Source organism: Neobacillus terrae (genome assembly GCF_011393025.1).
Lineage (GTDB): Bacteria > Bacillota > Bacilli > Bacillales > Cytobacillaceae > Neobacillus_A > Neobacillus_A terrae.
Genome location: NZ_JAAOEO010000008.1, coordinates 1 through 57671, shown reverse-complemented (window position 1 = coordinate 57671; position 57671 = coordinate 1). Strand labels below are relative to the sequence as shown.

The window sequence follows — 57671 nt, the reverse complement described above, 5'->3', positions numbered from 1 at the left end:
AATCGATTCATTATTTGGGTGAAGGCAGGATTGCCCTTGGGAAAGCAATCCAAGCAAATAAGCCGTATATGGGCCTGCGTTATGCACTGGCTGATCTGGACGGACATATCCTGACAGGGTTCCTTTATAATTCAATCGACCAATTTGAAAAGGGAATGGCATCTGCATCCAATAATTTATATACCTTTTTTATTGACCGAAATGGTAAAAGAATTGAAGGATTTCCTGCGCAAAGCGGAAATGGGGCCCTATATCAGGATAAAACACTAATTCGCGGGGAAATGGATTTAAGATTGTTTTATTTTGATAAAAGCGGAAAACTAATCTGGAGGCAGAATAAGAAAATTCCTTTGAATAATACTTATTCAATAGTTGAAAAGAAATATAAGCCTAACAAGGATTACTTAGTTTATTATCCGCAGCTTGAGGGGATCGAAAGCGAAAAAGTCCAGCATTCGGTAAATGAAAGATTAAAAGAGCTATCAGGATTAAAACAAATTTCTCAAAACGAGCAGCTTGAGTCCAATTATTCAGGGGACTTTGAAGTGACTTTTTATCAAAAGAAATTGGTAGTGATTGAAGTAAATGGATATGATTATCACTTTGGTGCTGCTCATGGAATGCCAGTTAAAAAGTACGCCCATGTGAACCTGGATACCGGGGAGTTCTTTCAGCTTAGAGACCTGTTTAAGAAAGATAGCAGCTATATAAAAACATTAAATGGTATTATCGAGGACCAAATAAAAAATGATGAGAAATATTCGTATGTTTTCCAGGGGCGCTTTAAAGGCATAAGACCAGCACAGCCATTCTTTATTTCGGAAGATACGCTTAACATTTACTTTGATCCTTATGAGATTGCTCCCTACGCCGCAGGGTTTCCAACATTCCAAATACCATTCGAGGAGATAGACAGCATAATAGATAAAAAAGCGCCTTTTTGGCAGTCATTTAATTGATTAGAAGCAGCGGGATTTCCCGCTGTTTTTTTCTTTTATCCAGATTGACAGATAATGTCCCATAAAGCTATTTTTGAAATAGACGTAATTTTCTAACAGGAGGTGCGCAATGTTAACTCATTTAAGGAAATACGCAATAGAGAAGGATAGTCAGGATCCACTGCAATCCTTTCGCAATGAGTTTTATATAAAAGAAGGAGAAATATATCTTGATGGAAATTCATTGGGGCTGATATCCAAAAGGGCCGAGTTAAGTCTTGAAAAGACGATACAAGCATGGAAGGAGCATGGGATTGACGGATGGATGACAGGTGAACAGCCATGGTTTTATATTTCTGAAAAACTTGGAGAAATGTCTGCCCCGTTGGTAGGGGCTGAGCCTGCTGAAGTACTTGCTGCAGGTTCTACCACAATGAACCTTCATCAGCTTGTGGCCACCTTTTATTCGCCGCAAGGAAACAGGACCAAGATTCTGGCTGATGAATTGAACTTTCCTTCAGATATCTATGCTTTAAAAAGCCAGATAAGTTTGAGGGGATTAAACCCTGAGGAACACCTGATTAGGGTGAAGAGCAGAGATGGAAGACTCCTAGAGGAAGAAGATATTATTGAAGCGATGACGGAAGAGGTAGCTTTAATTGTCCTTCCGACAGTACTTTATCGAAGCGGCCAGCTTCTGGATATTAAGAGACTGACAGAGGAAGCTCATAAACGAAATATTTTAATAGGATTTGATGGCTGCCATTCAGTTGGAGCTATCCCCCATAAATTTAGCGAATGGGGCGTTGATTTTGCTTTTTGGTGTAACTATAAGTATTTAAATGCGGGGCCAGGCAGTATAGCCTCCCTCTATGTCAATAAACGCCACTTTGGAAGGATTCCTGGGCTTGCAGGCTGGTTCGGTTCAGATAAAACCAAGCAATTTGATATGGAGCATACATTTTCTTCAGCTGCAGAAGCAGGTGCATATCAAATTGGTACACCGCATATTATGAGTGCGGCACCATTAATCGGCTCCCTGGAGATGTTTGCGGAAGCAGGAATTGATCGAATTCGTGAAAAGTCTTTAGATTTAACCCATTATTTAATGGATTTGATAATTGAAGAGCTCAGCGGATTTGGCTTTGAAATAGCTAATCCTATTGACCCTGTAAGGCTTGGCGGCCATGTTTCTCTTGAACATCCAGAGGCTGCTAGAATTTGTAAAGCCTTAAAAGAAAATGGAGTTGTTCCAGATTTCAGGCAGCCAAATGTAATCCGGCTTGCTCCTGTAGCATTGTATACCTCTTATTCAGAAGTTTGGGAAGCTGTCCAAAGGCTGAAAAAAATCATGGAAAATAAAGATTATGAAAAATATGAAAATAAGCGGGAAATTATCGCTTAAATGGAGGAAAGCATGCAGATCATTAATATTTCCCGAAGGCTGGAAAAAGGAACCCCCACCTGGCCGGGTGATACTCCCTTCTCTTATGAAGTTTCCTGGCCCAAAGAATTAAGCGGGTCAGTTAATGTTGGCAAGCTTACAATGAGTATTCATACAGGCACTCATGTCGATGCTCCCTTTCATTTTGACAGTGAGGGAAAAAGGATAAATGACCTGGATTTAAATATTTATATTGGAAGGGCAATGGTTATTGATTTGCCGGATAAAAAAAGCATCGGGACAGAGGAACTTGCCGCTTTTGATTTTAAAGGTTGCGAAAGGCTTCTGCTGAGGACTGGTTCCTGGAAGGACCCCTCCGTATTTCCTGATCTAATAACTATTTTAAATCCAGACCTGGGTCCATTTTTAGAAGAGAAGGGGGTCAGGCTTATAGGCGTTGATGTGCCTTCAGTTGATCCGCTTGAGAGCAAAGAGCTATCTGCGCACCACAGCTTAAACAGGCACGGTATTCATATTTTAGAAGGGCTGGATCTTAGCATGGTTTTGCAGGGAGAATACGAATTAGTTGCTCTTCCTCTACCGCTTGCTGAAGCAGATGGAAGCCCTGTGAGAGCAATACTGCGTAAATATGAGTAAGTTTATAAAACTATAATACAGAGGGAGATTTTATGGAAAGAAAATTAACCGATTATGAGAAATACATTCGAACTGAAGAGCTCCTGAGCCTGCAGAAAAACGAAGAGGAGTTATGCTGCGAAGACGAACTTACTTTTCAAATGGTTCACCAGATTGCCGAGCTCCACTTTAAGCTTGTTATTCAATACATTCATCTTGCTGAAAAAGCTATGGAAGAAAGCAATATTTTGAAAGCGGTTTCCCGAATAAAACGCGTTAATATCCATGTAAAACATCTACCGGAGGTTTTTAATATGGTAAAAGTCATTGCTCCTATTGACTACCATACTATTAGACTTGCCCTCGGGCAGGGAAGCGGCCAGGACTCTCCTGGATTCAACGAAATTCTAAAGCTGGGGCCAAAGCTGTGGGGACCATTTGAACAGTTAATGAAAGATAGGTGTTTAACCCCTATCGAACTGCAAAAAAATCCCTCCACAGATTTAGCACTCTTTGACCTCATGCAGGAAATGATTCAGTTTGATGAAAACTTTCAAAGTTTCCGCCATCATCATTTGCAATTAGTAAAAAGAATGATTGGTCTTGATACAAACAGTTTAAAAGGAGTTCCGGCAAAAGCACTTCAAAGAAGAATCAGCTTCGAGTTTTATCCGGAATTATGGAAAACAATCAGTGAATTAACCGATTTTACAGGCTCCAGTTATAACGCAAAACCGCTGGGAGAATAACAATAGAGGCTGTATCCAAATGGATGCAGCCTCTATTTTGTGCTATTTCACTAAATGTTTCTTTCTAAAAACAACCCAGTAGCTTCCAAGCCCAATAAATATCAGCAAACCGATTATGCCAGGAATTGCATAGGATTGTAATGACGCATTGCTGTTTGCTGATAGTTCCGCTGCAGCAGTTGTCTTTGCATGGACTGTAAAAGGAAGATTTCCTTCGAGTGTGTCTCCATCAATGCTTATGGCCTTCCAATGAATCGTATATGTCCCGTTTTCAAGAGCATTTTTAAAAGTCCCAACAAGGTTATTTTCAGCTGTTTTAATGTTGTCTGATTGAATAATATTTCCAGATTCATTCTTAATTGTAAAGGAACTTGCTGATTTAAGTTTTGTGTCAAAATCAAGCTTGATTTCGTGAAGCGGCTGCGTAACTGCCTCTCCTTTTTTCGGAGTGGAGTTTTCCAAAGAAGAATGGGCAAATGCCTGGCGTCCCATAGGAACAAACAGAAGCAATAAAGCCAACAGAATTTTCTTAAACATTATTTTCAACTCCGAAATAGTAGTAAAGTATATCGATGTATCACATTTTACACGAAAAAAATTGACTATAGACCGAAGATAGGAAAGGTTCACAATAAGTTCAAAAAACTTATCCAATACATTCACACAATTGTCAAGAAGTATGGAAGGAATTTTTTAAATAAAAGAGGGAATAAAAAATGCAATAATTTACACCTGCTTAACAAATACTTGTAATGAAAGGAAGGGAATTCAAAAAATGGATAAACAGCTGGATAATAAATTTGAGGATTCTTTTTTACCGATGACTTCTTTGGGGAGTGGGCTTGGCATCAGTGTTCTTCCGGACATCTTTTGTTATACAAATAAAATAGTCAATCTATGTTTTGTAGGAGATCCCGAAAAGCAGGAGGGCTTTTTTTTAATTGATGCAGGCATGCCGAAAAATGCCGACGAAATTATGGAGGCAGCAGCAGAAAGGTATGGAAAGGGCAAAGCCCCAAAAGCCATTATTTTAACACATGGACATTTTGACCATGTAGGCTCGCTTGTTGAATTGCTTGATCATTGGAATGTTCCTGTGTATGCACACAGTCTTGAAATGCCATATCTAACGGGAAAAGCAAATTATCCTCCTGGAGATTCAACAATAGATGAGGGATTGGTTGGTGAAATGTCACCTTTATTTCCTAACCATGGAATTGATTTGGGAGAAAAAGTACAGGCTCTTCCGGAGGATGGTTCCATACCGGGTATGACTGGATGGAAGTGGATTCACACTCCTGGCCATTCTTCGGGTCATATCTCCTTATTCCGTGAGTCTGACAGAGCTCTTATTGCAGGGGATGCTTTTGTAACCGTTAAGCAGGAGTCACTTTACAAGGTTCTTACACAGAAGAAAGAGATAAGCGGACCGCCAAAGTATTTTACACCTGACTGGCGTTCAGCCTATGAGTCAGTGGAAAAATTAAAATCGCTTAATCCATCTGTTGCCGCTACTGGCCATGGACAGCCCATGGCAGGAGAGGAATTGTCCGAGGCATTGAACTATTTAGTTAATAATTGGAGTGAAATAGGCTTGCCTGAACACGGAAAATATTTGGATTGATTAAAACTGTCTCCGAAATAGGAGACAGTTTTTTGCTGTAAATTAATGGGTATAAAGAACCGATATGGAATTTACCAGTTTACTAGATAAAAAGAAGTCGAATTTTCTGATTATTAGGTAAATTTACTTATTTTTCCTGGTTTTACTGTTAAAAAATTTACAATTTTCAAAATAGCTGATAACATTTGACTCAGTTTCAAAAGCAAGTATTCTACTAACTTTATTAAATGAGGGGGTATTTTTTTGGGGAAAAAGCAAACCAAAGCATTAAAAGTTTTTTCTAGCGTAACTGCAAGCACCATCATGGCTTCCACTTTGTTTGCAGGAGCATTCGCAACTTCAACAGTTGCACCAAAACCAGCCGCAGCAGCGCCAACAGTTGAATCGGCACCTTTTGACCTAAATATCGTCAACGAGGACCGCTTAGCAAAAGCTCTTCAGCAGCGTGGACTTATTTCCAAGGATGCAACTCCTGAACAAGTTCAAAAAGCGGTGAAGGATTACATACAAAAGAAAGGCCAGAAACCTGGTAAACAAGCAGGAGAAAAAGCCCAGGTGACTGAGTTTGATAAAAAGACAAAAGACTTTCTCACTAAGCAAAAAGATAAGCTGAAAAAGCAGCTTGATAAAGGTCACGAGAATTTTAAAAAAGGCAAGCCGACAGGTGCGGTTAAAGTAGATTCTGCTAAGCAGGCAGCCTATAATGGTGCCGTTCGTGAAGATAAGGTTTTAGTACTTCTAGTTGAATATGCTGATTTTGCTCACAATAATATAGAGCAAGAAAAAGGTTATATGTGGTCTGATGACTTTAGTCCAGAACACTATCAAAAAATGTTGTTCGGAAACGAAGATTTCACCTTATTTAATGGTGAAAAAGTTAAAACGTTTAAACAATATTATGAAGAGCAATCAGGTGGAAGTTACACTGTATCAGGACAGGTTTCAAACTGGTTAAAGGTTCCTGGTAATGCAAAAGATTATGGAAGTGATGATCCTGCAGGTGGACACGACAATTTGAAGGGCAGTAAGGGGCCACGCGGACTTGTAAAGGACGCCTTAAATGCAGCCGTTGCATCCGGTATAAATTTAGCAGATTATGATAAATTTGATCAGTACGATCTAGATGGTGACGGAAATCAATACGAGCCGGACGGCCTTGTTGACCATTTAATGGTACTGCATGCTGGTGTCGGCCAGGAAGCTGGCGGCGGTGCACTTGGTGATGATGCAATCTGGTCACATCGCTGGGCTTTAAATGGAGTTTATCCTGTTGCTGGTACTCAAGCATCGGTTCCTTATTGGGGAGGACAAATGGCCGCTTACGACTATACAATCGAACCTGAAGACGGAGCGGTTGGTGTATTTGCACATGAATATGGTCATGATTTAGGTTTACCAGACGAATATGATACTCAGTACTCAGGACAAGGTGAACCAATTGCATCATGGTCTATTATGTCCGGCGGAAGCTGGAACGGTGATATCGCAGGAACAGAAGCACCAAGCTTCTCCCCGCAAAATAAAGAATTCTTCCAAAAGACAATTGGCGGCAACTGGGCTAATATTACAGAAGTAAATTATGAAGACATCAATAAAAATGGTGTTACTTCATTTATTGACCAAAGTGTAACCAAGTCTAAAAACCCTGGCATCGTAAAGGTTAACCTGCCGGATAAGAAAATTCCTGGTATTGCTCCTAAATTTGGTGAAAAGTACTATTACAGTACAAAAGGTGATGACCTCGATACAGTAATGGAAACACCGGAATTTGATTTAACAAATGCGAGTAGTGCAAAGTTTGATTTCAAATCTTATTATGAAGTTGAAACAGACTATGATTATGTAAAAGTAACAGCAGTAGCCAATGATGGAACAACGAAAGATATAGATGTAATTGGTGACGAGTCAGACGTAGTTCGTGGAGGATCAGCTTTTGAATCTTCACAAGGTCAATGGGTAGATAAGTCTTACGATTTAAGCCAATTTGCAGGCAAAAAGGTAAAGCTTAAATTTGAATACGTTACAGATGGCGGACTTGCTCCAGATGGTTTTGCATTGGATAATCTTCAACTAACAGTTGACGGTAATGTAACGTTCGCTGACGATGTAGAAGGAACTCCACAAGTTACATTAAAAGGTTTTGAAGTGGCGGATGGATGGATTAGCAAGCCACAATATTATTACCTTGAGTGGAGAAACTGGGCTGGTGCTGACAAAGCCCTTGAATTCTCACGTGGCGTAAAATACAGCCCTGGTTTAGTGGTTTGGTATGCGGATGATACTTACCTAGACAACTGGACTGGAATCCACCCAGGAGAAGGGTTCCTTGGTGTAGTTGATGCTCATCCAGAAGCGATCGTTGGTACATTAAATGGTAAACCTTCGATCAGCCAAAGCACCCGCTATCAGGTGGCAGATGCAGCTTTCACATACGATAATTCACAAGCATGGTATATCGAATCACCATCTCGCGGAATCTATGACTACAAAGGCCTTCCAGGAGTAACAACATTTGATGATTCTAAGAAATACATTAATGATTTAATTCCTGACGCAGGACGTGAAGTTCCAAACTTTGGATTGAAGTTCCAGGTAATTGGTGAAGCAAAAGACAATACTGCAGGAGCCGTTTGGATTCACAAATAATAGAATGATAGAAGCATCGGGCTGATTTCAGCCCGATGTTTTATTTCTTAATGTGGAAAAAGTTAAAACTAAACTTTTGTTGGGAAATCCAAAGTTTTTGTAAAGAACCCTCAATCCTGTTTAGTGAAAAAATCAAAATGTAGAACAGCCATAACTTATTGTAGATCAGACAGCCATTTTTGTAGAATACCCATAAACTTTTGCAGAACTGTCGCCCATTTTTGTAGATATTCGGAAAAGTTTTGAAGAACACCACCAATTTTAAAGAAAAACAGCCTCTAGACACCAGCTCCCATCTGCGTTAGTATCAAAAGCATGCTGATTCGCCTAATATTGGATTTGAAAAGGTGTAAATACTTATAATAGAAACAAGACGATTTTTTAATTAAAGGAGTTTTTTATGATAAATGTTCAGGAGTTAAAACCTTTTTTAAAAGAGGCGTGGGAGAAATCAGGCTTTGAAAAGCCTACTTCTATCCAAAACGCTGCGCTTCCTGTTGCAATGGAAGGAAAGGATATAATTGCAGAATCTCCAACAGGGACAGGAAAGACTTTAGCCTATTTATTTCCTGTTCTCCAATCGGTCGACGCGGAGAATCAGAGTTTGCAGGCTGTTGTATTGGCTTCCTCCCAGGAGCTGGTTATGCAGGTATACCAGGAGTTTCAAAAGTGGTCGGAGGGAAGCGGCCTAAGAGGAGCTACTCTTATTGGAGGAGCGAATCTGAAGAGGCAGCTGGAAAAGATTAAAAAGCGGCCACAGGTTATTTTTGGCACGCCAGGAAGAGTAAATGAATTAATTAAACAAAAAAAGCTTAAGATGCATGAAGTTAAAACGCTTGTCCTTGATGAGGGTGATCAGCTTTTAACTAAGGAACACACTGGCACAACTCAAAGCATTTTAAAAAGTACCCAGGCGAGCCGTCAGGTCTTAATTTTTTCAGCGACATTAAAAAAGGATACTGAAAAATTAGCCCGTGAATTAACAAATGAACCGGAAGTCATACGGATTAACCGTGAAGAGGAAATCCCTACAGGTGAAGTAGAGCATATTTATTTTTCCTGTGAACCGCGGGAAAAAGTTAAACTTCTCGAAAAAATTGCGCGTCTTGAAAACATTAAGACATTGGCATTTGTTAATGATATTTCGGAAATCACGGTTGCTGGAGCAAAATTGCAATTTAAAGAATTATCGGTTGGACTTCTTCATAGCGAACTGGACAAAATGGAACGGCAATCGGCTTTAAGGAATTTTCGTGATGGTAAGCTGAAGATGCTTATTGCTACCGATGTGGCGGCAAGAGGCCTTGATATTCAGGGAATTACGCATGTTGTCCATATAGATATGCCTAAGGATATTAACCAATATGTCCACCGTTCTGGACGTACGGGACGTATGGGGGCAAATGGTACAGTTATCTCTCTAGTCACAGAACGTGAAGAGAGAGAGTTAAAGCAATATTGCCGGAACCTCGAGATTCCTGTAAGCAAACGAATCTTCTTTAAGGGCCAAATTGCAAACGAGAACCCAAATAAACGATAAATTGAAAAGCCATGCAGGTTGCATGGCTTTATTAAAATGGTAAATAAAATATAAAGCTTTTTTAAATTGTATAGCTCCAGCTTTAAGCAGCCATGAAACGGAAAAAGCCGGCCTTCAGCATGGAATAACCTATACTGATTTAAAACATACTACCCTTAAAAGGAGGGGTATGTATGGGGCGCGTTAAGCTTGGAAATAGAAATGCGCAAATAAATAACAGTAAGAAAAAAGGAAGAACTAGTTCAGAGCTGGTAGAGTTTTCAACCGGTGATGACCAGAAAAGACCTCGTCCAAACGGAAATAGCCGATAAAAACCAGCCTCCCATTTTATTGGGAGGCTATATTTTTTTGGGAATTTAATCTTGTGGATACTCTCCGAACAAAGTTAGTGGAATCCAGCTTCAGCGCCCAGCCCCTCGGGGTCATAAGCCAACTCACTCCAGAAATCAGGATTTCCTGCGTGATTCGTCTTATGCCTGTCGGAGGCCCACAGGATGTGGGTCAGGAAGGCGTTGCCACAGGACGTGGCGATTTTAGCCTTTCATCATCTGACCAGGGCGCTTGCGCCTTTTGTTCTTGTCCAAAATTTAAAAATTCTTCTTTTTAATCCAAATATCGACAATTATAGGTATTTTAGCTTATTCATGTGTAAATATCTAGGAATTATAATGTCAATAAGACGAAAAAGGCAAACCTGCTGAAAAGCTGGGACGCAAAGTTATGGGCCTACTCATTCCTTGAAGGAATGTATGGCAGCCGGCTGCCGGGCTCCTCCTTGGGGATGTCCAAAAAAACCCAATTAGGAGTGGAGAATATGAAAAGTATTAAGAAAGTGCTAGGGTTATTTGCTATAGTTATGATTATTTTTGGATTTGATTTTTCCTCATTTCATTCTAAGGCATCTGCCATGCAGGAAGTGCCCCGGTCTACATGGCTTTGGAATACCTCACTAATTAAAACACAGCCTGACGCTATTCTTTTATTTTTGCAGCAAAAAGGTGTTAAACAGGTTTATCTCCAGGTTGACCAAAGTATGCCGTTTAGCTATTACCAGTCTTTTATCGGGAAAGCTTCGGCTAATAATATTCAGGTTCATGCACTTGATGGAGCACCTGATTGGGCCTCATCAGCTGGGATGACGAAGATGGATACATTTTTAAACTGGGTGCAAAATTATCAGCGCCAGACGTCGTCATCACAAAGGTTTACTGGAATTCATCTAGATGTTGAACCATATTTGTACAAAGGCTGGAACTCTAACTATAAAGGTACTGTTTTGGATTATCAGACAGCATTAACTAAAGCAAAGAACTTCGCAAAACAACAAGGGATAGTTATAGGTGCAGATATCCCATTCTGGTTTGATGAACAGAGCTATTCCAATAAATATGGAAAAGGCTCCCTTGCGAAATGGGTTATCCAAAATACAGATATACCAACAGTCATGGCTTACCGTGATTTCGCTGAAGGTACGAATGGAATTATAGCACTCGTTAAAAATGAGATGCAAATCGCCTCTACCCTTGGAAAAACCATTGCTATCGGTGTGGAAACAGGACAAACTTCAGAGGGCAGCCAGGTAACCTTTTATGAAGAAGGTGAAGCATTTATGAATACGGAATTAGGTAAGGTCCAAAATGCTTATTCCGGTTATAATTATCTCTTTGCTATTCATCACTATCAAAGTTGGGTTGATATAAAGCAATAATTAAAAAAACAGCCAGAGCATATTTTGGCTGTTTTTTTATTCATTAATCCTCTTCTAAAGGATTTTTTAATGACACGAGCGCCGGGCCTTCGACTACTTCTCCGGAGTAAGCGAAACGCGAGCCATGGCAAGGGCAGTCCCATGTCTTTTCCGCATGGTTCCATTCGCATTCACAGCCCAAATGAGTACAGGTTGTATCCACAAGATATAGTTTTCCGTTTTCATCTCTATACCCGCCGGCTCTTTTTCCGTTATGCATGACAACGGAGCCTTCGCCATTTTTTAAATCCCCCGGATCCTTTGGCACAAGCTCAAGCTTTCCTTTTAATAAATGTCCCGCTACAGTGGCATTATAGGATACTGCTTTTTGCAGGCTTGGGTCGGCTTTAAACCTTGATGGAGTGTATAGTTCTTTATAGGGATTTTCACGGTCCATGGCAAAGTCTGATAAAATTTGGCCTGCCAGAATTCCTGTTGTCATTCCCCATTTCTTATAACCAGTTGCAACAAGAATATTTTCTTTATTGTCAGTGATATGGCCTATATATGGTACTTTATCCAGTGTTTTTAGATCCTGGGCTGACCATCTGTAGGAATAGCTGTCTATTCCAAAAGTATCTTTGGTAAACTGCTGTAAAGCATTATAGTGAGTAAGAGTGTCCTGTCCTGTACCAGTTCTATGGTTTTCGCCACCAATAATCAGTAATTTCTCCCCATTTTGCCCGTATGGTGTATAACGGAAGGAGCGGGAAGGATCGTCTGCGCTGATATACATTCCGCCGGGGTATTCCTGGTCAGTTTTAACACCAATCGCATATGACCTTTCCGCATACATCCGGGCAAAATACATCCCCATTCCATCAAAGAAAGGGAAGTGGGAGGCAATGATGACTTTCCTTGCTGACACCCTATGGCCATCCTTTGTAACGACCATTGGCCGGCTGCTTTCAATATCCCCAATTTCCATGGCAGTAGTGTTTTCATAAACCTGACAGCCCATTTTAACGGCCTCGTTTAAAAGGCCCTTCATAAACTTTAAAGGATGGTATTGTCCTTGATTCCTCATATAAAGAGCATTTTTGATTTCAATGGGAAATGGAATGGTTTCAGCCATATAGCCATCTATGCCAAGCGTTTTATAGGCATTCCATTCTTTATCAATTTTTTCAGCATATTGGTCTGTTGTAGAGTAGATACAGGCATCCTGCTGGCTAAAATCACAATCAATGTCCAGCTCTTTGGAGGTTTGCTGGATAAACTCAAGGGCACTAATATTTGATTCATAATACTGCCAGGCTTTGTCCTCTCCGAAGTGACTTATAAGCTCATCATAAAACAGGCCATGCTGGGCAGTTATTTTTGCAGTTGTATGGCCGGTTGTACCGTTAAGAACCCCTCCGGCCTCTATAATAGAGACCTTTACTCCTTCCTTTGCAAGTAAATAAGCTGCAGTGATCCCGGTAATACCAGCACCAACAATTGCAATGTCTACAGTTATATCTTCAGAAAGCTTTCCGAAGGATGGAAAACCTATTTCTCTCCAGTAAGTTCTTGGGAATTTTTGATGTTGGTCAGATGTACTCAAAACGAATCCTCCTTATAAATGCTGTATCTTCCCCAGTTTAAACCCAGAATATTTGTTAATATTCCCTTCTTTGGTAAAATAAATCACACAAAACTGATTCTTATTTGGGGGTATTCGATTGGCAGAAATATGGGCACCTGAACGCATTATGACCAATGAAGAGGCGGCTTTTTTAATTTCAAAACAATTTCCTGAACTTTCTCATGTAGAAATTACCAAATTGGGAGAAGGTTTCGATAACACGGTTTTTATGGTAAATAAACAATACGTTTTCCGTTTTCCTCGAAGGACGATTGCAGTTAAACTGCTTGAAACAGAGAGCAAGCTATTGCCTATGTTGGCGGAAGCCGTCGATACCCCAATTCCTGTTCCTATTTTTATAGGAAAACCGGGAAAAGACTTTCCTTGGATGTTTATCGGTTATAGTTTGGTAAATGGTATCACCCCAGCTGCTCTATCCCCAGAAAAGCGTATGCAGTCGATTGAACCGCTTGCCACTTTTCTGAAAAACCTGCATGCTTTTCCACTTGAAAATGCAAAAGCGGCTGGTGTTCCATATGATGAGCTAGGACGTCTCAGTATTGCCGGAAGAAAAAACAGGCTGCAGGAAAATATTAAAAAAGCAGTAGATGGAGGGCTAACCAATGACCATGCCCGATTAATAGAGTATGCAGAATCGCTTAAAGATATTGAAATTGCTCCTATTTATAAACTGGTACATGGAGATATGCACTTCAGGAACCTCATATTGGATAGTAAAGGGGAAATGTCTGGAGTAATAGATTGGGGAGATACTCATATTGGCCACCCCGCTGTAGATTTATCAATTGTGTATAGCTTTTTCCCTGTTGAGGGGCGAAGACAATTTTTTAATATATACGGATCTGTTGACTTTGAAACACAGGAGCTTGCCAGATTTAAGGCTATTTATACCTCGCTGCTTTTACTTTTATACGGTGCTGATCTCAATGACACTGAACTAGTGAAAGGAGCACAGGAAGCTTTAAATCTTGCTCTTTTATAAAGGGAGGATAACCAATGGTTCAGAATGTACAAGAGTCTAAGAAATTTGACCGTCAAAGAGAAAAATCCGAAAGATTTGAAATTGCATTTAATCAGATCCACGAAGAACTAAAAAAAGTAGTTAAAAATACTGACAACGATCATTTTTTGGATCTTCTTCATAAAGCGAGGAACGAGCATACATCCATACGACGTTATTTTGATGATTTAAAAAGCTACGCCCGCCTTCGAAATGCTTTGGTACACGAAAAAAGCAGAGAGAATTTTTATATTGCTGAACCGCATACGGAAGTGGTCGAACAAATAGAAACGATTGCTAGATTTTTATCCACTCCTCCATCTGTTGTTTCGATTGCTTCTGATAAGGTTAAAAGCTATCAGGCTGAGGAGGAACTCAAAGATGTCTTAATGGATATGGAGAAACATCCCTTTACTCAGTTTCCAATCTATAATGGGGAACAGTTTTCGTTTTTAATGACTGAAAGCGGTATAAGAAGCTATTTTACAAACCGCCTTAAAGGAAATACAATTTATTTAAAAGGCCAAAAGATTAAGGATGTCAGGCCTTATGAGAACACTAATACAGTTAAATTTGTCTCGAAAAAAATGACTATATTTGAACTTGAGGATTTATTTGAGGAACGAATGGAAAAAGGGGCCAAGCTTGAAGCAGTTATTATCACCCCGCAAGGATCGGAAAAGGAAAAACCAATAGGTATTATCAGTCCATGGGATTTAATCAAGACAGAAAGCAATAGGGATTAAAAATAAAAGCACGCTTCGCGCGTGCTTTTATTTTTCTTTATGATTAATCTGATGGGAATAATAATCGACCTTCTTAATGTTAACTCCTACAAAGGTTTCAAGAATCGATTGTCCGCCCGCGATTGATAGGATAAGTATAAGGATGAAAGCGGCTTTTGGAAAAAGGAGGTATAAACCACCAAGAAATGTGGCGCTCCAAATTCCGGCACACCAATAACATTTTAATAGGTAACCAAACATGGATGCAGGAACTTCTTTTGACTTGGTCCCATTTTCTGTTTGAACCTGTATTTTTTTCATAAAAGGCCTTCGGATAAACTCTGTAATTTTATCAAAAACAATTAGATGTGTTAATCGATAGCTTGCTAAGATTAGCATAATATAAGTCATCCATGAAACGTGCTCCATCATATATCCTCCAACTTTTTTTTCGGCGGGGCCTTACAGGACCCTCCGCCATCTTCTTTACAGTTTCCCGCCCAGATGTAGGCTTAACCCTTCTTTTTCAATATTTTTGTGAAGTTTTATTGCCAAAGCAAAAAATAATAGGAGAATGTATATTTTTCACCTTTAAGCAAAAATATATATTCGGAGGTGCGTAAAAGTGAAAAAATCTTACCTGTTTAGTTTCTTATTCCTGCTGTCACTATTTTGTATGCCTGGAATCTCATTTGCCCAGCAAATCTATACTGTACAGCAAGGGGACTCATTGTGGAAAATCGCTGTCAGATTTCAGGTTGGGATTACGGAAATTATTCAGGCAAACCCGCAGTTTAAGAATCCAAACTTGATTTATCCCGGTGAAAAGGTAAACATTCCAAACTTTGACGCAGTGAAAAGTGTGGAACAACAGGTCATTCAACTAACCAACCAGGAGCGGGCTAAAAATGGCCTTCCGGCGCTTACAGCTGATTGGGAACTTTCAAGGGTAGCCCGCTATAAGGCTAATGATATGAGGGATAAAAACTATTTCTCTCATACCAGCCCTACATATGGCGATCCGTTTGCTATGATGCGGAATTTCGGAATTGTCTACAAAGCGGCCGGCGAAAATATTGCCGCAGGTCAATCAACCCCGCAACAGGTAGTACAAGCGTGGATGAACAGTCCTGGCCACAGAGCTAATATTTTAAGCCGAAGCTATACCAGGATTGGTGTCGGTTATGCAAAAGGCGGATCACAAAGATACTACTGGTCACAAATGTTTATTTCCAAATAAATGAGGAATAAGGTCATTTCTTGCTTCATAATCAGGGGTCAGTCCATAAAGGGCTGACCTTTTCTACGTCTCAGGTCCTATTTGAAAATCTGGCTGGAGCACGTTATAGGAGAAATGAAATAAAGGTAAGATGAAATCAAGATAACGAAAGGAGATAAGAAAACATGAAAAAATTTGGTTTGCTTGTTGCCGGAGGTATAGCTGCAATGGTTTTATTATCAACCATTGGGCCAATGATAGGGCTCGCAGTCAGCCTTGTCATCCTGTACTTTATTTTGAAGCAGTTCTTAAAGGCAGAAACAAAAAAAGGAAAAGTTGGAATGGGGATTCTTGGTTTTATAGTTCTGATGGCATCATTGCACAATGCACCAGCTATAATTGGTGCCATTGCAGCTTATGTTCTCTACCTTGTTTATAAGAAATGGAATGAGAAGTCCTACAGAGTAAAGGGAGAAAATGATCCATTTATGAACTTTGAAAAGCAATGGAATGAATTGAAAAATCATTAATCAAAAATGAATTAAGAGGAGAGATAATCATGACAAACTTATTTACACGAATCAAAAATTCAATTACTGCTGATTTGCATGAAGCGCTGGACCAAAAGGAAAAGAAAAATCCTATTACACTGCTAAATCAATATCTTCGCCAATGTGAACAGGAAACAGAGAAGGTCAGAAAGCTGGTTGAACGACAGCATTCATTAATCGAAGAATTTAGTAAAGAGAACCGCCAAGCTGCAGAGCTGGCAGAAAAGCGCAAGCACCAAAGTGAAATTGCTTCACAGGCTGGTGAAACAGGTCTTTATGAATTTGCTTTAAGTGAATACCAGCAATACACGGACCGGGCCAGCCATTTAAGTAAGGCGGTGCAGCAGGCGAAAGAACAGCTTACAGGGCTTGAAAGAAAATACGGTGAGATGGCACATAAATTAAAGGATATGCAAATCCGCCGTATGGAACTCATGGGCCGAGAAAATGTTTCCAATGCCTATAATCGTATTAATAAAGTGCTTGACCAAAATTCCTATTCCGAAAAGTCCTTTTCAAGGTTTGAAGAAATTGAAAGCTACCTGGAACGTCTTGAAAAACAAGTGACCCGCTCGCATTACCGAGACACCATTGATGAACGGATTGCACAGCTGGAAAAAGAGTTGAAATTTGAAGAAAGCAAGTCCATTTCATAAACAAAACATGGTATGCTAAAAAGGTGTGGACAGCTGCGCCTTTTTAGCATAAATGGCAGCTGCAAACTGTATAACAATTTTTCTATTAAAAATTAATTATTTTAGGGGGAGGGAATGGCCAATGCTGAATAAATTAAAGAATGATTATCCAAGCTGGATTGTGATAGCCGGCATTCTTCTTTTATTCTTGGAAGTTTTCTTTTTTAACAGCGGGCTTATCTTTTCCCTGTTAATTTCCGGATTTATGATTTATTTAGGAATGAAAAGGGCTCCAAAAAGAAAAGGAAAGTTACTATTTTGGGGCGGCATCATTATAACGGGTATTAGTGTTTTTAATATGATTACCTTTAAGTTCTTTTTGGCAGCTATATTAATTCACTTTTTCATCCAGTATTTTCAAACAAAAAAGAATCCTAAAATAGTTGTACCTGAGATTCTTTCGAAAGACAATTATTCATCAGATGAACCAATCCTTAGAAGCAAGCCTCTTTTTGAGAATATATTTTTTGGACAGCAAAAAACACCGCAGCATGCTTATGAATGGAACGATATCAACATTCAGGCTGGTGTAGGTGATACTATAGTAGATTTCAGCTATACTGTTTTGCCAAAGGGTGAAACGGTCGTTTTTATTCGTAATTTAATAGGAAATATAAAGATCCTGGTACCTTATGAAACAGAAGTCAGTATTCATCATTCCGTTATTGCTGGCTCTACATCAATCTTTGGAATTCAGGAAAACAAAACGTTTAATCAAGTCTATCAAATCCAGACACCAGGTTTTGAGAAGGCCGAGCAGAAAATTAAAATTATGACATTAATGGCGGCCGGAAACCTTGAGGTAACCCGAATATGAGTACAGTTCAGCGTCAAATTATCTGGGCTGCCAGCTTTGCGTTCGTGCTTGCCCTTGTTTTTTCTGCTGCTTATATTATGGTATTTCCTTTACAGGATTGGGCAGATTTATGGGACCGGCATTTGATGAACATACCTTTTGTTATTTTTGTACCGGTTGCGAGTGTTGGGATTGGAATTCTTTTTGGAATTGCTTCAGGTTTATATTGGAGAAAGCAGCTTCAGCTCACTGACCATTCACTTCATTTGTTAGAGGAAGGCCGTCATTCTGAATTGAAAGAATTACCAGCACTTACCGAAATGCAGTCTATCACATCCCGAATTGAAAAAATAGGAAGGCAGATAGCCGAGCAAACGATTCTTTCCCAGCGGCTTGCGACACAAAAGGCAGAGGATACAGAAAGCAGAATTCAGGAAATTGTCTCGCAGGAGCGAAATCGGCTTGCTCGGGAACTCCATGATTCCGTCAGCCAGCAGCTGTTTGCAGCCAGCATGATGATCTCGGCTATCAATGATTCAAAATCATCTTCAGACAATAAAGAGACAAGGCAAATGAAAATGGTGGAGGAAATGATCAACCAGTCGCAGCTGGAAATGCGGGCACTGCTTCTTCATCTTCGTCCAGTTGCCTTAAAAGACAAAACGCTTCAGGAAGGAATTGAAGAACTGCTTATCGAATTATCCCAAAAGGTTAGCATGAATATCCAGTGGAAAGTTGAAACGTTCTCCCTCGATAAAGGAATAGAGGATCATCTATTCCGTATTTTGCAGGAGTCTGTTTCCAATACATTAAGGCATGCCAAGGCTCAAAAACTAGAGGTTTTATTAATTAAGCGGGATGACCTTATTATTATGCGCATTGTTGATGATGGAATAGGATTTGAAGCAGAAGAGGGAAAAGCAGGCTCCTACGGCATGCAAAATATGCATGAACGGGCAGTGGAAGTAGGCGGAACTCTTAAGGTTGTAAGCGTGAAAAATAAAGGAACAAGGCTTGAGGTAAAGGTTCCGTCAATAGAAAACGGGGGGAATGCGAATGATTAGAGTGCTATTTGTGGATGACCATGAAATGGTGAGAATCGGGGTATCAGCCTATTTATCGGCTCAGCCTGATATCGAAGTCGTAGGCGAAGCCGACAATGGACAGCGAGGTGCAGAGCTGGCACTGGAACTTCGCCCGGATATCATATTAATGGATTTGGTTATGAAAGAGATGGATGGTATAGAAGCCACTAGAAAAATAATCGATCAATGGCCAGAAGCAAAGATTATTATTGTGACAAGCTTTCTTGACGATGAAAAGGTTTATCCTGCTCTAGAAGCCGGAGCGACCAGCTATATGCTAAAAACCTCAAAGGCAGGTGAAATAGCCAATGCGGTGCGCTCAACATACCATGGGCAATCCGTATTGGAACCTGAGGTAACTGGCAAAATGATGATGAAGATGCGGCAAAAAAATCAGCACCTGCCACACGAAGAACTAACCAGCAGGGAATTAGAAATCTTGCTTTTATTGGCACAGGGAAAAACTAATCAGGAAATAGCAGACCAACTCTTCATTGCTCTAAAAACCGTAAAGACTCACGTGAGCAATATCCTCAGCAAACTTCAGGTTCAGGACCGGACACAGGCAGTGATATATGCTTTTAAAAATTCGTTAATAGAATAAAGAAAGCTCCCGGACTGCCCGGGAGCTTATTCAATAGTGGGATGACCACTTTATAAATGTCCAGTTTTAATATTTTCAGCATTTGTGATTTTTTTTTCCTTTGCCTCAATTTCTTTTTCAAAGGCCTGTTTTAAAATGGTTTTATCTCCATAAATAATCAGCTGGTCACCTTCAACCAGTTTCGTATCCAGTTTTTCTTTTCGAATGACGACATCCTCCCCGCGCTTGATAAAAATTATATTCATATCTTCTGTAGCAAACTTTTTTATTGAGTCTCTTAAGGTTTTTCCGATATAGGAAGAATCATGATGGATGGGGATTTCCACAAATAAGTCATCTTCTCCTGTAAGGAAGACATCACTAACAGGCAGGTCCTCGAGATTATATTTTTTCTCCATTTCTTCCTGCAGTTTCTTTGAGAGAATTTTTTGAAGGGCTGGAATTCTTAAGAAAAGGGAGATAAATATCAGCACCCCGGCGCCATAGGCAATCTCTTTTGTCAAAAAGTTTTTTGCCAGAATATTGCTAATTGCTGAGATGATAACTGCCAAGGAAAAGGCTCCAAATAGAATTAAGAAAGCTCCCAATTTTCTTCTGACCGGATGGGAGATAATCAATTCTGATTCGCCGGTTGTAAAGCCTGTGCCGGTTAGCATGGAAATAACCTGAAACCTTGAAATATGTCTTTCAAGGCCAGTAAGAGTAAAAATAATTACATTGATTTCAATAACGGCTAAAATAATGACAATATATATGAGAATAAACAAATAATCCATATAGGTCCTCCATTGGCATCCAACGCCAATTTATCGCTTTAAACAATAAAAACCTAAGGAAAAGAACTCCTTAGGCATCATCTTGTTCTTTTTGATTGTAATAGTGGACCCCATATTGTGATCCTTCACTGACCATTTTATTATCATCTATATCCATTGGGTCGGAAAGCCCGGCTTTTTCAACCGGAAGACTATAGGCTTTGGAAGGAGAGAACTTATTTTTAACCGTTTGCACCATTCCTTGTAGGTCTACCTTATTTTGTCTCCGTGCAAGCATGATTAATGCTCCAATTCCTGCTCCGGCCAATACATAGGTTACGGTCTTTGAATACTTCATAAATTTATCCTTCCTCCTTCATTTTTATAGTATGGTTGTCTCTATCTTTTATATGTACCCTTAATAGCGTGAAAAAAAACCCGCAAGCCAATTTCTTCATTTTTAATTCATCAACATTCTGGAAAAGTACATTTATAGTCCCGTGGAAGATAGATCAGGATGTAACACAACAAAAAGAACAAGAGAAAAAACTGATAAGATTAAGTTATTTTGATGGATTGAAAGGGACTTTAAATAGAAATTACCTCGAATAATTTTTCCAGGCAGTAATTGATTTAATTCTGCCCTTGGGAGTCATTATTGAAATCAGCATCTGAATGGAATGAAAAAGTAATAGAGGCAGACCGGAATATGTATAAGGTGAAGAAAGTATATAAAGAAAGGGAAGTGCAATACAACTAATAAAACGGACAGCTGGAGCTGTCCGTTTTAAAAAATGAGGAAAGTATAATAGACAAATTATCGAGCTTCAGCCCAATCTATTTAAAGCAGAAATAATAACGATGTTTACAGAAGCAGCTGCTTTGCTAACGGGCGCTTCCGCTTTTCTTAATCTTTGCTTGAAAAAATCCCGAAAATACGAAGCAGGCTGATAAACAGGTTGACAAAGTCCAAGTAAAGGCTTAATGCCATTAAGGGAACTTCTTCAGCTCTTATTCCATAATGCTTCATTCGGCTGATATCAAATAAAACATAGCCGCTGAATACCAAAACTCCTATAAAGGAGTAGGCCAGCATCCCAGTAGAACTTAGAGGCCAAAAGATTGAGAAAATCGATATAGCAATTAGTGCAAGCAGGGCTGCCATCAGCATGCCGCCAAGGAAAGAAAAATTCCTTTTGGATTTAGTAGCGTAAATAGCCAGACCAGAGAAAACAGTCAATGTTGTGGCAAGAGCCAGAAAGACGGTGTTAGCCCCAGAAGCTGCAATATAATGGCTCACAATTGGATAGGTTGTAACCCCTGAAAGAAAAGTAAAGCTATATACAAAAGTGTAGGAAACAGCTTTCCTGCGCCGTAAAAAGAAGGCGAAAATAAGAAGCACAGTTTCCAGAATGGCAAGCGGCAAGAATAACCCCGCCGGAACATAAACACCTGCTGCAGTACCAAGAATAGCAAAGGCAAGAGACAAGGAAAAGGTCCTTAAAACCGAAGGCATGTATTGATTGGATGTTTGTGTTGCGTACATTTTTTCCACCTCGTGTTAATTTATAAGGCTGCAGACCAGCAAAACATCAGCTGCTGCATCCTACTCTTTATCATACGGATAAGATGGACGGGAGGTTTCATTTTCTTTTTGTTTTAAAAGATCTCTTATTTCCATTAATAGCTCTTCTTTTTTATCAATAACGATTAAATCCTTCTTTTCTTCTTCTTTTCTTTTAAAATGCTGCAGGAACCTTACCATAACAAAAACAGAAAAGGAAATAATGAAAAAGTTGACTACAGTCTGAAAAAAGTTGCCGTAAGCTACCACTGCCTTACCAACTTTAAATGACTTATCAGATAAATCTATTCCTCCCATTAATAATCCTATTATCGGCAAAAGCATATCATTCACAAGAGAAGTAACAATTTTTCCGAAAGCACCGCCAATAATAACTCCGACAGCCAGGTCGATAACATTCCCTTTGACGGCAAACTTTTTAAATTCATTCCACATTTGCATTTGATAAATCCTCCTAACCACAAGCAAAAAAGACTCTAAAAGAAAATTCTAACCTTGAATAGACGCTTTTTGCAAGCAGGGTTTAGCTGGGAATTCCAGAATTGGGATGTTGACACCTATCCTTTTTTTCACTATATTTACTATGACATAAAATTTCATTATACCGTACAGACAAGAGGTTCATAGCTGATACCCTCTATAAAAAACTATGGAATGGAAAATAACAGCCATGTCCTTAGGGTATGGCTGCTTTATTCTTTAACAGGAATTAATTCTTGTTTGGAATGCCTGTTCCTTTTGTTCATGCGGTTTTACTATAAGGAGGCAATTATAATGGCAGGAAGAACAGATGAAGAACTGGAAGGCGTTACGCTTCTAGGGAATCAGGGCACTAAATACTTATTCGATTACACACCTGATGTACTCGAAGCATTTGAAAATAAGCATGGAAACCGGGATTATTTTGTTAAAATGAACTTTCCGGAATTTACAAGCCTTTGCCCAAAAACAGGACAGCCTGATTTTGCCACCATTTACATCAGCTATATCCCTGATAAAAAAATGGTAGAAAGCAAATCATTAAAATTATATCTTTTCAGCTTTAGGAATCACGGTGATTTCCACGAAGACTGCATGAATATCATCATGAACGACTTAATCAAGCTAATGGATCCTAGATATATTGAAGTATGGGGGAAATTTACGCCAAGAGGCGGTATTTCCATCGACCCTTACACAAACCACGGTAAGCCTGGCACGAAATATGAACAAATGGCTGAATACCGTTTAATGAACCACGACTTGTATCCTGAAAAAGTAGATAATAGATAAAAACAAAAGCAGCTTCCCAAATGGGCAGCTGCTTTATTTAATGGATAAGATACTTTGCTCCTGGGCCCCAAGTCTATTCAAAGAAGCTAGTGTACGGCGTGTCGCAAAGATGCGTGGTGTTTATTCAAAGAAGGTTCTCCAGGAAGTTTATTTAGAGCATTTTCTTCACTGAACGGGCGCTTGCGATTTTCTATGAAATTAGCTTCATTTTTAAGGCTTTAACTGCAGCGTCGGTTCGATTTTTTGCATCGAGTTTTTGAATAATAGAAGATACATAATCGCGGACCGTATAGCTGCTTAGATGAAGCTGTTTTGCAGCTTCATTGATTGATAGCCCTTCGGCCATCAGTTTCAAAACTTCTTTTTCTCTTTCTGATAAAAGGCCCTTTTGCTTACCAAACAAATGAAGAGCTTCTCTCCAATAGGGATAGAGAGTTTCACCAGCAAACTGGCCAAATTTTATTAGTCCGGTTAACGTTTGGTGGCTTACCCCAAATTCCGAAGCTTCACCCTGATCGAGAAGAGCCAGCCCGAGCAGCTGGTTTTTTGATTGGAAAAATAGCGGGAGAATAACAAGTGATTTCATTCTATGTTCCTGTATATATGTTTCAGGCAAGGCTGCGGAAGCATTCGAAAAATAAAGTGGCTGAGCATGGGTCAAAGCATCCAGATAATCTTTTGATAGAGGAAGAGAAAAGCCATCTTCGTTTACGTACTGCCCCTTTTTCTTCCGTTCATCCGGTGAGTATAAATAGAGGGAGCAGCGTTTAAAGGGCATATAATCTGTGAGCCCTTCAGTTATGGCTTCTAATACAGATTCTGCATCCTGCACACCTACTAACCGCTGTAAAAATAGAAGAGCGGCATCTTTCCATTCCATTTTTGCTTCAAGCTGATGAAGTTTTCTCTGTCGAAGATACATTCTACTGACGAATTCCATTTGCTGGCTGGAAACCTCTGTGGCAGAATCCTGTACACACATAAGAAGAGTGTCATTCAAGCAAGGTATCTTAATAACATTAGAATCTCCCGCTAGTGGGTCAAGAAGTCTGGAAACAGCAACCGTAAGGACGTTCATTTCACCAGCTTTAAGACCAGTACACATATCAATTAATGGTTGAGGAACAGGATAATCATTTGAACAAACGACCTTTTCTACTCTTATATCACTTCGATCTTCCTTTACTACTGCAAGCCACTTCATAGGGATGATATTTGTTGCTATGATCATCTTTGCCCATTTTTCTATATGATCCTCCGTGTCCTGTTCTAATAATACCTGATCGAGAGTACGAGAAAAAAAGGACTGAATAGCCTGATGCTGAAGAAAAGTTGTACCTGGTCTGTCAGCCAGACATTTATGGAATAGGTTTTCAATTAAGGTTACGAGAAAAAAAGCTTCAACATCCTGAGAATGAATCGAAAAGTTCTTTCTCCATTCTGCCATTAAAGAAAAAATAAAGGAGTCAGCGTTCTCTGGCGGCTTTTTTGAAAGCTGTTGAAATCCAAAACGAAGGAGCATGTTTAATTCACTTACTAAGGAATAATTGCGTTTTTTCAAGGTGGAAAAGATTAAATTCCAATCTTTCATAAAGGGTTTTTCTAATGTTGCTAATATAGAAATTCCCTGCATGACCAGCTGTTCAACTTTCCGTTCCATTTCCTTCCTCCTTATTTACCTTTTGACTGTTATCAAAAGATACGATTACCTTTTTCTGGATATGAGTGTAGCAGTAATTTTATTTACCCGACAAGTGACGGGGGGTAAACTATTTTCACGATATTTTCCGTAGTAGTAGTTTTAAAGAAAGCAGGGTAATGTTAATAAAAAGGTAATTTTCAAAAAATTTAAAATAGTAAAAGGAGGACAAAAATGGAAAATGTGATTCAGTTGGTTGAGGGTTCAACAAATAAGAAGGTGTTTTGGTCATCGCTGGCAAGTGGTGTGCTCCTGCTTGGGCTTCTTTTAGTAACATTTGGCCTTTCCGGGGTAGCGTATGCAGTTCCAATTGCAGGAGTAGGGGACTTCTATGTTGAGTTTGATAAATTGGTAGGAACCGGTTATAAATTTTATCCTAAAATGGGAGAAACAAGCCGTGAAACTTCTGCTCCCCAAGGAACAAATTTAATTGATAATCTCACAATTAATAATTTGCACTTATACAAAGATTTTCAGGTAGGCGGACAATGGATTCGAGTAAATATAGTGTCATCACAGCCAGTACAAATCACGGGACTCCAGCAGGATGCCGGGCTTATTGAAGCGAATGCCAAATTCCAAAACCTAACTTTGCAGGAAAAGAAAAATGACGATTGGACAAAACAATTCCAGCAAACATCTTCAAATATTACTTTAGAAAAGGCCAAGCTCAAAACACATTATTTATTTCAAAAAACTATGAGTATGAACGGAATGAAACTGACAGTCGAACGGATTAAAAAATAGAAGGGAAGAACTAATAGATGGGAAAGAAAAAATGGAGGAAAACCCGGCCATTATGGGGAGCGTTAATTACTATTATTAGTGGCCTGATGATTCTCTGGGTTCCAACGAACCTTTACCTAAGCGCGTTCCTGCCCGGTTCAATGGCAGTGATTGGCCTTCTGTTTGGAGGGCTGATTACCTTAATTGGAATCCTGGCACTCTTTTTTCCCAATTCTTCAAAGCTGCTTGGGATTTTTACTATCTTTTTATCTGTTCTATCGGTTATTGGAGCACTGGGAGGATTTCTCTTTGGTACTCTCTTTGGAATTATAGGCGGTTCACTGCTGATTGCCTGGAGGCTGGTGCCTGCGGCTGAAGCAGTTCCAGAGAAGCAGCCGTCTGCCAAAATCTCTAAGACTACGGCTCACACTGGTTAAAGGAGATAGGTATATGTGGAGGCAAATAATAAAAAACAAAGGGTTTCTGTTCGGCATTTGTGTCCAGCTATTATTCCTCACCGCTTTTTCAATGGGCACTTCCGTGAAGGCGGCTGTCCAGGCATCAGATGGGTTTATCATCCAGGCGGACAGGGTGGTCGGAAGTGGAATGAGTGCCACCATTATAAGACAGGAAACATCTTCTTCGAGCGGAAAACCTATGCTTCGATTCCAATATAAATCTGCAACTATCTATGGAATGAGGCTGACCAAGAAAATCCAAACTGAAAACGGACCTATTAGTATTAGCTTAAAAGCTTCGGGTCCGGTTACCGTAAAGGGGATGACTGTGGACACCTCTGCAATCACTTTTCAGGGAGCTTGTATAAAGGCGTTGATGCCTGAGCCGGAAGCGGGCATGAATAATGTAGTTATGGTTGCCCACTATATGAACTCGGTGGATAGTAATATCGATCAACTAAAATTGGAAACGGTATCAGGAAGTGTTGGCCCTGATAAACCGGACACCGTTAAAATTCTAAAGGAACTTGCCGGTCTGCCTGCTAATCAAATAGACAGCGAGATTAAGAATATAAACAGCAGCCATCTCCCACTAACTTGTGATGATCCTGCAAAAGAAGGTTCTATTGGAGATACTGCTAAACTGGACCAGGATCTTAAAAAAGCGATTGATATAGCAGATGTTATAACCAATCCTGTCCAAGGAACAATCGGAGCGATAACCCAGCCACTTGTACCAGTTACTGATTTTATTGGAGAGGTGACCAAACCGCTGGAGCCAGTAACAGATACCATCGGAGAAGTTACGAAGCCATTGAAACCAGTGACAGATACTATCGGAGAAGTTACGAAGCCATTGAAACCAGTGACAGATACTATCGGAGAAGTTACGAAGCCATTGAAGCCCGTAACAGATACCATTGGAGAGGTTACGAAACCACTTGACCCTGTTAAAGATAAGGTAAATGACACAGTCAAAAAGCTTGATCCTGTCGTTAAACCTGTTACAGACAAAGTTGGAGAGACTGCAGCTAAGCTCGACCCTGTAACCAAACCAATTTCTAAGACTGCTGAAAAAGTTACTCTGCCTGTCCAGGAGACAGTAAAGCCAGTGGTTCAAACGACGACACAAACGACTCAGAAGGTCGTCACCACTACTGTTCAGACAGCCCAGCAAAAAATTGACGCAACCTGCAGCCAAATCAGCAGCTCGGGCGGACAAATCACCAAGGAAAATGCTCTAACGTTAATTAATGGTGCAATCGCCAACAAAAAAACACTTGAGGATATGTGCAGCACAACTAGCCTGAAGGATACCATTAAAAAATGGGACGATTCATTGCTGAAATCGCTGGGCCTGTTAAACATATTCGGCAAAAAGCTGCTCAGTGATCCAATGAAAGAACTAGAAAAAATGCGTGAACAAATTTCAAGCCAGAAAGACGGTACTATCATTTATAAGCCATAGAAAAAGAGGCTTCCCCATGGCGGGAAGCCTTTTTTTTGATGTGAATGGTGTATACCCATTTAGGTATCTTTAATTAATTTTTATAAGAATCAGCCATGAAATTCAAGATTTTCTAAGAAAAGTTTGTATTTTACCTTAAAAGAGTCATCTTTTTTATAAAAAATAACGATTCTATACGGAGATATTGTCTCTAAACAGGGAATATACCCTATAGTTTTCATGCAAATGCACGGGTTTCTATGGGGAATGCACGAATTTACAAAGAGAATGCACGAATCTTCGAAGGAAATGCACAAATTTACAAAGAGAATGCACGTTTTCACAAAGGAAATGCCCGAGTTAATCCTTAAATGCACAACTTACCAGAGCAATAACCGCTTAATAAAGTGTTTGCCCGAGTTGAGGTGGATATGCCCAAACGCCAGGCAAAGCCGCTTTAAAAAATTAATCAAACGTTTGATTAATTTTTAGAATGCCCAGCTTCCATTACGGAAAATGGCTTCAGATGTACCGTCTTCAGTCACTCCGTCAATGTCCATTTCAGCAGAGCCAATCATGAAGTCCACATGTGTAAGACTTTGATTTAAGCCAGCTTTTTCTAGTTCCACAGAGGACATTTTTTTGCCGCCTTCCACACAAAAAGCATACGCGCTTCCAATTGCCAGGTGGTTCGAAGCGTTTTCATCAAATAATGTATTAAAGAATAATACATTCGATTGAGAAATGGGAGAATTATAAGGGACTAATGCAACTTCTCCAAGATAATGAGACCCCTCATCTGTTTCAACAAGTCTTTTAAGAATTTCTTCTCCTGCTTCTGCTTTTACATCTACAATACGGCCATTCTCAAAAGTAACGGAAAACTTATCGATGATATTACCACCGTAGCTGAGTGGCTTGGTGCTTGAAACAACTCCATTTACACCAGTTTTTAAAGGAACTGTAAATACTTCCTCGGTTGGCATGTTTGCCATAAATTCATGGCCGCTTTCATTTATGCTTCCTGCACCAACCCAGATATGTCCTTTGGGAAGTTCAATGGTCAAATCAGTACCTGGAGCTTTGTAAACAAGCTTCTGGTAACGTTTATCGTTAAGGTAGGTAGCTTTTTCATGAAGAGTTTTATCATGATTTTTCCATGCTTCTACAGGATCCTCATGATAAACACGAGTTGCTGTAAAAATGGCATCCCAAAGCTTGCTGACTTGTTCTTCTTGATTAGCTTCAGGAAAAACCTTTGCAGCCCAGTCTGATGAAGGAGCAGCTATAACGGTCCAGCTAACCTTATCTGACTGTATGTATTGACGATATTTAGACAGTGCTTTTCCAGCCGCTTTTTGGAAAGTTGCGATTCTTTCTGGGTTTACCCCTTTGAGAAGGTCGGGACTTGAAGAAACAATGGACATAAACGCTGCACCTTTTTCAGCGAGTTCTTCCGTTTCTTTTGCACGCCAAACTGGGTACTCAGTAAATGCTTCCTCTGGAGCAAGATCATATTTTGTACGATTGACGGTATCGTCATTCCAGTTCACAACCACATTTTGTGCACCAGCTTCATATGCCTTTTTTACGACTAAACGAACAAATTCAGCTGCATCAAGTGTGGTATTTACTACTAATGTTTGTCCTTTTTGAACATTAACGCCAACCTTAACGGCAAGCTCAGCGTATTTTTCCAGGTTCTTTTGAAAGTCACTCATTGTTTTGTCTCCTTTAACGGAATTTTCATATTTAATTGTATCTTTTTTATCTGTAAAAAGAAACCTATTCAACCGCGGAAGCTATGTAATAAAAAAAGGGCTTATTGCAGCCCCATTGCTTTTTTTCTATTCTTTTCAAAAATCATAAACATGAACCAATAAATTCCCGCACTGGCCAGTGACAATAAAAATAGTGCAAAGAATGTCCAGTGGTATCCAACCCAGGTGGTCATTGGAATGGATAGGGGAGCGATGGTCCTTCCCATTGTATACCTAAGGCTCGCAGCAGCAAAGTATTGGCCTCTCATATGCTTGGGCGCCAACTTTGAAACAAAGCTTTGCTGGAGACCAGCGGTCATTAATTCTCCGAAAGTGAACAATGCCATTGCAAAAATAAGTCCCCAAATCCATTTGGTTTGGCCGAAATAAAGGATAGCCGCAGCATAGAAAAGAGAGGCTGCAACAAAAACATTTCGTTCTTTGTATTTTAACATCCATTTGGTTACATAGACTGTTAGTAATGCGACCAACAATCCATTTTCTGAAAGAACGATACCAAATGCCTGTGCCCCTTTTACTTCAAATGACCAGCGTCCCAAAGATAACAATGTCTGAGTTCCTACGGTGTCTTTTATATAAACAGGCAGAAGCAAATCCAGCTGCATAAAGGTTTGGCCTGCAATTACGCCTGCAATAATGAACAATAGGAATGTTTTATCTTTAATAATAACAGCATAGTCACGTATTTGATTTCGTAAAAAGTAATACCACTTTCCTTCATTGTCCCATTCCTTTTTTATGGCTGGGACGGTTTCCCGTGTCCACTTCGTCAGAACGAAACCTAGGAGGATACAAACAACTCCGGCAATGAGCATTACTTGAAAAGGGTAGCGGACATAAAAGATGGCACCCAAAATCGGACCGCAGACAACAGCAATATTGATTGAAGTATAAAATATGGCAAAAACAGAGCTTCTGTCCTTTTCCTCAACTACATCCGCAACCATTGCCTGGCTTGCTGGCCAATAGATGGATCCAAAAACTCCCGCAACTGCGAAGCAGATAAAGCTGATCCAGGGGGCATGAAGCCAAGGGGAATTCGCCAAGCCAAATCCAGCGAAAGCTAACCCTTGACCAATAGAGGAGATAACCATCATTCTTTTTCGTCCAAAGCGGTCAGCGCAATATCCCCCAAGCAGATTGGCAAAAACGGAAAAGATCTGCGAAAAAATAAGCAATAAACCGGCTTTGTTTTTTCCAAACTCATCGGAAAAATAAATCGTCAAAAACGGAAAAAACATCCAAAAGGTTATATTCATTAACGCTTCGCCAAAAAGGCGAACCTTTAAATTTGAATCCCAATCTCTAATTCTCATCAAAAATCCTCATTTCATACAGCTAACTTGAAACTTAAATAACGCCTAACTATCATACTATCGGACATCAAGAACTTACAAGAGAAAACAGGCTGGCTAGAAGGAGTTCTGAAAGGGAACGGGATAGGAAAAAGTGAAGTTTCACAAAATGAGGTAGATGTTTTTTTCTAGCGAAATTGTGGGGTACCGGCCAGAAACTGGTCCTTTTTAATGGTAATTAAAAGTTTTCGAATTTTGTGAGTAGCTTGTAAGGGGAAGCTTCTTTAACAAACAAAATCTCACATTCTTTATGTTTTTTTGAAATTTATTTATGTAAAAACGTCTAGCTACTCATTAAATGAAGATAGTTTTACAGGAAAAACACTAAAAATAGACTGTGAGAAAGATATTTTTAAAATTTAAATGGGAAATTCATCATTTTAGGAAAAGAATGCACGATTTCGAGGAAGAAATGCACGAAATCGAGGAAAGAATGCACGATTTCAGAAAGGAAATGCACGGAGTTGAAAAAGGAATGCACGATTTCAAGGAGGAAATGCACGTATTTATATCGGAATGCACACCAAAACGGGGACGAAGTTCAATTGGAATCCAATTAAAAAAACCGGGCAATATGCCCGGTTCACAACATTTTAGTCTTCTTTATTTAATGCTTGTTTCAGCAAATCGCCAAGGCTTGTTCCAAAGTCCTCTTTTTGTGTGTACTTATGGACAAGCTTCCGTTCTTCGCGCTTGTTGACCGCCTTCTTCTTTTCCTCCGCTTTTTCCACAATGTTACAGCGGCGGCATTGGAAGTAAACTCCTGCTTTTCCTTCGTGAAGCTCCATTTTCTTATGGCATTGCGGACATCTGCGGTTGGACAGCTTTGGATCCTTCCGTCTGCGATAGGAACATTCAAGGTTCGAACAGACTAGAATTTTTCCATCCTTTGTATTTCTCTCTTTTAGGAAGGAGTCGCATTCCGGACATTTAGAGCCAGTGAGATTATGTGCACGATAGGACTTATCACTGATTTTAACTTCAGATACAAGCTGTTCTGTCTGCTTCCTGATTTTTTTAGAAAATGCTTTAGGATCAGCTTTACCCTTTGAAATTAACTCAAGCTCCTTTTCCCATTTAGCTGTAAGTTCAGGTGATGTTAGCTCATCATTTACCAATTCAATAAGCTGCTGTCCTTTTTTAGTAGGATGGAAACGCCCGTTTTTGCGCTCGACCACTTCGGTTTCAACTAGGCGTTCAATAATCTCTGCTCTAGTTGCCGGTGTTCCGAGCCCGAACTTTTCCATTTGTCCCAATATATCAGCTTCAGAATAACGGGTCGGAGGTTCGGTCCATTTTTGCTGGAGAGAAGGCTCTTTTATATTGAAAGACTGTCCCTGGGAAAGCTTTTGCATGGATTGCTTTTCAAGAGGAGCATCCTCTTTGCCCAATATCTGTTTAAAGCCTGGATTAATAATAACTGTTTCAATTGCTTTAAATGTTTCGCCCTCTGCCTTAAATACGGTCTGTATAGTTTCATACTCATAGGCTGGCAAAAATAAAGTCAGAAATCTGCGGGCAATCATGTCATATAGCTTTCGTTCATCATTATCCAAATCACTAAGCACCAGACGTTCTTCAGTAGGAATAATCGCGTGGTGATCTGTTACTTTTTCATTATTAAATACGCGCTTACCTAGTACCTTCCCTTTATTAGCAATAAGCGGACGGATTTCCTCTTTATAACCTGAACTCATTCCTTGAAGCCGGTCGAGCATAGTTGATTCCATGTCAGAGGTTAAATATCGGGAATCGGTCCGAGGATAGGTAACAATTTTATATTGTTCATAGAGCCTCTGCAGGGTGGATAAAGTCTTTTTAGCTGAAAATCCGAATCGTTTATTTGCATCTCTTTGCAATTCGGTTAAATCGTAAGGCAGTGGCTGCGGCTCACTCTTTTTCTTTCGGTCGATCTTCTCGATAACAGCCTTAGCACCTTGCAAATTCCCAACAATTTTTTCTGCAGCTTCTTTATCGAAAATTCGTTTCTCATTATTTTTTTCCCAATCAGCTGTAAATGGACCAATATCTGCTTTGATTGTCCAATATTCTTTAGGTGTAAATTTCTGTATTTGCGCTTCACGCTCCATAACCATAGCAAGAGTTGGTGTCTGGACACGGCCTGCAGAAAGAGGATCTTTGTATTTCGTGGTTAAAGCCCTTGTAATATTCAATCCAATCAGCCAGTCAGCCTCTGCCCGGCACACGGCTGAATGGTAAAGATTATCAAACTCTTTCCCCGGTTTTAGATTCCGGAAGCCGTCTTTAATAGCCCGATCGGTTTGGGAGGAAATCCACAGGCGCTTAATAGGCTTGTTCCAATTCGCTTTTTCAAGAATCCAGCGTGCTACAAGCTCCCCCTCACGGCCAGCATCGGTGGCAATAATGCACTCCTTAATGTCTTTCCGTTTCATCAAACTTTCTATCGCTCTGTATTGGTGATTTGTCTGCTTGATCACCTGCAGCCCCATTTTAGGAGGAATGATCGGAAGGTCCTCCAGATTCCAGGTTTTATATTTATTATCATAATGCTCCGGCATTTTAAGCTCGATCAAATGTCCAAGCGCCCAAGTCACAATATACTGGTCGCCTTCTAAATAACTTTTATGTGTTTGTCTGCAACCGAGAACACGTGCCAGTTCCCGGGCAACACTCGGTTTTTCTGCAAGTACAAGAGATTTCATAATGACTCCTTTCCAAATAGGCAAATTAACCTCCCTACAGTATAACGGATATTTTGTGATTTTTGTAATCGGGCAGTTTAAAAGGTTATAAAGGAAAAGTCTTTATTGACAAAAAGAATTTGCTAAACATACAATAAAGATAATTACTTGTAAATTCAGAAATTTACAGGTGGATAGGGATGATGGAGATGAAAGGTTCAATAGGGGTACTTTTCATAAAAGAGGCTGGGATTCAAATCTAAACGATTTGAAACCCAGCCTCTTTCTTTATTTTACTAATGCGTTAGAGGTGAGAAATATGGTTATTCTGACTGGAAATACATTGTCACTTGAACAGGTTAAGGAAATCCTTTTTCAAAATAAACCAGTTGCTGCTTCACAGGATAGTATGGATGATGTTCAAAAGAGCAGGGATGCAGTGGAACGGATTGTTCAAGAGAAAAAAGTAGTATATGGAATCAATACGGGTTTTGGCAAATTTAGTGATGTTCTTATTGAACAGGAAAATGTTCGTGATTTACAGCTGAACCTAATCAGGTCACATGCCTGTGGAGTAGGGGAGCCGTTCCCTGAAGTGGTTTCCAAGGCCATGTTATTACTTAGGGCAAATGCACTGCTCAAGGGGTATTCCGGAGTGCGTCCTGTTATTATTGAAAGACTCCTTGATATGGTTAATAAAAACATCATCCCAATAATTCCACAGCAGGGATCACTTGGAGCAAGCGGTGATCTTGCGCCTCTTTCGCACTTGGCGCTGACTTTGATTGGTGAGGGAAAAGTTTTTTACAAAGGGGAAAAAATAAATTCCGAGGAAGCTTTTAGGCAGGAAGGTATATTCCCGGTTACACTCGAAGCAAAAGAAGGGCTTGCTTTAATCAACGGGACCCAAGCTATGACAGCAATGGGAGTGATAGGTTATCTTGAGGCAGAACAGGCAGCCAGACAAAGTGAAATCATTGCAGCTATTACTATTGAAGGCCTTAAAGGCATCATTGATGCCTTTGATGAGGACATCCACATTGCAAGGGGATACCGGCAGCAAATTGAAACAGCTGAACGGATTCGCCATTATTTAAGAGGCAGTCAATTAACAACAAAGCAAGGGGAAATAAGAGTTCAGGATGCTTATTCCTTAAGATGTATTCCACAGGTTCATGGGGCCTCGTGGCAGGCTCTTGACTATGTAAAAGAAAAACTTGAAATTGAAATGAATGCGGCAACAGATAATCCGCTTATTTTTGATAATGGGGAAAAGGTCATTTCAGGTGGGAATTTTCATGGCCAGCCGATAGCCTTTGCTATGGATTTTATGAAAATTGCTGCGGCAGAGCTTGCAAATATTTCAGAACGGCGCATTGAACGGCTTGTAAATCCTCAGCTTAATGACTTGCCTCCATTTCTTAGCCCCGAGCCGGGACTGCAATCTGGAGCAATGATTATGCAATATGCGGCTGCTTCGCTCGTTTCGGAAAATAAGACACTAGCACATCCTGCAAGTGTGGATTCAATCCCGTCCTCGGCAAACCAGGAAGACCATGTAAGCATGGGGACCATTGCGGCAAGGCATGCTTATATGATTATTCAAAACATGAGAAGAGTTTTGGCAATTGAATTGATTTGTGCTTTGGAGGCAGTGGAATTTAGAGGGATTGAAAAAATGGCTGAACTGACCAAAAGCTTTTATGAAAGAGGCAGATTGGTTGTACCAAAAATCTTGAAAGACAGGATCTTTGCAAATGATATTGAAGCCGTTTCTGAATGGCTCAAAAATATGGAGTGGAACAACCTAACGGAACCTGTCAGTTAATAAAATGAGGCGTGAATATCACGCCTCTGTTTCATCTTCTACTCTGTTTTTAAAGGCTTCTTGAGTAACGATAAATTCCTCGTCATGGACTGCCTCTTTGGTATGTTTTTCTGTTAAGACATCTGACGGAAAATCTCCAGGATGATGCTTCTTTTTATGATTGAAACTTACTCCTCGTGACATGAGGCCCCTCCTTTCTTGTCGTTTAGGAAATTATAGATTTTTTTCCGAGTGGATAACTCCGAACAAGGTTATTGTAATCTAGCTCCAGCACCCAGCCCGTCGGGGTCATAAGCCAAATCACTTCAGAAATCAGGACAAGAAACGCTTCGGAAGCATCCGCATCGCACGAAGGAAAAGCTTTAAGCTTTTCCGAGGATGACTGCGTGATTCGTCTTATGCCTGTTGGAGACCCACAGGAAGTGGGTCAGGAAGGCGCGTTGCCACAGGACGTGGCGATTTTAGCCTTTCATTATCTGATCAGGGCGCTTGCGCCTTTTCTTCCTCACCTTTAGCTTTCCCAATGCTTAGCGAAATATGACGGTCCTTTTATAGGGCAAATGCATATCTATATAAAAGATATAACCAGGGGAAAGGAGTGCAGTTATGCCGGATGAATTATATGCCAGTGACCTGGCGGCGGGACCATCCTTTTTTTATGCCACCAGAGATGATAAAGCCCCATTATTTACAGCAGATGGTGTACTGGAAGGCCAGATAAAAAAGTACAGCCTTGCTGATTATAGAGGAAAATGGGTTTTGCTTTTCTTTTATCCCTCTGATTTTACATTTGTTTGACCAACGGAATTAGCGGCGGTCGCTGTTGTTCATAACAGGTTAAAAGCATTGAATACCGAAGTGTTTGCTATAAGTACAGATAGTGTATTCTCTCATAAAGTATTTTTGGAGACCTCACCTTCCCTGAAGGATGTTCATTATCCCATTCTAAGTGACAGGAATCAGGAAATCAGCAAAGCATACCGGGTGCTGGATGAAACGTCTGGGGCTGCTTTTCGTGGATCCTTTTTTATTAATCCTGATTTAATTATTACAGCAAAGTTTATTTATCCGAGGGAAGTTGGCCGTAATCTCGAAGAACATATAAGGCTATTGGAAGGACTGCAATATGCTATTAAAACAGGGGAAGGGGTGCCTGCAAATTGGCAGCCCGGCCAGCCGGGTTTGAAAAGGGATCCAAAGATGATAGGGAAGATCTGAACTTTTTATTGGACGAATCCTCTCAGGGATATACAGCTTGGGAAACTGGTAAATAGCTGGTATAATTAAAATAGATACCAATGGTGTTTAAGCTGAAATCGCGGGGAGGAATGGCAATGGATTTTACACATATCATTGAGGATAAAATTCGCAGGGCTTACGACGACGGAGAGTTTGAAAATCTTCCTGGTTTCGGCAAACCCCTAATTCTTGAAGATGTTTCCGGAATTCCCGAAGAGCTAAGAATGGCATACAAATTATTGAAAAATGCAGGATATAGCGAGGAAGAGAAACAGGTTAGAAAAGAAATGATGACTATTGAAGATTTAATTAGAAAGTGCCAGGATCCCGAAGAAAAGCAGAATCTCCAAAAAAGGCTGAACCAGAAACTACATCGCTACAATGGTATGATGTCCAAAAAAGGTGCACAAACGAATTCTTCCCTATTTAAAAATTACGAGCAAAAAATCCATAAGAAATTAGGTCTTTAAATGAAGAGCTAAGGCAATCAATGATTGCTTTGGCTCTTTTTGCTTACATATGAAAAATTTGAATCGGAAGATAGCTGCACTGCTCCCTTGTTCATAATTAATGATAGCTAAAAAATTCCGCAGTAAAAGAAAATTTAATTTATAGAAACACTTAAAAAATCAGGAAATATGTCGAAATAAAAAGAAAAGGAAACTTTTAAAAGGCATTATTTAATGGCAGATGAGATAGGTGAGGACGCATGGATAAAACATCAATAATAGGTATCATACTTGCTTTTTTAGCGGTAGGGGTGGGAATGGTTTTTAAAGGAGTTCCCCTTATTGCTTTGGCTAATCCAGCCGCTTTTTTAATCATTATAGCGGGAACAATTGCAGCTGTTACCATTGCATTTCCAACAAATGAACTTAAAAAAGTTCCAAAGCTTTTTGGAATCCTTTTTAAGGAGCAGAAACTGCTTAAACCAACCGACCTGATAAGAATGTTTTCAGAATGGGCCCAGCTTGCCAGGAAGGAAGGCTTGCTTGCTTTAGAGGCAAAAACTGGGGAAGTAGATGATCCATTTTTAAGAAATGGTTTATCGCTTGCAGTTGATGGACAAAGTGCAGAATACATACGGGATGTGCTGTCTGAAGAAATAGAGGCAATGGAAGAGAGGCATTTATCTGGAGCCGGGATTTTTACGCAGGCTGGAACATATGCACCTACACTTGGAGTTCTGGGTGCTGTGCTTGGTTTGATTGCTGCTTTAACTCACATGAATGACCAGGAAGAACTGGGCAGGGCCATATCTGCTGCATTCGTTGCTACATTGCTTGGAATTTTTACCGGATACGTTTTATGGCATCCTTTTGCAAATAAATTAAAACGCAAGTCACAGCAGGAAGCAAAACAAAAACAAATGATGGTTGAAGGTATTCTCTCAATACTCGAAGGAGAAGCACCAAGGGTAATAGAGCAAAAACTAGCTTCTTATCTTCCCGCAGGTGAGCGCAGAAAGTTTCTTGAAGAAAGCGTTGTGACCCAGAATGAGTAGACGCAGGAAAAAGAAACATCATGAAGACCATATGGATGAATCATGGTTAATTCCTTATGCAGACCTTCTCACTCTTCTTCTTGCTTTATTCATTGTTCTTTTCGCTATGAGTTCCATAGATGCACAGAAGTTTCAACTTATGTCGAAAGCATTTAACGAGATGTTTACCGGTGGTACGGGCCTAATGGATTTTTCAAGTGCTGCGGATGATGGGGCCTTGGATAAACCTAATGTAAAAAAGCAGGAAACTCACAACTCAGTATCCAACAAAGAGCAGGAGAATGCTGCAAAATTGAGGGATCAGGAAGAGCTTAAAGGACTGCAGGGAAAAGTCCAGGCCTATATTAATCAAAAAGGTCTCACAGATAAGCTTCAGACTTCTCTGACAGATGAAGGTCTCCTAATTTCGATAAGAGACAATGTTTTATTCAATTCAGGAAGTGCGGACATCCGAGGCGAGGATATTAAAACAGCAGGGGAAATTGCAGACCTGCTCATTATGGATCCGCCAAGGAATATTATTATCAGCGGGCATACAGATAATGTGCCTATTAAAAACTCGCGGTATCAATCAAACTGGGAGTTAAGCGTAATGCGGGCCGTTAGCTTTATGAAAATTATTCTGCAGAACGAAAAGCTGGACCCTCGCTGGTTTAGTGCTAAAGGTTTTGGAGAGTATCAGCCGGTTGCACCAAATAATACTCCTGATGGCAAGGCAAGAAATAGAAGGGTGGAAATTTTAATTCTGCCTCGCAGCAAAGGCTAAATCAAATATTGGTTTAGCTTTTTATTTTATATTTTTTTCTTTTTAAGCCTTCGAAATTTCGGTTTTCTTTTACCTCTATATTAAGAAATTAATATTACGGAGTGAATTCTTAAAGGATTTCCTCGAGGTATTAACGAATATATATATTAAAGAAGGAAAGCGTTTGCGCAGTCGAGTGAGTGCAGAAATGAGAAACATCCTGCCTGCGATAACGGGAGATGAGATAAGCGATGGATCAAGTTGAGAAAAAAGCTTTATTAGACATCCTTGGAAAAGACCCGCATTTTTCAGCATCACACGAAATGAATGAATCAAAAAGAAAGCCTGATATTTTGTGCATCGGAGGAGCCAATGTCGATCGAAAAATTCAATCGATAAATGATCTCATATTGGGTAACTCGAATCCGGCTAAAAGTGTTGTTTCATGCGGAGGAGTAGCCAGGAATATCGCTGAGAACCTAGGACGGATGGGCTGTAACCCTTCTTTGCTGTCATTTATGGGAAATGACCCTGAAGGCCAGTGGATTCTTAAACATTCAAATGAATTTGTGAATTTCGCCCCGTCAGAAATAATTAAAGATCAGTTAACAGGATCATACACAGCTGTCCTTGATGCGGAAGGAGAAATGGCCGTAGCCTTAGCAGATATGGAGATTTATGAAAGTGTAAATATAGAATTAATAGACAGCAAGTGGCCGTTTATTTCGCAGGCGGATTTTATCTTACTGGATACTAATTTTCCGGCTGCTGTTTTGGAGAAAATTATTCTTTACTGTAAAACTGAAAAAATCCCTTTATGTATTGCTCCTGTTTCTGCTTCGAAAATTAAAAGATTGCCTGCATGTCTTAAAGGCGTGGAATGGGTAATTACAAACAAGTCGGAGGCAGAAGCGTTATCAGGAGTGGATATTCTTTCTGAGGGAGACTTTTTCAAAGCCGCAGAAGCTATCCTGGCAAAAGGTGCAGAGAGAACTGTTATTACACGTGGTGATAAGGGCTTGATTTACTTTACGAGGAATGGAGAGGCAGGCGTTCTGCACTCTCCATCTGTTCCGGTAATGGATGTAACAGGAGCAGGAGATGCACTAATAGCAGGAATCCTATATGCATTTATAAAAGGAATTGACATGGAGAATTGCTGCAAAATTGGAGCGGCGTGTTCAATTATTACCTTACAGTCTTTAGAAACAGTTAGTCCAAAATTAACTTCTCACGAACTTCAGGAAACATTTCGCAAATTTTTTAGCAAGGGGGTTATCAAACATTGATAAAGCAATATTTAACCTATTCAGAGGAAGTAAAGCAGGCGAAAGCTGCAGGGATGCCAATCGTAGCACTTGAATCCACTATTATTTCACATGGTATGCCTTATCCTCACAATGTTAAGACTGCAAATGAAGTCGAAGAAATCATCCGAAACAATGGTGCTGTACCTGCCACAATTGCGATTATAGATGGAAAAATTAAAATTGGTCTCTCTGAAGACGAGCTTGAATTTCTAGCTGTGAGCAAGGATATTGAAAAAGCCAGCAGAAGGGATTTGCCTTATCTTCTTGCGACTGAAAAGCATGGAGCTACTACAGTTGCTGCTACAATGATTTGTGCGCAGCTTTCAGGTATTGAAGTATTTGTTACAGGCGGCCTTGGAGGCGTGCATAGGGAAGCTGAAAAGACGATGGATATTTCAGCAGATTTGCAGGAATTGGCTAAAACCAATGTGGCAATTGTATGTGCAGGGGCAAAGTCGATCCTTGATCTTGGATTAACCATGGAATATTTAGAAACTCAGGGTGTGCCGGTAGCAGGATATCAAACGGAGATACTTCCGGCATTTTACACAAGAACTAGTCCATATAAGGTCAATTTTAAGATTAACTCACCTGAAGAGGCGGCTAAGCTTATACGGGTAAAGTGGGATCTGGGACTGGCTGGTGGTGTTGTAATTGCTAATCCTATACCTGAAGGTGCGGCGCTGGAAGAACAATATATTAAGCAAATTATAGAGACCGCTTTAATAGAAGCAAATGAAAAAAGGATTAAAGGAAAGGAAGTTACTCCATTTTTATTAAAAAGAGTAAAAGAACTGACTGAGGGTAAAAGTCTCGAAGCAAACATAGCTTTAGTCAAAAACAATGCTGAAATTGGCGCCCAAATTGCAGTTGAATTGAAAACACAAGATATAAAGCTCCTGTAAGGGGCTTTTTTTGGCTAATAAGAATTTATATCCATAAATTCTGAACGCATAAGAAAAACTAGGGCATCCGCCAAAAGGACTTGGCGAATGCCAAGCTTTTCTAAAAAGAATTTTTAAGAACAAAGCTTAAAAATAAGAGAACATCCGGAATACAATAATGATGTTTTTACAATTTACTGGTTATTTTTAGGTTAAATCGACGAGAAATTTAATTTTTTTAATAAATTAAATTGTAAATAAGTATATTTTACTAAAAAGTTAAAAAATTAGGACAATAATTTGGGGAATATTGAAATAATTTGTTTATAATTTACTGGATATTTGTGACAAAAAACAACACAGTATGAAAAAAGAACTATATATAATAAACATACCGATAATACTTAAGTATGTAAGCGAATTTATTTATTAAATCAAACAATAAAGCAGAAAAAGGCAAACCCGTTGAAAAACTGGGACGCAAAGCTGCAGATCTAAGGCAGAGAGTAACTGTTAGGATGGCTGGGCTGCCTGGAATACGATTGTATTTTAGGGGTGGGAAAATGGTAAAAACAATGAAAATGGTCGAAGGATTAGATCAAGAATGGATAGATCTAATATTGGAAGCACGCAACTTGGGAATTGAAATGGAAATGGTAAGAAATTTTTTCAAGCAAAACGTAACAAAAGAGTTAGTTGCAGTGAGTGAAAACAATCAATAAGCCATTTTTCTGCCAGAAAGCACTTATATTATTATTAGTGATCATTACGAGAAATAAAAAGAGGCTTGCCAATGGCATGCCTCATTTGTTTGGTTGATTAATACGCCATCTATTAAATTCCAGGAATTCGCGAAACTGATCCTTAGAAACACCAGAGCTCATAGCTTCTTTTACAAGCTTCATCCATTCAGAGTCCAGATCATCTGGGTTCATTTCATCATGTATGAAATGATCAACAGGAACATGCAGTACAGCTGCAATTTTTTCAAGAAATTGAATGGAAGGATTTCTCTGAAGATTTCTTTCCAAAGAACTTATATAGGATTTGGCAACGCCTGCCTGTTCAGCTAGTTCGGATATTGACATTTTCTTTTCTAACCGGAGTTTTTTTACTCTGTCACCAATCATTCGTCTCACTCACCTTATTTTCTCTATATTAATCATGATAACAAATAGAAACAAAAAGTTCCATATTAAGAACGAAAATGCTAATAAAAATTAACATCTTTTATTAGCTAAAACTGTTTTTTCTAAAATAAATTCTGTTTAAATACGAGAGCAGAGGGAAAACAATAACTGAAATTATTTTAAAAGGAGCTGACACAATATGCCTAAAAAAATCGCTTGTTTAATTACATCCATGTTTGAGGACTCAGAATATAGCGAACCGGCAAAAGCATTTCAGGAGGCTGGACATGAAGTAGTGACCATTGAAAAAGAAACTGGCAAAACAGTCCAAGGCAAGCAGGGAGAAGTTTCTGTTAAAATTGATAAGAGTGTTGATGAAGTTTCCCCTGAAGATTTCGATGCGCTATTTTTACCAGGAGGATTTTCTCCTGATATTTTAAGAGCAGATGAACGGTTTGTTAATTTTTCTAAAGCATTTATGGACGCAAAAAAGCCTGTTTTTGCAATTTGTCATGGTCCTCAGCTTCTCATAACAGCTAAGACACTTGATGGCAGACATGTAACGGGCTATAAATCGATTAGAGTGGATCTTGAAAATGCAGGAGCATCTTTCTCAGATGAGGAAGTGGTTGTTTGCGGAAACCAGCTTGTAACAAGCAGAGATCCTAACGATATTCCTGCCTTTACTCGGGAATCTTTAAAGTTACTACAATAGTTCGTCGCCAATCCCTCCAGTATGGGGGGATTTTTTATTTTTTTTTTTTGAAATATTGCTTCACAAGGGCTAATATTAAAGAGGAATTCCATACAATAGGAAGAGTAGATAGCGGCAAGTCAGAAAGGCGTGAAATGAATGATAGTTCTAAAATCTCAGCGTGAGATTGAATTAATGAAAAAGTCAGGAGAGGTTTTGGCAGCCACCCACCGGGAAATCGCTAAGATGATTAAACCCGGAATCACTACCTGGGAAATTGAGGAGTTTGTTGATAAATTTCTAAAAGAGCATGGGGCAACACCGGAGCAGAAGGGATATAAGGGGTATAAATATGCTACCTGCGCCAGCATTAATGATGAAATTTGTCATGGCTTTCCTCGGAAATCACCGCTCAATGAAGGAGATATTGTAACAATTGATATGGTAGTAAACCTAAATGGTGCTCTTTCAGATTCTGCATGGACATATGCGGTAGGAAAAGTTTCTGACGACACACAGCGTTTGTTGAATGTAACAAAAGAAGCTTTATATAGGGGAATAGAGGCATCTGTGGAAGGGAACCGTGTAGGAGATATCGGCCATGCCATTCAAACCTATGTAGAGGCAGAGGGGTTTTCAGTCGTACGTGACTTTATTGGTCATGGAATTGGGGCAGTTATTCACGAAAAACCTGAGGTGCCTCACTATGGGCTTCCTGGAAAAGGTCCAAGATTAAAAGAGGGCATGGTATTTACAATTGAACCGATGGTCAATATTGGCCGTTATGAATCCAAAATGGACAATAATGGATGGACAGCAAGAACTATTGATGCTAAGTATTCCGCCCAATATGAACATACCATTGCCATTACTAAAAATGGACCAATCATTTTAACTGACCAAGGCTAAATGCGGAAATTTTGAAGAGAAATGCAGCACATTGAAAATAAAAGCCCGCTGCTGGAAAAGCAGCGGGTTTTTAGAAATTACTTTAAATTTCCTTTTTTAGCTTAAGATCCTGGCTAGTTTTCAGCATTGAACAGTTTCTTTGCATGGGAGTATGACCTTTAAGTGGTACTTCATGCAGCTAGGGTCCATCCCATTTCTCCCGACGACAAGACGAATCGCTAGCTCTTCGTCTTGTCTAGCTTCAGTTACACAGGACTTGGCGGATTTTTGCTTTACTTATTGTTTTGTTTTCGAAGATTTCCAAGCTCTTCTACTAAAGCTTGCATTTCGTTTGGACTAAAAGAGTTTTTTCGCATAACGAGCTCATAGATTTCTTTTAGTTCCTCATACATTTCTTCGTCAAAATGGGAAGGCTTGATGGCTCCAAGGTTTAAGACATTTAATTTTTCTTTTATTTGTTCAATCATATATTCAACATTTTCAATTGATTTTTGTGATAAATCCATACTGTCCTTCCTCTCCATTTAATTAATCCCATCTTTCCATGTTGCAGTAAAAAAGTCAATTAAAATTCTACAGAGAGCTTGGATGTTTGGCCAGGTTTTAAAGGGGGAAGGATTAAAACATGTAATCACATGGTTAATCAGTTGAGAAAATGGGGAAAAGTGCTTGCGGGATGAAAAGAACTGGCTGTAAAATTTAAAATTTTTTTAAGGAGAGATACAAATGTCGGGTACAAGCGGTTTCTGGAAGGGGATTTTATGGGGAGCAATTGCCGGAGGCACCCTAAGCTTATTAAAAAAAGAAACAAGACAATCCGTATTGGAAGGCTGTAAAAATGCATCTGGAAACATTTCTCAGGTAATGAAGAATCCCGGTAAAGTATCAGGACAGCTGAAAACTGCAGCTTCTAAGCTTCGTTCAACAGTGGAGGATGTAGTCGAAGATTTGTCTTATATTGCGGACAAAGTGGAGGAATTGAAGGACGTAACTCCGCAGGTTACAGAAATTTTTAAAGAAACAAAGGAAGCTTTTTCAAAAGCTAGCACGCTTCCGGTTGTTAAATATGAAAAGACTGTAAGGAAAGACCCTTTAAGTGGACCGGAGGCAAAACCGGAATCCTTAATGGAAGATGAGAAGACCTTACAGGTTTGAAGAGGAGATGAGGAAATGATAGGTAGATTTAAACCTTTACTTAAAAAGCTCTGGGAGAGAATCCAAGGTGATGATCTGCCAGGATTATCCGCACAATTGGCCTATTTTTTCCTGCTTTCTCTTTTCCCGCTGCTTATTTTCCTCTTTACCCTTTTGCCTTATCTTCCTATTCCACACCAAAACATTATGGGCATTATAAAGGGCATTGCGCCAAAGGAAGCACTTGCACTGATTAACAAAAATTTAAAGACAATTATGAGCAATCATAGCGGAGGGCTATTATCCTTTGGTATCATTGGTACCATTTGGTCTGCGTCGAATGGAATCAACGCTTTAGTTAGGGCTTTTAATAAGTCATACGATGTCAAAGAAAGCCGTTCGTTTATCGTAGCGAGAGGAATGTCAATTCTTTTAACATTTGGGATGATTTTTGTATTCCTCATCGCACTCCTTCTTCCGGTTTTAGGTAAAGGAATTGGACTATTCTTATTTTCTTATCTTGGCTTGACCAAGCAGTTTTTGACATTATGGGGAGCGCTTCGCTGGCTGGTCAGTGCTCTTATCTTATTTGTCGTCTTTACTGGGCTCTACTGGATTGCACCAAACTTGAAGATGCGCTGCAAAAGTGCCATCCCAGGGGCAATTTTTGCAACAGTCGGATGGATTATAACTTCGCTTGGGTTTTCCTTATATGTAGGGCACTTTGCAAACTATGCCAACACTTATGGAAATATTGGAGCCATTATTGTTCTTATGACCTGGCTGTATTTGTCCGCTTTTATAATTATTATAGGCGGAGAAATCAATGCGTTTTACGCTGACCGGCATAAAAAAAATTGTTAAAAACCCCTTAACTTTCCTTCATGAATCAATGGGGAATGTAAAAACTATAGGCAGGGATTGTTTGGAGAGGCAAACACCCTGCCTATTTTTTTTGTTATAAAACATTTTCGGGAGGGTTAACAATGGCTAAATCGAAAAAGGATGGAAACACAAAGCAAAAAGGAAAAGGAAGCCCTAAACAGAAAACCTCTGGCTCTGCAAACGGTTCGAACGGATATCACTAAAAATGAAATAAAAAACAGGCTGGGAAGGATCCCGGCCTGTTTTGATTATTTTAATGGATAAGAAAGCATAAAGTTTTGCCCTTTTAAATTGTCTAGCTCCAGCGCCCAGCGAGTTTTCATCTCTGTAAAGCTTCCTTGAGTATCTTGCACCAAGTATGACCTTTAGGTGATACTTGGTGCAGCTAGTGTCCATCCCGCTTCTCCATACGATAAGTCAGCATCGAACTCAAGTGCTCCTGCGCCACAATTTTTTCACAGAAGCTTATGTTCAGCTCGTCGCAAAGCTGCATGTCGTCTATTCAGAGAGCCGTTACAGGAAGTTTACTCAGGTAGTTGCTTCGCTGAACGGGCGCTTGCGCTTTTCTTACTTTAAAAGCCTGAGACTGTTAAGAATAACTAGTATAGTACTGCCCTCATGTCCAATCACTCCATATGGGAGGTCAAGGACCTGAAAAAAATTGGAGCAAATTAGAAATGCGATAACAGCAATGGAAAAAACAACATTCTGTTTAATTATGCGGTTCATTCTTCTTGATAAATTAATGGCTTCTGATATCCGGGGGAGGTCGTTTTTCATTAGTACGACGTCTGCTGTTTCTAAGGCAACATCGGTGCCTTCTCCCATCGCTATCCCTACGTTAGCTGTAGCAAGTGCTGGTGCATCATTAATTCCGTCCCCAACCATTGCCACAGTTTGAAACTCATCTTTTAGCCTCTTAACATGATTGACCTTCTCCTCCGGAAGGCAATTCGCAAAGAATCGGTCTACATGGCTTTCAGCAGCAATCGCATTTGCAGTTTTTTCACTGTCGCCTGTAATCATAACGGTGTAGATTCCTTGAGTTTTTAAAATGTCAATGGCAGCCTTTGTTTCATCCCGAACAATATCTTTTAGAGCAATCATCGCCCCAAGCTGCCCGTTTATCTGGACAAAAACAAGGGTATTACCCTGGCTGGCCAGTTGTTTTGAAATACCTCCTGCAAAGCTTTCAGCAGCTTCTTTACCGACAAACTCAGCTTTGCCAATTTTCCATACCTTGCCATTTAGACTTGCTTGAAGGCCCCATCCAGGTACATCTTCAATGTTTTCAGGATCAAAGAGGCTTTCGTCTGATTTTGTCTTTGCATATTGAACAATTGCCTGAGCCAATGGATGATTCGAATGGTTTTCAATTGAAGCTATCTTTAAAAGGATATCCGCCTTATTTAATCCTTCTTTTACAATTAAATCATTTACTTCAGGTTTTCCTTTGGTCAATGTTCCTGTTTTATCGAATGCAATTGCTTTTAAATGGCTTAAATTTTCAAGATGGACGCCGCCTTTAAAAAGAATTCCGTGCCTTGCACCATTCGAAATGGCCGATAAGGTTGCGGGCATAATGGATGCGACGAGAGCACAGGGAGATGCAACAACAAGAAGGACCATTGCACGATAAAGGGATTCATTCCAGCTCCAGCCTAAAATAAAATGGGGGAGAAACATCATTACAAATACGACTGCCAGAACGACTTTCACGTATGTTCCTTCAAAGCGTTCTATAAAAAGCTGAGAAGGAGACTTTTCACTCTGGGCGTTTTGAACAAGCTCAATAATTTTATGAAAAAGTGTATCAGTACTTTCCTTGGTTATTTCAATGTTAATGGAACCAGTTAAATTAACCGTACCAGCAAATACGTTGTCTTCATCACTTTTTGAAACGGGGATTGATTCCCCAGTTATAGCAGCTTCATCAATATTTGTACGTCCTTTTTGGATTCTGCCGTCTGACGGGATCCTTTCACCCGGCTTAACAAGTATGATATCACCGACTTTAAGATCTGCAACTGGGACAAGCCTATCATCACCGCCAGAAATCAAAAGTGCTTCTTCCGGCTCCAGTTCCATTAGGGCGGATATCTCTTTATTGCTTTTATTCATTGTGTAAGTTTCTAATGCACCGCTCACTGCAAAAATAAAGATTAATATGGCGCCTTCTGTCCAATATCCTATAATGGCAGAGCCTATAGCAGCCAGAACCATTAACATTTCTACGTTTAATTCTTTATTTTCAATAGTTTCCTCGATACCTTCCTTTGCCTTGGCGAAGCCGCCAATAACAAAGGCAAGCAAATAAGCAATAATGGATTCTGCCCGGTAATCGCCCTTGTCGAGTAAAAAGCCTACTGCTATCATAATCCCGCTTATTGCTGCCGCAATCAATTCGGCATGGGGTTTCATTTTATCAAGGAAGCCTTCAGGAGCTGTTTTCCTTTTATCTAATGCTTTTGCTTCGCTGCCCATTTTATTCCCTCCCGTATTCAAACGTTTTTTTACTAAAGTAACCAGTCACCTTGGAAATTTTTAATTGAGAAAAATAATCAGAATCAATACCCTCATAAAAAGACGAAAGCTGCCATCCGAGGATGACAGCAAATATTTATTGGTTAACAGATATTCTTTACTTAATCCTATTTTATCATATTGTTAATAAAAAGAAAGAAACAAGCTCCATATATTGGATAGAAAAATTGATAATCTAAGCCCTTTTTCCGCAACAGTTAATGTATGTTACTAACCTCTGTCCGTCGATTTCCAAAAGTGAGTAGGATAAGGGCAATGGCAAATAGAAGTGTACTAATAACCATAAAAAAGCTTATATTCTCGAACCATTGAATAATAAAACCACCAATAATTGGACCGCTCAGACTTCCAAAGCTAAAAAAGATACCGCACATGAGGTTGCCGGTTGGCAAGAGATTTCTGGGAGTTAAATCTGTCATGTACCCGATTCCTAATGAAAAAGTAGATCCAACCATCATTCCTGCTGCCAAAATGGCAATAAACAGACCTATGAAGGATGTTTCAACAAAGCTTGCCCCTGTAAATGTCAGGAAACCGGCAAATAGAACAACGATTAATACATTTCTCTTGCCATATTTATCGCTCAGCATACCGAGAGGAAGCTGGGTAATCAGGGTTCCAATAGAAAAGGAAGTTAATATAGCGGATACATTCGAAACATCAAGTCCTTTTCTTAAAGCATATACCGGGAAGCTTCCATTAAGGGAGGATTCCAAAAAACCATAAACAAAAGGAGGAAGGAAAGCCAGCCAGGCGTACTTCCATGCGGTCGAAAAACGCTTCATGGTTTCAATAAACGAGTTTACCCCGACAGCTTCAATAGGAAGTTCATTACGTACGGTGAAAATAAAAATCCATGCTGCAAGGCAAAGGGCTGCTGACACTATAAATGGAAGGGAAGGATTAATGTCAACCAATGGTGTCATTAGTGGCCCCGCTGCAAAACCAATACTAAAAAATAGACCATACAGTGCAATACTTCGCCCGCGTTTTTGTTCATCAGAAGATGAAGTTATCCAAGTTTGAGTGGCAAAGTGGAGAGCGTGGTCCCCAATCCCGATAAATAGGCGAAGGATAAACCAAAACCAAAAGGATTGCCATAAAGGGAAAAGCAACAGGCTGACGATAACGGTTCCGCCGCCAAATGCGATAACAGGCTTGTAGCCATATTTACGCAATGGAATTTCCATAAATGGTGAAATAAGAAGAATCCCAATATATAAGGAGGTTGCATTAAAACCATTAAGGGACGAGGAGACTCCCTTATGCTCAAAAATAACCGCTATTAGCGGAAGCAGCATGCCTTGAGTAAAACCAGAAATCGAGACAATGATGACTAATATCCAAAAACGAAATCGATTCAAATTCATTTAAACAGTCCTTGACCTTTTATTAAAAATTTTAACTAATTTTTATAATACAACAATTCGCTGGAAAATAGGCAAGTTAGGTGCATCAAAATTAAAATTACCATAAGAAGAAAATAGAAATAGGGAAAATTGACCTTATTGTTTTGAAAGTTTAAGGAAATAGTGTATTCTCCTATTCAGGATAAACATTAAAATGAGGTGAGAAAATGGAGTTTAAAATGAAAGAGGGAGGTTTTTATTCCGAATTTCCCTATGGAAGACTTGATGTCTCAGGAAATGAAGAATATGGCTTTCGTCCCTATCAACTAATGGTTTCATCAGTTGCTGTTTGCAGCGGTGGGGTTTTAAGAAAGATTCTCGAAAAAATGCGAATTGAATTTGAAGATATACATATTACAGGCGAAGCAGAAAGAAATAAGGATAAAGCAGACAGAATTGAAAAAATCTCTTTGCATTTCCGTATTAAAGGAAAAGAATTGAATGTAAGCAAAATTGAAAAAGCAATGGAGCTGACTAAGAAAAACTGCTCCATGGTTCAATCAGTAATAGGCAGTATTGTTGTTGAAGAAACCTTCGAAATTATCGAATGATATTAGGGGAAGAATATCATAATTGGTTATTTATTAGGATTGAAAGGTTATAAAGGAAGTGAGAACTAAGAAAGAGAGGATAACGCCATGACAAATAAAATATTTATGATCCTGACATTTATCGGTGTACCGGTATCTGTAATAGGATCGCTAATGCACTGGCCAAGTATTTTAATGTTTATTATTTATTGCCTAACAATAGTTTCATTGTCCAGCTTTATGGGCAGAGCAACCGAAAGTTTGGCAATAGTAGCTGGTCCAAGAATAGGCGGACTTTTAAATGCCACGTTCGGAAATGCCGTAGAGTTAATCATATCAATGTTTGCTTTAAAAGCCGGGATGGTTGGAGTAGTGCTGGCCTCAATTACTGGTTCTGTACTAGGTAATTTGCTTCTTGTAGCGGGATTATCGTTTTTTGTAGGTGGGCTAAAGTTTAAACGCCAGGAATTCAACGTCTATGATGCACGGCATAATTCAGGTCTTCTAATGTTTGCAGTATTAATAGCTTTCGTTATCCCGGAAGTATTTTCGATGCGTATGGAAAAACATGAAACATTGACACTTAGTGTTGGAGTTTCGATTATCTTAATTGCACTATACCTGGCAATGCTCTTTTTCAAGCTTGTAACACATCGGGGCGTTTACCAGCATGAAAGAGAAACTGAAGGCCATGACGAGGAAGAACCGGAATGGAGCAAAGGTAAAGCTATCGGTGTATTAGCTCTTGCTACAGTTGCTGTTGCTTATATTTCCGAAAATCTTGTCCATACCTTTGAAACAGTGGCACATTCTTTTGGCTGGACCGAGTTGTTTATCGGGGTTATCATTGTAGCCATCGTTGGAAATGCAGCCGAACATGCTTCAGCTGTTTTAATGGCTTTTAAAAATAAAATGGACGTAGCAGTTGAAATTGCAATAGGTTCCACCCTACAGGTGGCAATGTTTGTAGCACCTGTCCTAGTACTGGTTTCCTTGCTTTTTAATAATTCTATGTCATTAATATTCAGCTGGGCGGAATTAGTTGCCATGGCTTCATCCGTGCTGCTGATGGTTGTTATTTCGAACGATGGGGAGTCCAATTGGTTTGAAGGACTGACACTAATAGCTGCTTATGTTATTATGGGAATCGGATTTTATCTCTTATAAAAAGGAAAAGCCTCTGCGCCGAAATGGCACAGAGGCTTTTGTTCGTTTATTTTAATGTTTAACCATAAGTATATTTTTTTTATCCGATAAGGGTTAAAAATCAATCGCTTGCTCTTATATTCTCGGAACGATCACCAACCTTTATGTTTTTTTAGATAAATAAACACAATGTTGACTTTTCATAAAAGACCGAGATCCCAACCTCCTTATTAAAATAGGTAGCGAATTGATCACTGCCCTCCTTTTTGAAAGGTTAAGGAAAGTATAATATATAAAATTAGTTTTGTAAATGTTCTGACTTTTACATTTTGATTACGTTTATATTAATAATGGTAATATTAAAAATTCCTTTGAAAAGTAATTTAAATGGATAATAAATTGAATCTCCGAAAACACTAAAGGCAGACATTATTTGTATGCAAACAGGTGAGAAAGGAGTTTTGTTAAGGTGAGAAACAAGAAATTAATACTCTTGGCACTGTTTTTTATGCTTTCATCCATAACGCCTGTGTATGCTGAAAAGGGGCAGGGGAGCAGCACTATAAAAGCAGAACCATCCAAGTATCAGGTCCCTGGTTCCGTATTAAGTATAACTAAGGACAATACCTATCCCAATCCTACTCAGGATATCCCTTTATTGCAGCCGAGTGAACTTACCAAAAAGCTTATCGATTCCTCAAGGATTAAAATTGAAAATCCGGATTTAATCAGGATGCTAAATGAATCATCAATCAACAGCACTCCCTTTGCATTAGGGTACCGTGCTATCATTTATTTGGGACAGTGGCCCCTTAATTATCAGTCGTCTGAAACTGCTCCAAATTGGGAGTATCAAAAAATAAATACAAACTACTTTGATAATCGGGGTACTGAAACACCTTATAAGATTCATTATGTACAGGAGTCGCAAAAGGTCGTTAATGGAGGTTTAACAGCCAAAATACCGAATGCTGAAGAAGTTAAAAAAATGATGATGTTGAAGGCAGCGGAGAAAACAAGACTTCCGCTATCTTTCGAGACTGTTATCGGGGCAGGAACAAAGAAAGACCAAGTATATAATATTCCAGCCAAAAGACTTGGATATTTATATGCATATGCACCTGCAGTAAATGAAAAAGGAAAAGTCACATATGGTGAAGTTTATATAATGCTAAAAGGTTATAAAAAGTTCCTAGTCATTAAAAACGTAACATCGCAGGGAATCGGTGCATGGATTCCTATCCAGGATCATGTATCCTTTAGTTTTACGGCCACAGATAGACCAAGATAATATGAGTAAGGCTAGAGCTCCCGGAGAATTTTCCGGGGTTTTTTATTTACTTAAAAGTTAAACACTTATTGATTTTGTATAAAAGGGGGTGTCTCGTGTTTACCTTCCCTATGAAACGGGAAAAGAAGACCAAGCCTAACAAATATATTTCAAATAGAGGAGGATTTACGATGAACCAGACATACAGTAGCAGTAATGAAAGTGAAAAGAATAGCAAGCTTTTAAAAGGTGTTGTAATTGGCGGGTTAGTCGGGGGCGTTATTTCCCTTCTTGATTCCTCTACTCGCAGCACGGTAAAAGAAACAGCATTGGGATTAAAATCGACTTCGAAGAATTTACTCAACGAAGTAAAAGAAAATCCTGGCGAAGTGAAAGAACAGATGATTTCTCAATTTAAGGAAGCATCCAATATTCTAAAGGATGCGATTACTGACGCACAAAGCTTATACGAGCGCCTGAATAATGATATCTTTGGCAAAATGGGTGATGTAAAAGAAATTACCAATTCTGCTATGAGTACTGCTAAAGACGTTACAGGAGACCTTAAACAAATCGGTTCCAAGGTTGCTGATGCTGGCAGTGAGTTAAAGGCAGTTGTTCCTACAGGCGGATCATCAACTTCCAGCTCTTCATCCTATAGCTCGTCAGATATGGGAACTGGAACAATTGAAATGTCTTCAGGTCCAGATAGTTTAACTCTGGAAGCTGGCTTAGGTACTGAGGACCTGACCTCAGGTACATTATCTGACTCAAGCTCAGATAGTACCTCATATGGATTAGGGAATTCAGTAAATTCTACAATGGCAACAAGTGGCGATGCCACATCATCACTTGAGTCTGACTCTGATTCTTCTGGAAAATTCTCCAGCAAGGACAAATCAGGCGGCCTTGGAAAAAACAACAGCAAAGGCAAGCACACTCTAGGCGGTCAGGAAACTCCTAACCACGATAAATTGTAATAAATGAATAAAAGAAAAGCTGGTCCTTCGGGGCTGGCTTTTTTTGTTCGTTTTTTTCTGGGAATAAACTCTTGTTTAACTAGCAAGCAGAAAAGGGAAAAGGCTTATATAGAAGCAGTTAGCCAAAGGAGGTAATGAGATGAATAATAAAAAATTAGACAAAACCCGTTCAAATAAATGTGATATGGAAAGAGAAACAGCAATAGGAAAAAAGGGAATGGTGGCTACAGCCCACCCACTTGCAACTGAAATTGGCCATAACGTTTTAAAGGAGGGAGGCAACGCTATTGATGCCGCCGTTGCCATACAGTTTGCCTTAAATGTTGTAGAACCGATGATGACCGGCATAGGGGGAAGCGGGTTTCTAATGGTGTATGACAGTCAATCAAAAACAACCAAGATATTTGACGGCCATTCAGAGGCGCCTAAAGCCGCACATTCAAAAATGTTTTTAGATGATAAAGGGGAAGTAATCCCTTTTAAAAAGCGTTCTACCCACGCAACTGCAGTAGGGATACCCGGGATTTTAAAAGCAATGGATGCAGCCTTAAATGAATATGGGACAAGAAGCCTCGCTGAAATGATCGAACCAGCAGCTGCTGCGGCTGAAAAAGGAGTACCGATGAATTGGGTTCTTATGGACGCTCTCGAATTATTTGAATACAGGCTAGGTCCCCATGGAAGAGAATTGTTTTTCCCTGAAGGAAAAGGTTATAAGGAAGGGGATACTCTAATAAAGGAGCAGCTTGCGAAAACCTTTAGAATCCTGCAAAAGGAGGGAATTTCAGCCTTTTACGAAGGTGAAATTGCGGAAGCCATTATAAAAACATTAAAGGACTTAGGCGGCTTCATGACAATGGAGGATTTAAAAAATTATCAAATTACCCATGATGAACCAGTGTGGGGAGAATACAAGGGTTATAAAATTGCATCATCCGCTCCGCCAACAGCAGGAGGGACAAGCCTTTTATATATTTTAAAACTTCTGGAAGACTTCAATCTAGAGAAATACGGTCCGCGTTCATGGGAAAAGTATTATTTATTTACTGAGGCGATGCGGATTGCTTTTAGCGACAAGATAGCTTTTTTAGCAGACCCGCGTTTTAATGATATTCCAGTCGATGGCCTTTTAAGAGATGAGTACATTAATGAACGAAGAAAACTGATTAATTTTGAAAGCAGGAATAACCTTGTTGATTTCGGGAATCCATGGAAGCATGAAGGAAAAGAGCCTTTTAAGGTTGTTCGGCAGCCCGATGACATGGAGAAAAGCGAAACGACTCACTTTACTGTTGTTGATCAATGGGGCAATATCGCTGCCTGCACCTCTACCGTTGAACACCCATTTGGCTCAGGCATCATGGTGCCAGGCTATGGAGTATTTTTAAATAATGAATTAACAGATTTTGATCCGATTCCTGGCGGTGTAAATGAACCGGGCCCAGGTAAACGGCCAGTCAGCTGCAAAACTCCTACAATTCTATTTAAGGACGGGAAACCAGTCCTTACACTTGGGTCCCCTGGAGGCCCGACAATAATCGCTTCTGTGTTTGAAACAATTATTAATGTAATTGATTTTAAAATGGACCTGAAGGAGGCAATTGAAGAACCGAGAATTTTTGCAACTCCAGGGCCACTTATTTCATGGGAAGCGGGAATGGACATGACTGCAAAAGGAGAGCTTGAATCAATGGGCTATGAATTTGGTGAGAAGCCCCACGTCATAGGAAATGTACAGGCAATCCAAATAAGTCCAGAAGGTTTGTATGGTGCCGCTGATTCCAGCCGGGAAGGAACAGCACTTGGACTTGATGAGTAGTTTTTGGGGTATACTTTTAAAAATAAAGCTGAAACCATTGCGGATTTTGCCATATTCATTTAGGATGTAGAAAGTATTCGTTTAAAAGGAGAGATTAGCTTGGGCAGCCAACTTAACGATAAAAATAAACAGGTGGACTTCCTTAAACAAAGACTTAATATGTTCCTGGATGTTCTGGATGCTATTGAACCTGAAGACACAGAGCTTGATGATATCGACAGATTAATTGGTATTGTGGATGAAATGGAAACTAAAATAAAGGAATTTAATCATCGGGATTTATAATTAGGAGAGCACGCCCATAAACGGGCGTGTTTTTTTTAGCTAATCAGAATTAATATCCATAAATTCTGAACGCATAAGAGAAACTAGGGCATCCGCAAAAAGCCTTGACGAATGCTAAGTTCCTCTAATGGGGAAATTCCCTGTCAAATTTCCCCGGAAATAGTCCGCTAATGCAGAATGATCTGTAATCGTTTGCAAGCTTGGTCTTTAATTCCTACCTTGATAGGAGTATAATAGTAACCGTTAAAAATAATTGCAAATATTCTAATAGACTTCTTATACAAAGGGATTCGGGAGAGGGGTAAAAAGAATGAATTTAGAAAAATTCCAGGAAAGCATGTATCAGCTTATCGTTGAAACTTCCACAAGGCTTCCTAAGGATGTCCGCCGTGCAATCCAGGCGGCAAAAGCAAGAGAAAGTGCAGGAACACGTGCAGCAATGAGCCTTGCGACAATTACTAATAATATTAAAATGGCGGACGATCAGGTATCTCCAATTTGCCAGGATACAGGTCTTCCTACTTTTAAAATTAAAACCCCCGTTGGAGCTAACCAAATTGTTATGAAAAAAGCAATCTATGCTGCAATTACTCAGGCAACTAAGGATGGGAAGCTTCGCCCAAACTCAGTTGATTCTCTGACTGGCGAAAACAGTGGCGACAATCTTGGCGGAGGAACACCTGTCATTAAATTTGAACAATGGGAAAATGATTATATTGACGCACGACTTATTTTAAAGGGCGGCGGCTGTGAAAATAAAAATATTCAGTACAGCCTTCCATGCGAGTTAGATGGTCTTGGTCGTGCAGGACGTGATTTGGACGGCATCCGTAAATGTATCCTGCACTCTGTTTACCAAGCTCAAGGACAGGGTTGCAGCGCTGGATTTATCGGAGTTGGTATCGGCGGCGACCGTTCAAGTGGATACGATTTAGCAAAGGAACAGCTTTTCCGTTCTGTGGAAGATGTTAATCAAAATGAAGAACTTCGTAAACTCGAAGAGTATATTATGGATAATGCAAATGAACTTGGAATCGGTACAATGGGTTTTGGCGGCGAAACCACTCTTCTTGGATGTAAGGTTGGGGTCATGAACCGTATTCCTGCCAGCTTCTTTGTATCTGTTGCGTATAACTGCTGGGCGTTCCGCCGTCTCGGCGTAAGCCTAAATCCGGAATCCGGAGAAATTTTGGATTGGATGTACACTGAAGGAGAAAACATTGATTTCGCTCAAACAGAAGCAGAAAAAGAAACAGCTGCTGCATCATCAGGTGAAGGTGTCATCCAGCTCCAAGCACCAATTACTGAAGAGCAGGTACGTTCATTAAAAGTTGGCGACGTTGTCCAGATTAATGGAATGATGTACACTGGACGCGACGCAATCCATAAATATTTATCCGATCACGATGCTCCGGTAGATTTAAACGGTCAGGTTATCTATCACTGCGGACCGGTTATGCTTAAGGATGAAGAAGGTCAATGGCATGTGAAAGCAGCTGGACCAACAACAAGTATTCGCGAGGAGCCTTACCAGGGCGACATTATGAAGAAATTCGGCATTCGTGTTGTTATGGGTAAAGGCGGTATGGGACCAAAAACTTTGGCTGCTCTTGAGGAGCATGGCGGAGTTTACTTAAACGCTATCGGCGGCGCTGCTCAATATTATGCAGACTGCATCAAATCAGTTGAAGGTGTCGACCTTATGCAATTTGGTATCCCAGAAGCCATGTGGCACTTACGCGTAGAAGGTTTCACAGCAGTTGTTACCATGGACTCTCATGGAAACAGCCTTCATGCTGACGTAGACAAGAACTCACTCGAAAAACTAGCTCAATTCAAAGAACCAGTATTTAAATAATAATTTGGAGGGGCCAGCCGTGGGGCTGGCCCTTTTCAATTGGAGAAGATTTTTGTGGAAGTCTCCTTCAATTTTGTAGAACGGAGAATAGAAAATGTAGAACGGTTCCTTAATATTGTAGAATAGGCCAGCACAATTGTAGATAGGAGTTACATTTGTAGAAAGCATCTTCAATTTTGTAGAACGGAGAATTGAAAATGTAGAACGGTTCCTTTATTTTGTAGAATAGGCCAGCACAATTGTTGATTGGAATTCAATTTGTAGAAAGCATCTTCAATTTTGTAGAACAGGGAATCAAAA

Annotated in this window: 56 protein-coding genes and 2 riboswitches (1 of these 58 running past the window's edge); of the genes, 40 read left to right on the top strand and 16 right to left on the bottom strand. The window is 39.7% G+C overall.

What is annotated here, in order from left to right; all coding sequences use genetic code 11:
* The 4 genes from G8761_RS13145 to G8761_RS13130 form a co-directional block, all read left to right on the top strand.
* A protein-coding gene (locus G8761_RS13145; protein ID WP_166027382.1) for a WG repeat-containing protein crosses the window boundary here: on the top strand, nt 1-959 show its 3' portion. Its footprint begins 805 nt before the window's first position; 959 of the gene's 1764 nt are visible here — the last part of the coding sequence; its start codon lies off the left edge, out of view; it ends in the stop codon at nt 957-959.
* A gap of 109 nt (nt 960-1068) precedes the next feature.
* Nucleotides 1069-2343 (top strand): kynureninase, encoded by a 1275-nt coding sequence (gene kynU / locus G8761_RS13140; RefSeq protein ID WP_166027380.1) that lies wholly within the window; start codon nt 1069-1071, stop codon nt 2341-2343.
* Between the two features lie 12 nt (nt 2344-2355).
* Complete coding sequence (kynB, locus tag G8761_RS13135; protein ID WP_166027378.1) at nt 2356-2979, top strand: arylformamidase; 624 nt, start codon at nt 2356-2358, stop codon at nt 2977-2979.
* 32 nt (nt 2980-3011) lie between these two features.
* The gene (locus tag G8761_RS13130; RefSeq protein ID WP_166027376.1) at nt 3012-3707 is read left to right on the top strand and encodes a tryptophan 2,3-dioxygenase family protein; all 696 of its coding nucleotides are present in this window, start codon (nt 3012-3014) and stop codon (nt 3705-3707) included.
* A gap of 42 nt (nt 3708-3749) precedes the next feature.
* Here the strand turns inward: G8761_RS13130 and G8761_RS13125 are convergent, their stop codons facing one another.
* Complete coding sequence (locus G8761_RS13125; RefSeq protein ID WP_166027374.1) at nt 3750-4244, bottom strand: copper resistance CopC family protein; 495 nt, start codon at nt 4242-4244, stop codon at nt 3750-3752.
* Nucleotides 4245-4482: 238 nt separating this feature from the next.
* Here G8761_RS13125 and G8761_RS13120 point away from each other — a divergent pair, with 238 nt between their 5' ends.
* The 5 genes from G8761_RS13120 (at nt 4483) to G8761_RS13100 (ending at nt 11225) form a co-directional block, all read left to right on the top strand.
* Entirely contained in the window at nt 4483-5331 is an 849-nt protein-coding gene (locus G8761_RS13120; protein ID WP_166027372.1) for an MBL fold metallo-hydrolase, read from the top strand.
* 303 nt (nt 5332-5634) lie between these two features.
* Nucleotides 5635-7977, top strand: a complete 2343-nt coding sequence (locus tag G8761_RS13115; RefSeq protein WP_166027663.1) for an immune inhibitor A domain-containing protein — start codon at nt 5635-5637, stop codon at nt 7975-7977.
* A gap of 400 nt (nt 7978-8377) precedes the next feature.
* Complete coding sequence (locus G8761_RS13110; RefSeq protein ID WP_166027370.1) at nt 8378-9517, top strand: DEAD/DEAH box helicase; 1140 nt, start codon at nt 8378-8380, stop codon at nt 9515-9517.
* 173 nt (nt 9518-9690) lie between these two features.
* Nucleotides 9691-9828, top strand: coding sequence for a hypothetical protein (locus tag G8761_RS13105; RefSeq protein ID WP_166027368.1), 138 nt, complete (start codon nt 9691-9693; stop codon nt 9826-9828).
* A 366-nt stretch (nt 9829-10194) separates the two neighbouring features.
* Nucleotides 10195-10285, top strand: a riboswitch (cyclic di-GMP riboswitch).
* Between the two features lie 46 nt (nt 10286-10331).
* Nucleotides 10332-11225 (top strand): amidase, encoded by an 894-nt coding sequence (locus G8761_RS13100; protein ID WP_166027366.1) that lies wholly within the window; start codon nt 10332-10334, stop codon nt 11223-11225.
* A 43-nt stretch (nt 11226-11268) separates the two neighbouring features.
* Here the strand turns inward: G8761_RS13100 and G8761_RS13095 are convergent, their stop codons facing one another.
* Nucleotides 11269-12810 carry an FAD-dependent oxidoreductase gene (locus G8761_RS13095; protein WP_166027364.1) on the bottom strand — a complete coding sequence of 514 codons (1542 nt, stop codon included), beginning with the start codon at nt 12808-12810 and terminating at the stop codon, nt 11269-11271.
* A 118-nt stretch (nt 12811-12928) separates the two neighbouring features.
* Between G8761_RS13095 and G8761_RS13090 the strand changes: the two genes are divergently transcribed.
* Together G8761_RS13090 and G8761_RS13085 are read left to right on the top strand one after the other, a co-directional pair.
* A complete protein-coding gene (locus tag G8761_RS13090) occupies nt 12929-13834 on the top strand; it encodes a phosphotransferase (protein ID WP_166027362.1) in 906 nt (301 codons plus the stop codon).
* Between the two features lie 14 nt (nt 13835-13848).
* A complete protein-coding gene (locus G8761_RS13085; RefSeq protein WP_166027360.1) occupies nt 13849-14598 on the top strand; it encodes a hypothetical protein in 750 nt (249 codons plus the stop codon).
* 27 nt (nt 14599-14625) lie between these two features.
* On the opposite strand, the gene G8761_RS13080 is transcribed toward G8761_RS13085, so the two are convergent.
* Nucleotides 14626-15006 (bottom strand): DUF1360 domain-containing protein, encoded by a 381-nt coding sequence (locus G8761_RS13080; RefSeq protein ID WP_207789213.1) that lies wholly within the window; start codon nt 15004-15006, stop codon nt 14626-14628.
* A 247-nt stretch (nt 15007-15253) separates the two neighbouring features.
* Between G8761_RS13080 and safA the strand changes: the two genes are divergently transcribed.
* The 6 genes from safA (at nt 15254) to G8761_RS13050 (ending at nt 19527) form a co-directional block, all read left to right on the top strand.
* Nucleotides 15254-15817: a SafA/ExsA family spore coat assembly protein gene (gene safA, locus G8761_RS13075; RefSeq protein ID WP_166027661.1), complete on the top strand. Its 564-nt coding sequence runs from the start codon at nt 15254-15256 to the stop codon at nt 15815-15817.
* A 164-nt stretch (nt 15818-15981) separates the two neighbouring features.
* Nucleotides 15982-16326 carry a lmo0954 family membrane protein gene (locus G8761_RS13070; protein ID WP_166027356.1) on the top strand — a complete coding sequence of 115 codons (345 nt, stop codon included), beginning with the start codon at nt 15982-15984 and terminating at the stop codon, nt 16324-16326.
* A 29-nt stretch (nt 16327-16355) separates the two neighbouring features.
* A complete protein-coding gene (locus tag G8761_RS13065) occupies nt 16356-17003 on the top strand; it encodes a PspA/IM30 family protein (protein ID WP_166027354.1) in 648 nt (215 codons plus the stop codon).
* 121 nt (nt 17004-17124) lie between these two features.
* A complete protein-coding gene (gene liaF, locus G8761_RS13060; RefSeq protein ID WP_166027352.1) occupies nt 17125-17859 on the top strand; it encodes a cell wall-active antibiotics response protein LiaF in 735 nt (244 codons plus the stop codon).
* Nucleotides 17856-18902 (top strand): sensor histidine kinase, encoded by a 1047-nt coding sequence (locus G8761_RS13055; RefSeq protein WP_166027350.1) that lies wholly within the window; start codon nt 17856-17858, stop codon nt 18900-18902. Before liaF ends, G8761_RS13055 begins: the two co-directional genes overlap by 4 nt.
* Entirely contained in the window at nt 18895-19527 is a 633-nt protein-coding gene (locus G8761_RS13050; protein WP_166027348.1) for a response regulator transcription factor, read from the top strand. The genes G8761_RS13055 and G8761_RS13050 overlap by 8 nt, the downstream gene beginning before the upstream one ends.
* Before the next feature lie 50 nt (nt 19528-19577).
* Here G8761_RS13050 and G8761_RS13045 read toward each other — a convergent pair whose 3' ends face one another.
* The 4 genes from G8761_RS13045 to mscL form a co-directional block, all read right to left on the bottom strand.
* On the bottom strand, nt 19578-20303 hold the full coding sequence (locus G8761_RS13045; protein WP_166027346.1) for a TrkA C-terminal domain-containing protein: 726 nt from the start codon (nt 20301-20303) through the stop codon (nt 19578-19580).
* Between the two features lie 70 nt (nt 20304-20373).
* A complete protein-coding gene (locus G8761_RS13040) occupies nt 20374-20640 on the bottom strand; it encodes a hypothetical protein (RefSeq protein WP_166027344.1) in 267 nt (88 codons plus the stop codon).
* Nucleotides 20641-21189: 549 nt separating this feature from the next.
* Nucleotides 21190-21828, bottom strand: a complete 639-nt coding sequence (locus G8761_RS13035; protein WP_166027342.1) for a Bax inhibitor-1/YccA family protein — start codon at nt 21826-21828, stop codon at nt 21190-21192.
* Between the two features lie 60 nt (nt 21829-21888).
* Nucleotides 21889-22302, bottom strand: coding sequence for a large conductance mechanosensitive channel protein MscL (gene mscL, locus G8761_RS13030; RefSeq protein ID WP_166027659.1), 414 nt, complete (start codon nt 22300-22302; stop codon nt 21889-21891).
* Nucleotides 22303-22641: 339 nt separating this feature from the next.
* Here mscL and queF point away from each other — a divergent pair, with 339 nt between their 5' ends.
* Complete coding sequence (queF, locus tag G8761_RS13025) at nt 22642-23139, top strand: preQ(1) synthase (protein WP_166027340.1); 498 nt, start codon at nt 22642-22644, stop codon at nt 23137-23139.
* A gap of 190 nt (nt 23140-23329) precedes the next feature.
* Here queF and G8761_RS13020 read toward each other — a convergent pair whose 3' ends face one another.
* A complete protein-coding gene (locus G8761_RS13020; protein ID WP_166027338.1) occupies nt 23330-24799 on the bottom strand; it encodes a LuxR C-terminal-related transcriptional regulator in 1470 nt (489 codons plus the stop codon).
* 213 nt (nt 24800-25012) lie between these two features.
* Here G8761_RS13020 and G8761_RS13015 point away from each other — a divergent pair, with 213 nt between their 5' ends.
* Genes G8761_RS13015 through G8761_RS13005 form a run of 3 tightly spaced genes read left to right on the top strand, consistent with a single transcriptional unit; the run spans nt 25013 to nt 27490 of the window.
* Entirely contained in the window at nt 25013-25585 is a 573-nt protein-coding gene (locus G8761_RS13015; RefSeq protein ID WP_166027335.1) for a DUF6230 family protein, read from the top strand.
* 17 nt (nt 25586-25602) lie between these two features.
* Entirely contained in the window at nt 25603-26001 is a 399-nt protein-coding gene (locus tag G8761_RS13010) for a DUF6114 domain-containing protein (RefSeq protein ID WP_166027333.1), read from the top strand.
* Nucleotides 26002-26014: 13 nt separating this feature from the next.
* Nucleotides 26015-27490: a hypothetical protein gene (locus tag G8761_RS13005; protein WP_166027331.1), complete on the top strand. Its 1476-nt coding sequence runs from the start codon at nt 26015-26017 to the stop codon at nt 27488-27490.
* A gap of 467 nt (nt 27491-27957) precedes the next feature.
* On the opposite strand, the gene G8761_RS13000 is transcribed toward G8761_RS13005, so the two are convergent.
* The 3 genes from G8761_RS13000 to G8761_RS12990 form a co-directional block, all read right to left on the bottom strand.
* On the bottom strand, nt 27958-29190 hold the full coding sequence (locus tag G8761_RS13000; RefSeq protein ID WP_166027329.1) for an aminopeptidase: 1233 nt from the start codon (nt 29188-29190) through the stop codon (nt 27958-27960).
* Nucleotides 29191-29291: 101 nt separating this feature from the next.
* Nucleotides 29292-30566 carry an MDR family MFS transporter gene (locus G8761_RS12995; protein WP_166027328.1) on the bottom strand — a complete coding sequence of 425 codons (1275 nt, stop codon included), beginning with the start codon at nt 30564-30566 and terminating at the stop codon, nt 29292-29294.
* A gap of 632 nt (nt 30567-31198) precedes the next feature.
* Nucleotides 31199-33289 (bottom strand): DNA topoisomerase III, encoded by a 2091-nt coding sequence (locus G8761_RS12990; RefSeq protein WP_166027657.1) that lies wholly within the window; start codon nt 33287-33289, stop codon nt 31199-31201.
* A gap of 298 nt (nt 33290-33587) precedes the next feature.
* Between G8761_RS12990 and hutH the strand changes: the two genes are divergently transcribed.
* Nucleotides 33588-35096, top strand: a complete 1509-nt coding sequence (hutH, locus tag G8761_RS12985) for a histidine ammonia-lyase (protein WP_166027326.1) — start codon at nt 33588-33590, stop codon at nt 35094-35096.
* Nucleotides 35097-35114: 18 nt separating this feature from the next.
* Here hutH and G8761_RS12980 read toward each other — a convergent pair whose 3' ends face one another.
* Nucleotides 35115-35279, bottom strand: a complete 165-nt coding sequence (locus G8761_RS12980) for a hypothetical protein (protein ID WP_166027324.1) — start codon at nt 35277-35279, stop codon at nt 35115-35117.
* 423 nt (nt 35280-35702) lie between these two features.
* On the opposite strand from G8761_RS12980, the gene G8761_RS27185 reads away from it, so the two are divergent.
* From G8761_RS27185 to G8761_RS12940, 7 genes are all read left to right on the top strand, one after another.
* Nucleotides 35703-36314, top strand: a complete 612-nt coding sequence (locus G8761_RS27185) for a peroxiredoxin (RefSeq protein ID WP_243450011.1) — start codon at nt 35703-35705, stop codon at nt 36312-36314.
* A gap of 116 nt (nt 36315-36430) precedes the next feature.
* A complete protein-coding gene (locus tag G8761_RS12965; protein ID WP_166027318.1) occupies nt 36431-36805 on the top strand; it encodes a DnaJ family domain-containing protein in 375 nt (124 codons plus the stop codon).
* 239 nt (nt 36806-37044) lie between these two features.
* A complete protein-coding gene (motA, locus tag G8761_RS12960; RefSeq protein ID WP_166027316.1) occupies nt 37045-37839 on the top strand; it encodes a flagellar motor stator protein MotA in 795 nt (264 codons plus the stop codon).
* Nucleotides 37832-38605, top strand: a complete 774-nt coding sequence (gene motB, locus G8761_RS12955; protein ID WP_166027314.1) for a flagellar motor protein MotB — start codon at nt 37832-37834, stop codon at nt 38603-38605. Before motA ends, motB begins: the two co-directional genes overlap by 8 nt.
* Before the next feature lie 230 nt (nt 38606-38835).
* A complete protein-coding gene (locus G8761_RS12950) occupies nt 38836-39873 on the top strand; it encodes a carbohydrate kinase family protein (protein ID WP_166027312.1) in 1038 nt (345 codons plus the stop codon).
* Nucleotides 39873-40799: a pseudouridine-5'-phosphate glycosidase gene (locus G8761_RS12945; RefSeq protein WP_338000959.1), complete on the top strand. Its 927-nt coding sequence runs from the start codon at nt 39873-39875 to the stop codon at nt 40797-40799. Before G8761_RS12950 ends, G8761_RS12945 begins: the two co-directional genes overlap by 1 nt.
* 424 nt (nt 40800-41223) lie before the next feature.
* A riboswitch (cyclic di-GMP riboswitch) is annotated at nt 41224-41313 on the top strand.
* Nucleotides 41314-41341: 28 nt separating this feature from the next.
* A complete protein-coding gene (locus G8761_RS12940; protein WP_166027309.1) occupies nt 41342-41500 on the top strand; it encodes an anti-repressor SinI family protein in 159 nt (52 codons plus the stop codon).
* 81 nt (nt 41501-41581) lie between these two features.
* Here G8761_RS12940 and G8761_RS12935 read toward each other — a convergent pair whose 3' ends face one another.
* Complete coding sequence (locus G8761_RS12935) at nt 41582-41908, bottom strand: helix-turn-helix domain-containing protein (protein ID WP_166027307.1); 327 nt, start codon at nt 41906-41908, stop codon at nt 41582-41584.
* A gap of 199 nt (nt 41909-42107) precedes the next feature.
* Here G8761_RS12935 and G8761_RS12930 point away from each other — a divergent pair, with 199 nt between their 5' ends.
* Entirely contained in the window at nt 42108-42623 is a 516-nt protein-coding gene (locus tag G8761_RS12930) for a type 1 glutamine amidotransferase domain-containing protein (RefSeq protein ID WP_166027305.1), read from the top strand.
* 138 nt (nt 42624-42761) lie between these two features.
* Nucleotides 42762-43511: a type I methionyl aminopeptidase gene (gene map / locus G8761_RS12925; protein ID WP_166027303.1), complete on the top strand. Its 750-nt coding sequence runs from the start codon at nt 42762-42764 to the stop codon at nt 43509-43511.
* Nucleotides 43512-43783: 272 nt separating this feature from the next.
* Here map and G8761_RS12920 read toward each other — a convergent pair whose 3' ends face one another.
* On the bottom strand, nt 43784-44017 hold the full coding sequence (locus G8761_RS12920) for a DUF1128 domain-containing protein (RefSeq protein ID WP_166027301.1): 234 nt from the start codon (nt 44015-44017) through the stop codon (nt 43784-43786).
* A 220-nt stretch (nt 44018-44237) separates the two neighbouring features.
* Here G8761_RS12920 and G8761_RS12915 point away from each other — a divergent pair, with 220 nt between their 5' ends.
* Entirely contained in the window at nt 44238-44666 is a 429-nt protein-coding gene (locus G8761_RS12915) for a YtxH domain-containing protein (RefSeq protein ID WP_207789204.1), read from the top strand.
* A gap of 15 nt (nt 44667-44681) precedes the next feature.
* Nucleotides 44682-45509, top strand: a complete 828-nt coding sequence (locus tag G8761_RS12910; protein ID WP_166027299.1) for a YihY/virulence factor BrkB family protein — start codon at nt 44682-44684, stop codon at nt 45507-45509.
* 588 nt (nt 45510-46097) lie between these two features.
* On the opposite strand, the gene G8761_RS12905 is transcribed toward G8761_RS12910, so the two are convergent.
* Entirely contained in the window at nt 46098-48014 is a 1917-nt protein-coding gene (locus tag G8761_RS12905; protein WP_166027297.1) for a heavy metal translocating P-type ATPase, read from the bottom strand.
* Nucleotides 48015-48271: 257 nt separating this feature from the next.
* Nucleotides 48272-49444, bottom strand: a complete 1173-nt coding sequence (locus tag G8761_RS12900; RefSeq protein ID WP_166027295.1) for an MFS transporter — start codon at nt 49442-49444, stop codon at nt 48272-48274.
* A gap of 206 nt (nt 49445-49650) precedes the next feature.
* On the opposite strand from G8761_RS12900, the gene G8761_RS12895 reads away from it, so the two are divergent.
* The 7 genes from G8761_RS12895 (at nt 49651) to G8761_RS12865 (ending at nt 57371) form a co-directional block, all read left to right on the top strand.
* Nucleotides 49651-50034 (top strand): OsmC family protein, encoded by a 384-nt coding sequence (locus tag G8761_RS12895; protein WP_166027293.1) that lies wholly within the window; start codon nt 49651-49653, stop codon nt 50032-50034.
* A gap of 87 nt (nt 50035-50121) precedes the next feature.
* Entirely contained in the window at nt 50122-51180 is a 1059-nt protein-coding gene (cax, locus tag G8761_RS12890) for a calcium/proton exchanger (protein WP_166027291.1), read from the top strand.
* A 487-nt stretch (nt 51181-51667) separates the two neighbouring features.
* On the top strand, nt 51668-52450 hold the full coding sequence (locus G8761_RS12885) for a YfkD famly protein (RefSeq protein WP_166027655.1): 783 nt from the start codon (nt 51668-51670) through the stop codon (nt 52448-52450).
* 170 nt (nt 52451-52620) lie between these two features.
* Nucleotides 52621-53409 carry a hypothetical protein gene (locus tag G8761_RS12880; RefSeq protein WP_166027289.1) on the top strand — a complete coding sequence of 263 codons (789 nt, stop codon included), beginning with the start codon at nt 52621-52623 and terminating at the stop codon, nt 53407-53409.
* A gap of 139 nt (nt 53410-53548) precedes the next feature.
* Nucleotides 53549-55228 (top strand): gamma-glutamyltransferase, encoded by a 1680-nt coding sequence (gene ggt, locus G8761_RS12875; protein ID WP_207789203.1) that lies wholly within the window; start codon nt 53549-53551, stop codon nt 55226-55228.
* Between the two features lie 99 nt (nt 55229-55327).
* Complete coding sequence (locus tag G8761_RS12870) at nt 55328-55513, top strand: SE1561 family protein (RefSeq protein ID WP_166027287.1); 186 nt, start codon at nt 55328-55330, stop codon at nt 55511-55513.
* 310 nt (nt 55514-55823) lie between these two features.
* Entirely contained in the window at nt 55824-57371 is a 1548-nt protein-coding gene (locus G8761_RS12865) for a fumarate hydratase (protein ID WP_166027285.1), read from the top strand.
* Nucleotides 57372-57671: the final 300 nt, after the last annotated feature.

Coding starts and splice junctions, on each gene's coding strand:
- kynU (WP_166027380.1), top strand. CDS start 1,069: ATGTTAACTCATTTAAGGAAATACGCAATAGAGAAGGATAGTCAGGAT.
- kynB (WP_166027378.1), top strand. CDS start 2,356: ATGCAGATCATTAATATTTCCCGAAGGCTGGAAAAAGGAACCCCCACC.
- G8761_RS13130 (WP_166027376.1), top strand. CDS start 3,012: ATGGAAAGAAAATTAACCGATTATGAGAAATACATTCGAACTGAAGAG.
- G8761_RS13125 (WP_166027374.1), bottom strand. CDS start 4,244: ATGTTTAAGAAAATTCTGTTGGCTTTATTGCTTCTGTTTGTTCCTATG.
- G8761_RS13120 (WP_166027372.1), top strand. CDS start 4,483: ATGGATAAACAGCTGGATAATAAATTTGAGGATTCTTTTTTACCGATG.
- G8761_RS13115 (WP_166027663.1), top strand. CDS start 5,635: ATGGCTTCCACTTTGTTTGCAGGAGCATTCGCAACTTCAACAGTTGCA.
- G8761_RS13110 (WP_166027370.1), top strand. CDS start 8,378: ATGATAAATGTTCAGGAGTTAAAACCTTTTTTAAAAGAGGCGTGGGAG.
- G8761_RS13105 (WP_166027368.1), top strand. CDS start 9,691: ATGGGGCGCGTTAAGCTTGGAAATAGAAATGCGCAAATAAATAACAGT.
- G8761_RS13100 (WP_166027366.1), top strand. CDS start 10,332: ATGAAAAGTATTAAGAAAGTGCTAGGGTTATTTGCTATAGTTATGATT.
- G8761_RS13085 (WP_166027360.1), top strand. CDS start 13,849: ATGGTTCAGAATGTACAAGAGTCTAAGAAATTTGACCGTCAAAGAGAA.
- G8761_RS13080 (WP_207789213.1), bottom strand. CDS start 15,006: ATGGAGCACGTTTCATGGATGACTTATATTATGCTAATCTTAGCAAGC.
- safA (WP_166027661.1), top strand. CDS start 15,254: ATGCCTGGAATCTCATTTGCCCAGCAAATCTATACTGTACAGCAAGGG.
- G8761_RS13070 (WP_166027356.1), top strand. CDS start 15,982: ATGAAAAAATTTGGTTTGCTTGTTGCCGGAGGTATAGCTGCAATGGTT.
- G8761_RS13065 (WP_166027354.1), top strand. CDS start 16,356: ATGACAAACTTATTTACACGAATCAAAAATTCAATTACTGCTGATTTG.
- liaF (WP_166027352.1), top strand. CDS start 17,125: ATGCTGAATAAATTAAAGAATGATTATCCAAGCTGGATTGTGATAGCC.
- G8761_RS13055 (WP_166027350.1), top strand. CDS start 17,856: ATGAGTACAGTTCAGCGTCAAATTATCTGGGCTGCCAGCTTTGCGTTC.
- G8761_RS13050 (WP_166027348.1), top strand. CDS start 18,895: ATGATTAGAGTGCTATTTGTGGATGACCATGAAATGGTGAGAATCGGG.
- G8761_RS13045 (WP_166027346.1), bottom strand. CDS start 20,303: ATGGATTATTTGTTTATTCTCATATATATTGTCATTATTTTAGCCGTT.
- G8761_RS13040 (WP_166027344.1), bottom strand. CDS start 20,640: ATGAAGTATTCAAAGACCGTAACCTATGTATTGGCCGGAGCAGGAATT.
- G8761_RS13035 (WP_166027342.1), bottom strand. CDS start 21,828: ATGTACGCAACACAAACATCCAATCAATACATGCCTTCGGTTTTAAGG.
- mscL (WP_166027659.1), bottom strand. CDS start 22,302: ATGTGGAATGAATTTAAAAAGTTTGCCGTCAAAGGGAATGTTATCGAC.
- queF (WP_166027340.1), top strand. CDS start 22,642: ATGGCAGGAAGAACAGATGAAGAACTGGAAGGCGTTACGCTTCTAGGG.
- G8761_RS13020 (WP_166027338.1), bottom strand. CDS start 24,799: ATGGAACGGAAAGTTGAACAGCTGGTCATGCAGGGAATTTCTATATTA.
- G8761_RS13015 (WP_166027335.1), top strand. CDS start 25,013: ATGGAAAATGTGATTCAGTTGGTTGAGGGTTCAACAAATAAGAAGGTG.
- G8761_RS13010 (WP_166027333.1), top strand. CDS start 25,603: ATGGGAAAGAAAAAATGGAGGAAAACCCGGCCATTATGGGGAGCGTTA.
- G8761_RS13005 (WP_166027331.1), top strand. CDS start 26,015: ATGTGGAGGCAAATAATAAAAAACAAAGGGTTTCTGTTCGGCATTTGT.
- G8761_RS13000 (WP_166027329.1), bottom strand. CDS start 29,190: ATGAGTGACTTTCAAAAGAACCTGGAAAAATACGCTGAGCTTGCCGTT.
- G8761_RS12995 (WP_166027328.1), bottom strand. CDS start 30,566: ATGAGAATTAGAGATTGGGATTCAAATTTAAAGGTTCGCCTTTTTGGC.
- G8761_RS12990 (WP_166027657.1), bottom strand. CDS start 33,289: ATGAAATCTCTTGTACTTGCAGAAAAACCGAGTGTTGCCCGGGAACTG.
- hutH (WP_166027326.1), top strand. CDS start 33,588: ATGGTTATTCTGACTGGAAATACATTGTCACTTGAACAGGTTAAGGAA.
- G8761_RS12980 (WP_166027324.1), bottom strand. CDS start 35,279: ATGTCACGAGGAGTAAGTTTCAATCATAAAAAGAAGCATCATCCTGGA.
- G8761_RS12965 (WP_166027318.1), top strand. CDS start 36,431: ATGGATTTTACACATATCATTGAGGATAAAATTCGCAGGGCTTACGAC.
- motA (WP_166027316.1), top strand. CDS start 37,045: ATGGATAAAACATCAATAATAGGTATCATACTTGCTTTTTTAGCGGTA.
- motB (WP_166027314.1), top strand. CDS start 37,832: ATGAGTAGACGCAGGAAAAAGAAACATCATGAAGACCATATGGATGAA.
- G8761_RS12950 (WP_166027312.1), top strand. CDS start 38,836: ATGGATCAAGTTGAGAAAAAAGCTTTATTAGACATCCTTGGAAAAGAC.
- G8761_RS12940 (WP_166027309.1), top strand. CDS start 41,342: ATGGTAAAAACAATGAAAATGGTCGAAGGATTAGATCAAGAATGGATA.
- G8761_RS12935 (WP_166027307.1), bottom strand. CDS start 41,908: ATGATTGGTGACAGAGTAAAAAAACTCCGGTTAGAAAAGAAAATGTCA.
- G8761_RS12930 (WP_166027305.1), top strand. CDS start 42,108: ATGCCTAAAAAAATCGCTTGTTTAATTACATCCATGTTTGAGGACTCA.
- map (WP_166027303.1), top strand. CDS start 42,762: ATGATAGTTCTAAAATCTCAGCGTGAGATTGAATTAATGAAAAAGTCA.
- G8761_RS12920 (WP_166027301.1), bottom strand. CDS start 44,017: ATGGATTTATCACAAAAATCAATTGAAAATGTTGAATATATGATTGAA.
- G8761_RS12915 (WP_207789204.1), top strand. CDS start 44,238: ATGTCGGGTACAAGCGGTTTCTGGAAGGGGATTTTATGGGGAGCAATT.
- G8761_RS12910 (WP_166027299.1), top strand. CDS start 44,682: ATGATAGGTAGATTTAAACCTTTACTTAAAAAGCTCTGGGAGAGAATC.
- G8761_RS12905 (WP_166027297.1), bottom strand. CDS start 48,014: ATGGGCAGCGAAGCAAAAGCATTAGATAAAAGGAAAACAGCTCCTGAA.
- G8761_RS12900 (WP_166027295.1), bottom strand. CDS start 49,444: ATGAATTTGAATCGATTTCGTTTTTGGATATTAGTCATCATTGTCTCG.
- G8761_RS12895 (WP_166027293.1), top strand. CDS start 49,651: ATGGAGTTTAAAATGAAAGAGGGAGGTTTTTATTCCGAATTTCCCTAT.
- cax (WP_166027291.1), top strand. CDS start 50,122: ATGACAAATAAAATATTTATGATCCTGACATTTATCGGTGTACCGGTA.
- G8761_RS12885 (WP_166027655.1), top strand. CDS start 51,668: ATGCTTTCATCCATAACGCCTGTGTATGCTGAAAAGGGGCAGGGGAGC.
- G8761_RS12880 (WP_166027289.1), top strand. CDS start 52,621: ATGAACCAGACATACAGTAGCAGTAATGAAAGTGAAAAGAATAGCAAG.
- ggt (WP_207789203.1), top strand. CDS start 53,549: ATGAATAATAAAAAATTAGACAAAACCCGTTCAAATAAATGTGATATG.
- G8761_RS12865 (WP_166027285.1), top strand. CDS start 55,824: ATGAATTTAGAAAAATTCCAGGAAAGCATGTATCAGCTTATCGTTGAA.